The 57,671-nt window shown below is 46.4% G+C and carries 51 protein-coding genes and 1 pseudogene (2 of these 52 only partly in view); 44 read left to right on the top strand and 8 right to left on the bottom strand.

What is annotated here, in order from left to right; all coding sequences use genetic code 11:
- From MHB43_RS27990 to MHB43_RS27975, 4 genes are all read right to left on the bottom strand, one after another.
- Window positions 1-648, bottom strand: partial view of a succinylglutamate desuccinylase/aspartoacylase family protein gene (locus tag MHB43_RS27990; RefSeq protein WP_076212848.1) — the 5' portion only. The gene continues 30 nt to the left of window position 1, outside the view; the window shows 648 of its 678 coding nt (coding positions 1-648); its start codon is at window positions 646-648; the stop codon falls past the left edge of the window.
- 96 nt (window positions 649-744) lie between these two features.
- Window positions 745-1,713 carry an ATP-binding cassette domain-containing protein gene (locus tag MHB43_RS27985; RefSeq protein ID WP_339185457.1) on the bottom strand — a complete coding sequence of 323 codons (969 nt, stop codon included), beginning with the start codon at window positions 1,711-1,713 and terminating at the stop codon, window positions 745-747.
- 22 nt (window positions 1,714-1,735) lie between these two features.
- Window positions 1,736-2,536 carry an ABC-2 family transporter protein gene (locus MHB43_RS27980; protein ID WP_339179522.1) on the bottom strand — a complete coding sequence of 267 codons (801 nt, stop codon included), beginning with the start codon at window positions 2,534-2,536 and terminating at the stop codon, window positions 1,736-1,738.
- The gene (locus tag MHB43_RS27975) at window positions 2,533-3,309 is read right to left on the bottom strand and encodes an ABC transporter permease (RefSeq protein ID WP_405130842.1); all 777 of its coding nucleotides are present in this window, start codon (window positions 3,307-3,309) and stop codon (window positions 2,533-2,535) included. Before MHB43_RS27975 ends, MHB43_RS27980 begins: the two co-directional genes overlap by 4 nt.
- 304 nt (window positions 3,310-3,613) lie before the next feature.
- On the opposite strand from MHB43_RS27975, the gene MHB43_RS27970 reads away from it, so the two are divergent.
- The 10 genes from MHB43_RS27970 (at window position 3,614) to MHB43_RS27925 (ending at window position 12,664) form a co-directional block, all read left to right on the top strand.
- On the top strand, window positions 3,614-4,465 hold the full coding sequence (locus MHB43_RS27970; protein ID WP_076212843.1) for a DegV family protein: 852 nt from the start codon (window positions 3,614-3,616) through the stop codon (window positions 4,463-4,465).
- Between the two features lie 203 nt (window positions 4,466-4,668).
- On the top strand, window positions 4,669-5,334 hold the full coding sequence (locus MHB43_RS27965; protein WP_397376254.1) for a winged helix-turn-helix domain-containing protein: 666 nt from the start codon (window positions 4,669-4,671) through the stop codon (window positions 5,332-5,334).
- Window positions 5,331-6,263 carry a sensor histidine kinase gene (locus MHB43_RS27960; protein WP_339179517.1) on the top strand — a complete coding sequence of 311 codons (933 nt, stop codon included), beginning with the start codon at window positions 5,331-5,333 and terminating at the stop codon, window positions 6,261-6,263. Before MHB43_RS27965 ends, MHB43_RS27960 begins: the two co-directional genes overlap by 4 nt.
- 126 nt (window positions 6,264-6,389) lie before the next feature.
- A complete protein-coding gene (locus MHB43_RS27955) occupies window positions 6,390-7,313 on the top strand; it encodes an ABC transporter ATP-binding protein (RefSeq protein ID WP_221820711.1) in 924 nt (307 codons plus the stop codon).
- Window positions 7,306-8,004 carry an ABC transporter permease gene (locus tag MHB43_RS27950; protein WP_405130841.1) on the top strand — a complete coding sequence of 233 codons (699 nt, stop codon included), beginning with the start codon at window positions 7,306-7,308 and terminating at the stop codon, window positions 8,002-8,004. The genes MHB43_RS27955 and MHB43_RS27950 overlap by 8 nt, the downstream gene beginning before the upstream one ends.
- Window positions 8,005-8,109: 105 nt before the next feature.
- Window positions 8,110-8,922 carry a bifunctional hydroxymethylpyrimidine kinase/phosphomethylpyrimidine kinase gene (thiD, locus tag MHB43_RS27945; protein ID WP_017692191.1) on the top strand — a complete coding sequence of 271 codons (813 nt, stop codon included), beginning with the start codon at window positions 8,110-8,112 and terminating at the stop codon, window positions 8,920-8,922.
- A gap of 250 nt (window positions 8,923-9,172) precedes the next feature.
- Entirely contained in the window at window positions 9,173-9,853 is a 681-nt protein-coding gene (locus MHB43_RS27940) for a response regulator transcription factor (RefSeq protein ID WP_221820719.1), read from the top strand.
- A complete protein-coding gene (locus MHB43_RS27935; RefSeq protein WP_221820720.1) occupies window positions 9,850-11,598 on the top strand; it encodes a cell wall metabolism sensor histidine kinase WalK in 1,749 nt (582 codons plus the stop codon). Before MHB43_RS27940 ends, MHB43_RS27935 begins: the two co-directional genes overlap by 4 nt.
- A 21-nt stretch (window positions 11,599-11,619) precedes the next feature.
- A complete protein-coding gene (pssA, locus tag MHB43_RS27930) occupies window positions 11,620-12,165 on the top strand; it encodes a CDP-diacylglycerol--serine O-phosphatidyltransferase (RefSeq protein WP_221820721.1) in 546 nt (181 codons plus the stop codon).
- Window positions 12,166-12,178: 13 nt separating this feature from the next.
- A complete protein-coding gene (locus MHB43_RS27925) occupies window positions 12,179-12,664 on the top strand; it encodes a DedA family protein (protein ID WP_221820722.1) in 486 nt (161 codons plus the stop codon).
- Between the two features lie 107 nt (window positions 12,665-12,771).
- Here the strand turns inward: MHB43_RS27925 and MHB43_RS27920 are convergent, their stop codons facing one another.
- Together MHB43_RS27920 and MHB43_RS27915 are read right to left on the bottom strand one after the other, a co-directional pair.
- Window positions 12,772-13,434, bottom strand: a complete 663-nt coding sequence (locus MHB43_RS27920; RefSeq protein WP_221820724.1) for a transcriptional regulator — start codon at window positions 13,432-13,434, stop codon at window positions 12,772-12,774.
- Between the two features lie 157 nt (window positions 13,435-13,591).
- On the bottom strand, window positions 13,592-14,782 hold the full coding sequence (locus tag MHB43_RS27915) for a cation:proton antiporter (RefSeq protein WP_221820726.1): 1,191 nt from the start codon (window positions 14,780-14,782) through the stop codon (window positions 13,592-13,594).
- Between the two features lie 375 nt (window positions 14,783-15,157).
- Between MHB43_RS27915 and MHB43_RS27910 the strand changes: the two genes are divergently transcribed.
- The 6 genes from MHB43_RS27910 to MHB43_RS27885 all read left to right on the top strand — a co-directional run bounded on the left by MHB43_RS27910 (window position 15,158) and on the right by MHB43_RS27885 (window position 18,790).
- Window positions 15,158-15,730, top strand: a complete 573-nt coding sequence (locus MHB43_RS27910) for a DUF420 domain-containing protein (protein WP_017692198.1) — start codon at window positions 15,158-15,160, stop codon at window positions 15,728-15,730.
- A gap of 73 nt (window positions 15,731-15,803) precedes the next feature.
- The gene (gpmA, locus tag MHB43_RS27905) at window positions 15,804-16,547 is read left to right on the top strand and encodes a 2,3-diphosphoglycerate-dependent phosphoglycerate mutase (RefSeq protein ID WP_339179506.1); all 744 of its coding nucleotides are present in this window, start codon (window positions 15,804-15,806) and stop codon (window positions 16,545-16,547) included.
- Window positions 16,548-16,720: 173 nt separating this feature from the next.
- Complete coding sequence (locus MHB43_RS27900; RefSeq protein WP_179088546.1) at window positions 16,721-16,894, top strand: hypothetical protein; 174 nt, start codon at window positions 16,721-16,723, stop codon at window positions 16,892-16,894.
- 178 nt (window positions 16,895-17,072) lie between these two features.
- The gene (locus MHB43_RS27895) at window positions 17,073-17,981 is read left to right on the top strand and encodes an aldo/keto reductase (protein WP_405130840.1); all 909 of its coding nucleotides are present in this window, start codon (window positions 17,073-17,075) and stop codon (window positions 17,979-17,981) included.
- An 85-nt stretch (window positions 17,982-18,066) separates the two neighbouring features.
- On the top strand, window positions 18,067-18,393 hold the full coding sequence (locus MHB43_RS27890) for a thioredoxin family protein (protein WP_017692202.1): 327 nt from the start codon (window positions 18,067-18,069) through the stop codon (window positions 18,391-18,393).
- Window positions 18,394-18,607: 214 nt separating this feature from the next.
- A complete protein-coding gene (locus MHB43_RS27885; RefSeq protein ID WP_074096490.1) occupies window positions 18,608-18,790 on the top strand; it encodes a hypothetical protein in 183 nt (60 codons plus the stop codon).
- A gap of 269 nt (window positions 18,791-19,059) precedes the next feature.
- Here MHB43_RS27885 and bacA read toward each other — a convergent pair whose 3' ends face one another.
- The gene (gene bacA, locus MHB43_RS27880; protein WP_339185456.1) at window positions 19,060-19,902 is read right to left on the bottom strand and encodes an undecaprenyl-diphosphate phosphatase; all 843 of its coding nucleotides are present in this window, start codon (window positions 19,900-19,902) and stop codon (window positions 19,060-19,062) included.
- Between the two features lie 181 nt (window positions 19,903-20,083).
- Between bacA and MHB43_RS27875 the strand changes: the two genes are divergently transcribed.
- The 28 genes and pseudogenes from MHB43_RS27875 (at window position 20,084) to MHB43_RS27740 (ending at window position 57,274) form a co-directional block, all read left to right on the top strand.
- Window positions 20,084-20,716 carry a TetR/AcrR family transcriptional regulator gene (locus tag MHB43_RS27875; protein ID WP_221820732.1) on the top strand — a complete coding sequence of 211 codons (633 nt, stop codon included), beginning with the start codon at window positions 20,084-20,086 and terminating at the stop codon, window positions 20,714-20,716.
- A 114-nt stretch (window positions 20,717-20,830) separates the two neighbouring features.
- Window positions 20,831-21,682, top strand: a complete 852-nt coding sequence (locus tag MHB43_RS27870) for an ABC transporter substrate-binding protein (RefSeq protein WP_221820733.1) — start codon at window positions 20,831-20,833, stop codon at window positions 21,680-21,682.
- A gap of 32 nt (window positions 21,683-21,714) precedes the next feature.
- Window positions 21,715-22,359 carry an amino acid ABC transporter permease gene (locus tag MHB43_RS27865; RefSeq protein ID WP_017692207.1) on the top strand — a complete coding sequence of 215 codons (645 nt, stop codon included), beginning with the start codon at window positions 21,715-21,717 and terminating at the stop codon, window positions 22,357-22,359.
- Between the two features lie 16 nt (window positions 22,360-22,375).
- Entirely contained in the window at window positions 22,376-23,122 is a 747-nt protein-coding gene (locus MHB43_RS27860) for an amino acid ABC transporter ATP-binding protein (protein ID WP_221820738.1), read from the top strand.
- Between the two features lie 17 nt (window positions 23,123-23,139).
- On the top strand, window positions 23,140-23,562 hold the full coding sequence (locus MHB43_RS27855) for an OsmC family protein (protein WP_017692209.1): 423 nt from the start codon (window positions 23,140-23,142) through the stop codon (window positions 23,560-23,562).
- Between the two features lie 388 nt (window positions 23,563-23,950).
- Window positions 23,951-25,741, top strand: coding sequence for a sensor histidine kinase (locus MHB43_RS27850; protein ID WP_100529851.1), 1,791 nt, complete (start codon window positions 23,951-23,953; stop codon window positions 25,739-25,741).
- Window positions 25,734-27,326 carry a response regulator transcription factor gene (locus tag MHB43_RS27845; protein ID WP_221820744.1) on the top strand — a complete coding sequence of 531 codons (1,593 nt, stop codon included), beginning with the start codon at window positions 25,734-25,736 and terminating at the stop codon, window positions 27,324-27,326. The genes MHB43_RS27850 and MHB43_RS27845 overlap by 8 nt, the downstream gene beginning before the upstream one ends.
- A gap of 175 nt (window positions 27,327-27,501) precedes the next feature.
- Window positions 27,502-30,411 (top strand): glycoside hydrolase family 2 protein, encoded by a 2,910-nt coding sequence (locus MHB43_RS27840; RefSeq protein ID WP_405130839.1) that lies wholly within the window; start codon window positions 27,502-27,504, stop codon window positions 30,409-30,411.
- A gap of 278 nt (window positions 30,412-30,689) precedes the next feature.
- Window positions 30,690-31,673 (top strand): sugar ABC transporter permease, encoded by a 984-nt coding sequence (locus tag MHB43_RS27835; protein WP_127546607.1) that lies wholly within the window; start codon window positions 30,690-30,692, stop codon window positions 31,671-31,673.
- A 15-nt stretch (window positions 31,674-31,688) separates the two neighbouring features.
- Window positions 31,689-32,591, top strand: a complete 903-nt coding sequence (locus MHB43_RS27830) for a carbohydrate ABC transporter permease (protein WP_127546605.1) — start codon at window positions 31,689-31,691, stop codon at window positions 32,589-32,591.
- Window positions 32,592-32,781: 190 nt separating this feature from the next.
- Window positions 32,782-34,470: an ABC transporter substrate-binding protein gene (locus tag MHB43_RS27825; protein WP_339179489.1), complete on the top strand. Its 1,689-nt coding sequence runs from the start codon at window positions 32,782-32,784 to the stop codon at window positions 34,468-34,470.
- A 389-nt stretch (window positions 34,471-34,859) separates the two neighbouring features.
- On the top strand, window positions 34,860-36,563 hold the full coding sequence (locus MHB43_RS27820; RefSeq protein WP_339179487.1) for an ABC transporter substrate-binding protein: 1,704 nt from the start codon (window positions 34,860-34,862) through the stop codon (window positions 36,561-36,563).
- A gap of 319 nt (window positions 36,564-36,882) precedes the next feature.
- Window positions 36,883-38,580 carry an ABC transporter substrate-binding protein gene (locus MHB43_RS27815; protein WP_017692217.1) on the top strand — a complete coding sequence of 566 codons (1,698 nt, stop codon included), beginning with the start codon at window positions 36,883-36,885 and terminating at the stop codon, window positions 38,578-38,580.
- A 190-nt stretch (window positions 38,581-38,770) separates the two neighbouring features.
- A complete protein-coding gene (locus MHB43_RS27810; RefSeq protein WP_221820753.1) occupies window positions 38,771-41,152 on the top strand; it encodes a glycosyl hydrolase family 95 catalytic domain-containing protein in 2,382 nt (793 codons plus the stop codon).
- Between the two features lie 16 nt (window positions 41,153-41,168).
- On the top strand, window positions 41,169-42,530 hold the full coding sequence (locus MHB43_RS27805) for a GH1 family beta-glucosidase (RefSeq protein ID WP_339179483.1): 1,362 nt from the start codon (window positions 41,169-41,171) through the stop codon (window positions 42,528-42,530).
- 360 nt (window positions 42,531-42,890) lie between these two features.
- Window positions 42,891-43,154: a hypothetical protein gene (locus MHB43_RS27800; RefSeq protein WP_036606904.1), complete on the top strand. Its 264-nt coding sequence runs from the start codon at window positions 42,891-42,893 to the stop codon at window positions 43,152-43,154.
- Between the two features lie 318 nt (window positions 43,155-43,472).
- Window positions 43,473-44,447, top strand: coding sequence for a ubiquinol oxidase subunit II (gene cyoA, locus MHB43_RS27795; RefSeq protein WP_145325834.1), 975 nt, complete (start codon window positions 43,473-43,475; stop codon window positions 44,445-44,447).
- Window positions 44,448-44,468: 21 nt separating this feature from the next.
- Window positions 44,469-46,439, top strand: a complete 1,971-nt coding sequence (locus tag MHB43_RS27790) for a cbb3-type cytochrome c oxidase subunit I (RefSeq protein ID WP_076212762.1) — start codon at window positions 44,469-44,471, stop codon at window positions 46,437-46,439.
- Window positions 46,440-47,060: a cytochrome o ubiquinol oxidase subunit III gene (gene cyoC, locus MHB43_RS27785; protein ID WP_036606911.1), complete on the top strand. Its 621-nt coding sequence runs from the start codon at window positions 46,440-46,442 to the stop codon at window positions 47,058-47,060.
- Window positions 47,061-47,390, top strand: coding sequence for a cytochrome o ubiquinol oxidase subunit IV (gene cyoD, locus MHB43_RS27780; RefSeq protein WP_036606914.1), 330 nt, complete (start codon window positions 47,061-47,063; stop codon window positions 47,388-47,390). It abuts the gene before it with no gap.
- A gap of 223 nt (window positions 47,391-47,613) precedes the next feature.
- Window positions 47,614-48,597, top strand: coding sequence for a zinc-dependent alcohol dehydrogenase family protein (locus MHB43_RS27775; protein WP_339179476.1), 984 nt, complete (start codon window positions 47,614-47,616; stop codon window positions 48,595-48,597).
- Between the two features lie 354 nt (window positions 48,598-48,951).
- A complete protein-coding gene (kduI, locus tag MHB43_RS27770) occupies window positions 48,952-49,791 on the top strand; it encodes a 5-dehydro-4-deoxy-D-glucuronate isomerase (RefSeq protein WP_036606918.1) in 840 nt (279 codons plus the stop codon).
- An 86-nt stretch (window positions 49,792-49,877) separates the two neighbouring features.
- Window positions 49,878-50,636 carry a DeoR/GlpR family DNA-binding transcription regulator gene (locus MHB43_RS27765; RefSeq protein ID WP_221820760.1) on the top strand — a complete coding sequence of 253 codons (759 nt, stop codon included), beginning with the start codon at window positions 49,878-49,880 and terminating at the stop codon, window positions 50,634-50,636.
- A gap of 77 nt (window positions 50,637-50,713) precedes the next feature.
- Entirely contained in the window at window positions 50,714-51,466 is a 753-nt protein-coding gene (gene kduD / locus MHB43_RS27760; protein ID WP_221820762.1) for a 2-dehydro-3-deoxy-D-gluconate 5-dehydrogenase KduD, read from the top strand.
- A 37-nt stretch (window positions 51,467-51,503) separates the two neighbouring features.
- Complete coding sequence (locus MHB43_RS27755; RefSeq protein WP_221820764.1) at window positions 51,504-52,349, top strand: sugar phosphate isomerase/epimerase; 846 nt, start codon at window positions 51,504-51,506, stop codon at window positions 52,347-52,349.
- Window positions 52,350-52,587: 238 nt separating this feature from the next.
- Window positions 52,588-53,895 carry a homocysteine synthase gene (locus MHB43_RS27750; protein ID WP_339179470.1) on the top strand — a complete coding sequence of 436 codons (1,308 nt, stop codon included), beginning with the start codon at window positions 52,588-52,590 and terminating at the stop codon, window positions 53,893-53,895.
- Window positions 53,896-54,315: 420 nt separating this feature from the next.
- Window positions 54,316-56,331: a heavy metal translocating P-type ATPase gene (locus MHB43_RS27745; RefSeq protein WP_405132479.1), complete on the top strand. Its 2,016-nt coding sequence runs from the start codon at window positions 54,316-54,318 to the stop codon at window positions 56,329-56,331.
- A gap of 133 nt (window positions 56,332-56,464) precedes the next feature.
- Window positions 56,465-57,274: pseudogene (locus MHB43_RS27740) on the top strand (alpha/beta fold hydrolase).
- 123 nt (window positions 57,275-57,397) lie between these two features.
- On the opposite strand, the gene MHB43_RS27735 reads toward MHB43_RS27740, so the two are convergent.
- A protein-coding gene (locus MHB43_RS27735) for a ZIP family metal transporter (protein ID WP_221820769.1) crosses the window boundary here: on the bottom strand, window positions 57,398-57,671 show its end. It continues 458 nt past the right edge of the window; only the last 274 of its 732 coding nucleotides appear in the window; its start codon lies beyond the right edge, outside the window; the stop codon is at window positions 57,398-57,400.

Genomic DNA, 57,671 nt, shown 5'->3' with positions numbered 1-57,671 from the left:
GTGCACAATCTTCGTCTGATACTTGATACGGGTCGAGCGTTTCAGACTCCAACAGGTCTCCACCGTGACGGAACGGGCTTGTAATAGTCTTGAAGCCGCTGTACGGGCAGATCCCGGCAATTCATGCTGTTTGAGGTTAAAATGACGATTACGAATGGCAATCGACCGATTCATCCGTTCGATAACTCTTCTGCAAGCTGGAATTGTCCGACTGCCGGGATTGGTGATCAACGTCTGTCCAAGCACTCGTGAACTCAGTTGAGACAGGCCGTTGGCTTCATGCAGATCAAGCCACCAGTCGGCCCGATGTTCACGCGCCAGCTGAAAAACTGCCGCAGCGAGCGGATGCTTGGCCTTGCCTGACATACGACGTGGAAACGTACGATTCAAATCTGGCTTGCCTCTGATTTTCTTAGCGTAGGCTTGCTGGTTCACGCGTGGCACGATAATTAACAGCCCTCGCTGAATGGCGTGACGACCTGTCGCAATATCATCTGCGAGTTTTTGCGCAGCGGCCATACTCGCCGTTTCATTCCCGTGAACCCCGGATGTAATGAACATCACGGGTCCCGGCATCATGCCACGTACGATGAAGTAGGGAGTAGCGTGTGCGCTGGATGCTGCAAGGACATGTTTGGTTACAAGCATGACACTTCACCTCCGTTATTACAGTACGCCATGTCCCTCTTTCATGTAACGGCGTAAGAACAGGTCTTCATCCTATTTCCTCACAAAATGGGCCGACTAATACACCCGATGAATGATATCTTCGAAATCCGGTTCTTTCATCTCTACATCTTCGATCTGACCCCAGTGCTCCAACTGTTTCAGAATGTCCATTGTGCTCCATTCCTTCCGGTTCACTTCGACGGTGACAATCTGTCCTTCCACTCCAGTAATATGTATCGCGGACGACACAACATCCGGGATATGAAACGCTCCCCGGAATGTTACCCGAATCAGCGTAGGTAGTCCGATGGTTTCGCGAAGTGACGAGATCGTGCCGTCATATGTTAGTTGACCATGGTTAATTACCATGACCCGGCTGCATAACTGTTCAATGTCGTCCATGTCATGGGTGGTCAGCAAAATCGTTTTGCCAAACGTTTCATTTAATGTACGTAGAAACTGGCGAATGTTCCGCTTTGCGTTCACATCCAGTCCAATTGTTGGTTCATCGAGAAAAAGCAGTTCGGGATCATGCAGCATGGAAGCTGCGAGATCCGCTCGCATGCGTTGTCCAAGCGAGAGCTTGCGGACAGGCGTGGCCCAGAACGATTCAAGGTCCAGTAGCTCAGCGAACTGGGACAGCCGCCTCTTTTTGTCCTCGGCACGGACGCCGTACATCTCGGCCAGAATATCATATGAATCTTTCACAGGCAGATCCCACCAGAGCTGACTGCGCTGTCCAAACACAACGCCCAGTCGACCAACTGTTCTGCGTCTGTCCTGATGCGGGTTCATACCACCAAGTCGTACCTCACCCGAGGTTGGGTGAAGGATACCTGTCAGCATTTTGATCGTGGTAGACTTGCCAGCTCCGTTCGGACCGATATAGCCCACAAATTCCCCTGGGCCGATATCAAAACTGATATCACGTACCGCTTCCTTGGACACATATTCACGTGAAAATAACGTACGTAGACCGGAGAAACGTCCTTCGCGAATAACAGGAGTTTTGAATTCCTTTTGCAGATGCCTTGCTGTGATCATGTTCATGATTCGTACCGCCTCCTTAGCTACCTGTACTTTGATATTTGGTCATGCCGAATTGCCAGAAACGCAGACTTGCAGCCAAGCTCAGTGCGGCAACCGCCGCAACAGCAACAAGAGTCCACGCTCCTCCTTCACCCCGTAGCAGGTAAAGTGATGGAATGTAGTTGACGAATCCTACCGGAATGACCGTTAGCAGAATGCCAGACATCCATTTGGGATATAACGTTAGCGGATATTGGGCAGCCGTTCGTGCGGCATCTTCAGTGATCGTCTGTAATTCCTCAATACGTGTGGTCCAGAATCCGAGTGTGGCGGTAGCAAGTCCGATGGAGAAGAGAATGACTGCGCCCGTCAGGATAATGAGCAGGGAGAAGGGAATGGCTATCCAGCCAATCTGTCCGCTATGCATCATGCCTGCCAAAGACCAGCAGAGAATGAACCCGCCTTGCAGGACTTCCCCAGCCATGATGCGGAAGTTTTGGGGCAGCAGTGCGAGCAATACGGGCATGGGACGAGTTAACAGTTGGTCAAGCTCGCCATTAACCAGATATTTTTCCAGATGGTGAACCTCATTGCCGAATGTGCGGTACAGTGTTTTGGATAACGTCATGATGGCGAAGAGATAGCCGATCTCATGGAGGGACCAGCCTTTAATTGCTCCGAATTTGTGCAGCACGAGAGCGACCATCAGAAACTCGGAGATTTGAATTAAAGCGGCGAGTACGGATGCCATGATGAAATTGAACTTGTATTGCATCCGGCTGCGGATGCTTGTTCGAATCAGCATTTTATATAAATTGAACCAGGAAGTTCGCTTCATCCGCCTTGTACCTCCACTTTACGACGTAACACTTGGGTGATCGCAAGACAGATCAACGTCATGAAGACACACCAAAGCAAGGTTCCCCATAACAAGGAGCCATCTTCGAAACCAAGATAGATTCGGGTTGGTACATAGAGCAGGAAAGGGTAGGGTGATATCCAGGCAAGTTGTTCAAGCCAGTTCGGTAGCCACTCCAGCGGAATGAAAAAACCAGTTAGCAGATTCATCATCGCGTGATTGCCCCAGTGAAGCCAGGAGGACTCCGTGGTCCACATCGACGTGGCACCAATGATGTAGTTCATGCAGATGGATAGGTATGCGGCGCCGGCAAGACCAAGTGCGGCATAGAATAGTGTTGAAACGTCTGAGGGCCAATGCAGGGAAAAGACAATGGAGAAGAGCAGGTAGATCGGAATGCTTTTGTACACAAACTGGTAGGCAATCTGCCCCCATTCGCGTGCCATCAGGTGGGTGAACAGATGAACAGGCCTCATCAGATCCAGTGCGATCTGCCCTGTCCTGACGGATAAGGGAATACCCAATCCGTTCGTGAGAAAACCCGAGATCCAGAGAGAGGATTGCGTGAACGCAATGTAACTGATCATCCCCTGTGTCCCGTATTCTCCGAGAGTATGGTCGGCCCCGATGCCGATCCAGAGGCAGGCATACATGTAACCAAACATGGCGCTTGCCAGGTTATGTACCATGTGTGCCCCGCGGTATTGCAGATTCCGGGAGTAGGCTTTGGAAGCCAGAGTGAAATAAAGCATGTGACACCTCCGATAAGTGGATTGAACGGCGTTTCCGTTCACTTCAGTCAAGGCGAAAAAGAGAGAAGGACAACAGCATACCAATTTATTCCTTCACAGGCAAGACATTTTTTTAGCTAATAATGGTATTAACAGGGGTGTTCATGATTGCGCCACAAGACAACGGTCTGTCCGTTCCTTTATAATTGAGAGGTAATATCGCAAACGTTTACAATGTGAAATATTCAAATTTTAAATAAACCGCCGGGCTTGTGCTTGACGATTAGGATACAGAATGAACAATCCGGCAAGAGAGAAGGATGTCATGAAGAAAATTGCATGGGTCACCGATAGTACCAGTACACTGGATCCCGTTTTTGCGGAGCAAAATCATATCTATATCGTACCGCTGCGCATCGTATTTGGAGAGGAATGTTACCGGGAGACCGATGACATTACATCTGAAATGTTCTATGAGAAACTTGCGGAGGCTTCACGTGCGAGCAGTTCGCAGCCACCCATTGGCGAATTCATTGAACTGTATGAGTCGCTCAAAGACAAGTACGATGAGATTATTACGATTCATTGCTCTACAGAGCTTAGCGGAACGCTGCATACGTCCATGCAGGCTGCAGAGATTGCAGGAGTGACGGTGACCGCAATTGATTCAAAGGCAGGTGCCTATCCTCACCGTGAGATGATTATGCAAGGACTGGAATGGCAGAAGCAGGGATGTTCAGCTGCCGAGATCAAAGTAAACATTGAACAGATGATTGATAACATGTCCTTTTACCTCATACCTGCCAGTCTTCAGCATCTTCATCGCAGTGGACGGGTGTCGGGTACACAGCTGATCATCAGTCAACTGCTCAAGATCCATCTGCTGCTTCGATTTGAAGAGGGCAAAGTGGTTGTGAATGAGAAGATCCGCACGTTCAAGCGGACAAAAGAGCGCATGCTCGATATGCTCAAGCTGGATATGGAGAAAGTAAAGCATGTGTGCATTATGCATGCCAACAATCAGGAAGAAGCTGTTACAATCAAAAAACAGATTGCAGCTCTGCTGCCTAGATTAAAGACCGAAATCATGCCGTTTATCCCTGTGGTAAGTATCCATGCAGGTGCAGGAACCATTGGACTGTGCTGGATACACAGCGAGAACGGATACAGAGATTAGACGCACAGCATTCATCTATAGACTCTCATAGACCTGGCAGGAAACACACTTGATGTCAAAGTGTTGATCCTGTCAGGTTTTTTCGTATGTCATTGCCAATTCAAACAAACTGTGAGGTAATAAAGAAAACTGTTCTTGTTGGAGGGAAACATGTGTTAAGTCACCGCTTGTTGCTTGTTGAAGATGATCGTTCAATTAGTGAGATGGTCGGGCCATACTTGGAAAAAGAGGGCTACGACGTCACCTATGCATATGACGGCTTAGAGGCAGAACGTCAGTTCAGCCAGTCACAGCCCGGGTATGATCTGGTTATTCTGGATCTGATGCTGCCCCTCAAAAATGGGATGGATGTGCTGCAAACCATTCGGGCAGCCAGTCTGGTACCTGTGCTCATTCTGTCTGCAAAGGATGGGGAGGTGGACAAAGCGTTAGGCCTGGGCTTCGGCGCAGATGATTACTTGAGCAAACCGTTCTCATTAATCGAACTGACTGCCCGCATCAAAGCTGCGATTCGCCGCGCCAATTATACGACTCCGTCTGTGGCTGAAGTGGCTACAGATCAGCGTATTCACATAGGAGGACTCGTAGTTGACATGGAGACGTACGAGGTGGAGCGTGATGGTACACCCGTCAAGCTGACATCCAAGGAATTTGGAATTCTGAAGCTGTTGGTTACCCATCCTGGCAAAGTGTTCACCAAGGCACAGATCTACGCTTCCGTCTGGAACGATCATTATTATGGAGACGAAAATATCATTAACGTACATATGCGTCGTCTGCGTGAGAAACTGGAGGCAGATCCTTCGGCTCCCCAGTATATCAAGACACTCTGGGGCATCGGGTATAAGCTGGAGGCGGAGCAGGGATGACACTGATTTTTGCCATCACGACGGGTATTCTGGCCATTGCCTTCATTGTATTGTGGTTGAAATTCCGGAAAAGAAACCAACACCTGTCCTATATTCATCAGAAAATATCCGCAATTCTGGACCAAGGCACCTTTGAGCGCTTGCTCGTATTCAATAGTGATGATCAAGTTAGTCGGCTTCTGAAAGACATGAACCAGCTGCTGGATCATGCGCACCGCGCCAAAGCAGGGTATGCGAACCAGGAGAAGGAGATGCGTAATATGCTCTCCAACATTTCGCATGATCTGAAAACGCCACTCACGGTAGTGCTGGGTTATAGTGAGACCTTGCTGCACAGCCCATCATTGACCGATCAGGAACGGAAGATGATGACGGAGAAAATACAGGATAAGGCGCAGGAAGTGCTGCGTTTGATCCATTCCTTTTTTGATCTGGCGAAGCTGGAATCTGGAGATACGGAACTGGTGCTTAGTCGAGTGAATATCAGCGAATTATGCCGGTTGAAGATGCTTTCCTTTTATGAAATGTTGACGAATCTTGGGTTGCACGTGGAGCTGGAGATACCTGATGGGGATATCTTCGTGCAAGCGAATGAAGAAGCATTGGACCGTGTGCTGGATAATCTCATCACCAATGGAATGAAATACGGGGCAGAGGGTAAGGTACTGGGGCTTTCACTGGATCATTCGATAGGTGGACCTGTGACGGTACAGATCTGGGACCAGGGAAAAGGGATTCCGGAGAGCGAGCATAGTCGTGTGTTTGAACGCATGTATACACTGGAGGATTCCCGCAATCGACTCTATCAAGGCAGCGGCCTGGGTCTGACCATTACGAAACGGCTAATTGAGCGGATGGGTGGAAGTATTCACTTGCATAGTGTGCCACATCAACGGACTGTATTTTCGGTTAATTTAAAGGCTCGGTAGACCCTGCGTTGGCGTGTCCGGTCAGACTTAAGGTTTTTGTAAGATTTGATTAATAAAAAAGAAGACTTTTCTCTTTACAATATAGATATAGGAACCCGGACAGGGGACGTAAAGGAGAACAAGACGATGAATTATATCGCAAGAACAATAGATGTGACCAAAGTATATGAAGGGGTGGAGGTTGTATCCAACGTCAATATGAATATTAAGCAAGGTGAGATCTATGGATTCCTCGGTCCGAATGGTGCAGGTAAAACAACCATCATGAAGATGCTCACCAATCTCGTCAAACCAACCACAGGAGAGATTGAACTGTTTGGGGAGAAGCTTACGCCGACCTCCTATGAAGTGCTGAAGCGAATGGGCAGTATTATTGAATATCCTTTTTTCTACGATAGGTTGTCTGCTCGCGAGAATCTGGAGCTTCACTGTGAATACATGGGATTCTACAACAAAAAGATCATCGACAACACGATGGAAATGGTAGGGCTGAAGGATACGGGCAAGAAACCGATCAAAGACTTCTCCTTGGGCATGAAGCAAAGGCTGGGATTGGCTCGTGCACTCATAACCACACCTGAACTGCTCATTCTGGATGAACCGATTAATGGATTGGATCCGGTAGGGATCCGGGAAATGCGAGATTTGTTCAAGCGACTTAGTAATGAGTATCGGATCACCCTGTTGGTCTCCAGTCACATTCTTGGTGAGATAGAGCAGATTGCGGACACGGTTGGTGTCATTCGCGGCGGTCGTTTGGTGGAAGAGGTATCGATGGAGAGCATTCGTGGAAGTCAAAATGAGTACATCGAGTTACAGGCAGTAGATATCCGCAAAGCGACCTATGTCATTGAACATCAGCTTGGTTTGAGTAATTATAAACTGGTTGATGACCAAACGTTACGCATCTATGATCCGGGAATTATTCCATCGGAATTAACCACCAAGCTGATTCAGCATGGTATTGAGATCGAATCGATATCCAAACGGGCTCATTCCCTGGAAGAACACTTCATGAAGCTTGTGAAAGGGGATGAAGACGTTGCTTAAACTCATCAGACTTGAGATGCGGAAGCACCGCTTTGCACGTAATTTTGCAGGTGCAGGTATTGCCAGTTTAGCCATTCTTCTTTTCCTGATCATGATTGGATTCGTGGATGTGGGAGCAGAAGATTATGCCTATGCCGATTACCAGACCGCCTTTATGATTATCGATACATTTGTGAGAGCGACCTTTATCATATTTGCCGGAGCTTTAATATCCAAGCTGGTGATCAGTGAGTATAGAAATAAAACGATGAACGTCATGTTCACCTATCCCATCCAGCGTCATAAAATCATTGCTGCAAAATTGATTATCGTGTTTGGTTTTACATTTGTGATGATTATGGTTACCGATCTGTTGATGGGTTCACTGTTGTTGATTGTTAATCATTTCTACTCCTTCATTCCCGGATCATTGACAAATCAGGATATATTGGGACTTCTGGTGAAGTACAGTATGAGTTCTCTATCGGCTGCATGTATGGCACTCATTCCCCTATTCTTCGGTATGCGTAAGCATTCTGTTACCACTACGATGGTCTCGTCCATTTTGCTGGTTTTGATTGTCTGCTCTGGCTTCAACGGGTCGGAAGTTTCCATTCATTCGCTTATTATTATCCCTCTGACCCTTGGAGCAATAGGGATATGGATTGCTTCAATGTCCATGGTTCGTCTGGAGACCAAAGATGTGAACTGAAACATTCGGAAAACCATGCTCTGTATGGCTTCAGATGCCATTGACATCCGCTCGTACAAGGGATAGGATAATGTCAACTGAGACACGAAGGAGAATGCAACTACCATGACGATTCCAAAAACATTAACAATAGCTGGTTCGGACACGAGCGGCGGTGCAGGTATTCAAGCTGATTTGAAAACTTTTCAGGAGCTGGGTGTGTATGGCATGACCGTACTGACTACGGTTGTGGCAATGGAGCCCGAAACATGGGATCACCAGGTCTTTCCTGTTGAATTAAATGTAGTTGAAGCGCAGCTTCGCACTGTTCTGGACGGTATCGGTTTCGATGCTATGAAGACAGGTATGCTCGGTTCTGTAGATATTATTGAACTGGTAGCAAAACATATTCGCCGCAGCGGTCTGCCACAGATCGTTATCGATCCGGTAATGGTTTGCAAAGGTACAGACGAAGTACTGCAACCGGAAAATACGGAAGCGATGATCGAATTCCTGTTGCCAGGTGCTGATCTGGTTACCCCTAATCTGTTCGAAGCATCCCAACTGGCGAAGAGTGGACCGATTCGCTCCAAGGAACAGATGGAAGCAGCGGCAGCAGCAATTCATGCCCATGGCTCGAAACATGTCCTGATCAAGGACAGAGGTGTCATTAGCCCTGGTAAAGCAATGGATCTACTCTATGATGGAACCAACTACGAATGGTTTGAAGCCGATGTTGTCGGCTCCGGATATACGCATGGTGCGGGCTGCACGACGTCTGCGGCGATTACCGCTGGATTGGCTCGTGGTCTTTCAGTGAAAGAGGCTGTTCGTGAAGGTAAAGCCTTTGTGACCAAAGCGATTGCTGGCGGATTCCCGCTGAACCGTTTTGTTGGTCCGACACTGCATGTGGCACACCGTCTGGAGCAACAACGCTAAGTGTTACCAGGGAGCGCGCAGTAGCGCATCAATTCTGGATAACACACTTCGATTTCATTCAAGTAGCTGTCAATGAGCAGGAACTTGCTCGTTGATGGCTTCTTTTTCATGCGAATTTTTATAAAAATTAGTAACTTTTGGCTTATATTAATCGTATATATCATGGGAGCATTCCAAAACATGTATGGACACATGAACGACACATGGAATAGGTATGTTAACATCAGAAATCTAAAAAGGAGAGTCGGCCATGATCAGAACAGTGCTTCTGGTGGAAGATGAAAGCCGCATTCGTGAGATTGTGGCCGATTATTTCATAAAAGAACAATGGAACGTCATAGAAGCAGAACATGGAGTACAGGCACTGGAACTGTTGGCTCTGCATGAGGTGGATCTGGTTATTCTGGATGTTTTGATGCCTGAAATGGATGGATGGACGTTATGTGGGCATATTCGATCCCAATCCACCGTACCTATTATCATGCTGACTGCACGGTCCGAGGATGACGATAAAATTCATGGATTTCAGCTGGGCGTAGACGATTACGTTACCAAGCCGTTTAGTCCACGTGTGCTGGTTGCACGTGCAGAGACATTAATGAAGCGTGTTGAAGGTGCAATTGGACGAGAGCAGGGTGTGATTCGCTTCGGACAGGTAACCCTTGATCCATGGGCCAGACGCCTGGAGAAGGACGGAATTGAAGTGGAACTTGCACCAAAGGAATATGATCTGTTGCTTTATTTGGTACGTAATGCAGGCATTGTGTTGTCCCGGGATGCCATTTTGAATCGGATCTGGGGATTTGATTTTGAAGGTGACTCACGTGTTGTGGATACTCACATCAAGAAGTTGCGCAGCAAATTGGGTGATGAAGCCAAGTGTATCCGGACGGTGATTGGCACTGGATATCGTTTCGAGGCAGAAGCATGAGAAGAAATGGCGTAACGATGAAGCTTTTCCTGGTCATGGCAGGATGTCTGGTTCTTTTATATGGTACGACGGTTTTTGCCCAGTTGGTCTGGTTCCCCGACTTCTACCAGCATCAAAAGGTCAGCAGTATGAAGAAAAAGCTGTCCAAGTTCGAACAGCAATATTCCAATGGACATTGGAGTGATTTACAGCTAGCCAAGGAGACCGGGAAGTTCATGCGTCAGAATCAGTCACATCTGGTCATTCTGACGAATACCGGAAGACTGGTTAATGACCCGTTCCACATTACGTTGCTTCAGGAAGATGGAAGTCACGTGAAGGTGTCCTTGTCCTTGTTTATCAATAGTGAGAATGCTGGCTGGATTACATCCCATCTGAAATATGGGCAAGAACTGACGGTGAGAGGTCCGGCCAGCGAGTCCATGGTCTATCCATTCAAAATCCAGGATGCCACTTCTGCCGCATGGGGAACAGAAAGCTTTCAGGAATCAATTGAACCGGTAAAGGAATGGTCTGGCGTATTGACTGAGGTAGTTCTTCCCAATCTGGCAACGTGGAGTCAGAGGCAGGGCCTGCTGGTGCAAGCACTGGATAGCCGGTTCCCTTTGTCCACCGAAGACCAACTGGCCTTGGCGAATGGCAAAATGCTCAATGAAGAGTGGATGGATAGCTGGAGCGGTGTTCGCAATGTCATCACCATTGCTCCAGCGCATCGTTCCGGACCCGAGCAACAACTGATCTTCTCGCTCACCTCTCTACAGGAGATGAGGGAAGCGAATGAGGCAACCCGTTTGTTCTATGCGTATTTCGGCATAGGGGCATTTATATTGATTCTGTTGCTGGCGTTACTCCTGTCCCGAATTGTAACGAAGCCGCTCTTGGCCTTGAACCATGTCGCCAAGAAGATGTCTACGCTGGATTTTACGGTGAAATCACCCATCCGGCGTAATGATGAAATCGGCAGTCTGTCTAATAGCCTCAATGCCTTGTCGGGAACTTTGGGTCAGACACTGGAAGAACTGAGGCAGGCCAACACGCAGATGCGTACAGATATGGAAATGAAACAGGAGATTGAACAGCGTCAGCGCAAGTTTTTTGCCGATGCATCACATGAACTTAAGACGCCAATCAGCATTATTAAGGGATATTCTGAAGGGCTGAAGGATGGCGTGAGTGAGAGCAAACGGGAGCGTTACATTGAGATCATTGCCGATGAGGCGATCAAAATGGAAACGATGGTTGAAGAGATGCTGGATCTGGTGCGACTGGAATCCTCAGCGGTTCAATTGAATACGGATGCTGTTGCACTTGCTGACATGATTGAAGATATCGCCGGCCGTCTGGGTCCGCAACTGAAGGACAAAGGATTGGATGTGGTGCTTGTATCCACAACAGAACAGACGGTTGAGGGTGACCGAAGCAAGCTGGAGCAAGTTATTTTCAATATCATGATGAATGCTATACGTCATGCGATACCACATACCGATATAACTATTGAGATTAGCAGGCGTGAAGGTTTTGTCCATATTTCCATTGAGAACAAGGGCGAGCAGATAGCTGAAGCTGAGCGGCAGTATATATGGGAGAGGTTCTATCGGGTAGAGCGCTCACGTAATCGTAAAATGGGGGGGACCGGGCTTGGTCTGGCCATTGCGAAGCAGATTCTTGATCTGCATGGGTGCAGTTATGGAGTGGAGAATACACCGGATGGAGTCCGTTTTTATATTATTTTTCCTAAAGCCTAGTACGAAAGGGAGTCAAATCTTATGAAGTCTTTACCATCGATTTTAACCTTGGGGAATCTGAGTTCAGGCATGTTGGCAGTTATTATGGCTATTCATGGTGAATTTGCCCTGGCTGTGATGATGATATGGGTAGCGATGTTCTTTGATCTGTTTGACGGGTATGCGGCTCGTAAATTGCATTGTGAGGGTGAGTTCGGCAAGTCCCTGGACTCACTTGCGGATGTAGTTTCATTCGGAACAGCACCCGTGCTGATTCTGTACCTGAATTCCATGCTTGAAGTGAGTGTGCTGGGGATGGCCCTGACTGCATTGTTTCCGGTTTGTGGTGCTTTGCGTCTGGCCCGTTATAACTGTCAGAAGACAGGAAGCAGTGGTTTTGTAGGGATGCCGATTACATTTGCCGGAGGTCTGATGTCCTTTTTCGCACTCTGGAGTCCTTATTTCACACAGGGTGTAGCCTATCTTGTCATTATTGTATTATCCGGTCTCATGGTGAGCCAAATCCGATTCCCGTCTCTAAAACAAGTGTTAGCCTCACATGAGAAGGATATTGTGGAACCGAAATAAGGAGCGAGTCAGTATGGAATTTGCAAAAGAATTTATTGGTCAATATGGTTATTTCGCAATATACGGACTACTGGCTCTTGGCGTTATTGGCATGCCGATTCCGGATGAGGTGATGATGACTTTTGTCGGATATCTCGCCTCCATCTCGGTATTGAATTACTCCGTATCCATCGCCGTCAGTTTCGGTGGGGCATTTACCGGCGGATTGCTCAGCTACATGATCGGCAAGAAGGCGGGCAGGCCGCTGGTTGAAAAATACGGCAAGTGGGTCGGCGTCAATGCCAAACGATTCAGCAGGGTGGAGTCGTGGTTTCTCAAATATGGATATTGGTCCATCATCCTGGGTTACTTCATTCCAGGCATTCGTCATCTGATGTGTTGTTTCTCCGGAATTAGCAAGATGGCCATCGGCAGGTACGTCCTCGTATCGGGCATTGGTGCTTTTGTATGGTGTGTTGCCTTTATCTCCATTGGTTTTTATGTCGGTGTACTAACTTAAAATGGGACAGCCTGTTGCAACAACAGGCAAAGATCGAAGACCTCTTGAGTGTAAGGTGGTCTTTTTTTGTTTTTCTATATATGGTAGGAGACCTCATTCTAAGTAATTTAATCGACTACAAGCAACTTACCCTTGGAGCTGTAAACTAGCCCGCAAGCTATTTCAAGTAATACTTGTTGATCAATCAGGCTGTGAAGAACTCTTCGAGCATGCTGATCCGTGATTCGCAGGTGTGTTGCTAGTTCCGAGGGGGCGAATGGACGAATGATGCGTCTGGCATAACGAACAGCCTCGGCTTCTAGCCAATTTAAGGATGTCGGAACGTCCGTAGCAATGAATTTTCCCATAAAAGACAGCACAAGCTGCTGGCACCGTTTCGGTTCATCCTTAATGGAGATATAAGTGATCGGCAGAAAAATCCAATCATCCAGCGTTAGCAGACAATTCCGCCAGCATAAATCTTTAAAACGCCGTACATCCAGATCACGGGCATGTGGCCCGTATCCTTGGATTTCAATACCTGCCTTAACGCCGTTACCTGGCATGTATGCAAGATCCAGATATCGATAGCCGTTATGAAAGTCTCGAACTTCCCATTCGGGTTGCAAATGGTTAAAGTTTTTCATCAACGGAAACCAGACTGAACGCAAAAATTCCAATGTGCCATGTTCAAGTCCATTTTCCAGTCTGGACAGCACTCTAGGGTTCGTTTCTTCCTCCAAAAGGGAGTGCATCCAGACTTCGTAAGCCTCATCAAAATCAATGCTCATCGTCTTCATCTCCTCTAAAAATAAAATAAAACGAACGTGAACAGGGCTTCAGGTTGTCATGTGAAAATACAAAAAGCCGCTCCGACCATTTCCAACCTTCGCGTTGAAGGGAAAATGGATCAAAGCGGACTGTTAAGTTTTGAACGGTGACATGCCCTTAACCACTTAAATGAGATTCTTCAATTCCTCGTTCGACTTGTTTTTCCCCTTTTTTGCGTGCAAAGGTGATTTTGAGGAGTGGTGGAGTAACCAGTGTAGTCACAATGACCATGATCACAACGCTCGTGAAGTATTCCGGATCAAGTAATCCGGAAGCAAGTCCCGTTGAAGCGATAATGAGAGCAACTTCACCTCTTGATATCATTCCTGAACCAATGGCCAGTGAAGATGTCATATTAAATCCGGTCAGTCGTGCACCAGCTCCACCACCGACAAGTTTGGTAATAATAGCGATAAGACTGATAACAACAATAAACCAAATTTGTGAACCCACACCATCAAAGGTGACATTTAAGCCAATACTTACAAAGAACACTGGAACAAAAATTCCGTAGGCGATCGGTTCCAGTTTGGTTTCGACTTCATGTTTGAAGTTGGTTTGGGAGATGGCGATACCCGCGGCAAATGCTCCAATGATTCCAGCAACACCCATCCACTCTGCAAAGTACGAGAAGCCAAAACAAATAATTAATCCCGCAGTAATGACGGTCTCGGTTACTTTCAGTGGTGCCATCCACTTCATGATGCGTGGAACAAGGAACCAGCTGGCAGCGATGATGATCACAAAGAACAACAGCTTTTTACCAATAAGCAAGGAGATCGAAGTGTCTCCTCCACCAGTACCCAGCAAGCTCATCATAACGGCAAGAATGACAACGACCAGAACATCATCAACGACAGCTGCTCCAAGGATTGTTGTACCCTCACGAGAGCTGAGTTGATCCATGTCTTTCAGTGTCTGAACCGAAATGCTGACGGAAGTGGCACAGAATAAAAGTCCAAAGAACAGCGCGTGTGTCTGTGACATACCAAAGGCCATGGCGGAACCGTATCCTCCGATAAAAGGCAAAATAATACCGCCGACTGCTACGGCAAAGGCCGCCTTCCAGTTTTTCTTTAATTGCTCCAGATCGGTTTCAAGTCCGGCAATGAACATTAACAGCAATACCCCGATCTCAGCCATATAATGCACAAAATCACTTTGCTGAACCCAACCGAGAATTGCAGGCCCGAGGACGACACCCACAATCAGCTTTCCTAAAACCGATGGTTGACCCAATCTTACGGATAGATCACCAGCAAGTTTGGTGAAGATTAAAATAAGTGCAAGAACCAAAATAAATTCCATAGGTTTATCCCCTCCAGTAGTAGCGTCTATAGGTTAACCAGCCCAAGGGCGATCCATTCTCAGCTTAAAAAAGACAAAAAGGCACAGAAAGGCATTAGGAAAAGTGCCGTTCTGTGCCTGAAAAAGACAAAGAGGGGCCCTTGGTGACAGGCTCCTCCAGTTTCAACGCGTATGTGATTAATTGCAATAATTATACCACAAATATGGACTTGGGTAAATGGGAGCTGGTTTGGATTTGATTGAAAATAGCCGTAAAGGGGCATTTTATCATGTAGTACTAAGGTTTTTGTTCAGAGTGTTGTCACTTAACAGCCCGGAATTGCCGAGATATAATGATATAGAACATAGAAGTTAGGATATGAGGAGGATTTTGCATTGGGCAAAAATAACAAAGGGGAGCCGAACATTCCATCCCCGACGAGTAATAAAAATTTCGCAGGCATCATTATCACCATTTCCATTCTCGCTAATGTCATTATTTTATTATTGTTCTTCGCACCATCGATTGGTTACAAAGGTGATGTAACCTTTGATATTACGGTGTTGCCGCGGTTTAATGCCGTGTTTAACAGCTTTACCTTCATCTTCCTGCTCGCAGCGCTTATTGCTATTATCAAGCGGAATGTGAAGCTGCACAAACGATTTATTCTTGCTGCATTCTCAACGACACTGTTATTCCTTGTGACCTATCTGACGTTCCATTACCTCTCACCAGAGACGTCCAAATACGGCGGCGAGGGCATCATTCGTTCGATCTATTTCTTCATTCTGATTACCCATAGTATACTGGCAGCCCTGATTGTTCCATTGGCATTGTTCACACTTGTCTGGGGTTGGACGAATCAATTGAAAAAACACCGCAAAATCGCACGTTGGACTATGCCAATCTGGCTGTACGTCAGTTCTACAGGTGTTGTGGTATATCTCATGATGGCACCATATTATTAATGTAATGAACGTTTCACTGTGCTAATTAGTTTGACCTGCGGGTAATGTTTCCATGGAAGGAGGGTTCACGTTTATGTACAGAGTTGTTTTGATTCGCCATGGACAGAGCATGTGGAATGTAGAGAATCGTTTTACCGGATGGACAGATGTGGATCTGACGACGGATGGTTACGGAGAAGCTCGCAAAGCAGGGAAGATCATGAAGGAACAGGGATTTGATTTTGATTACGCCTATGCATCCGTGCTGAAACGTTCTATCCGAACACTCGATATTGCGCTGGATGAAATGGACCTCATGTGGATTCCCATTACGAAGACTTGGAAGCTGAATGAACGCCATTATGGTGCGCTGCAAGGACTGAACAAACAGCAGACGGCTCTGAAGTATGGGGAAGACCAAGTAAAGGAATGGAGACGATCCGTGAACGTATCTCCCCCGGCACTGGACGAAACGGATGACCGTTATGTGCAGGATCTGGACAAGTACAAGCGGCTCGGATGTACCATTCCTTTTACGGAGAACCTGATGGATACTTCGAAGCGTGTACTGGACTACTGGAATGCGGAGATTAAACCGATGGTGTCTGCTGGCAAAAGAGTGCTGATCTCTGCGCATGGGAACACGCTCCGTTCACTCGTCATGCATCTGGACCAATTGTCCGAAGCAGACGTGATGGCGCTCAATATCCCGACAGGCATTCCGCTTGTCTACGAATTGGATGAAGATCTGCATCCCATCGGACACTTTTATCTGACCGCCGATGGTTCTACCTACAAACATGAAGAGATGACCCATGTGGCAACGCCATCTGATTAAACGGGTGTGTGAACGTTTATGCCTCAACAGAGCAAGTGAAGATGACCGCTGAATTTTAATTCAGCGGTCATCTTTTTTTCTGCGATCAAGCTTGCACTTCGTTTCGTTTTGCTCCCACAGGGTAATTGTCAAACAAGACACGATGTACATTTATCCTGAAGGAGGAGAAGCACATGTCTAAAAGAAGAGGAATTATCATGACGGCTATCGGCGCAGGTGTGACTTATCTGATGAGGAACAAACAAGCAAGAGATAAGTTGTTTAGCACTGTCTCGGGTATGATGAAAAACTCCAATTCGTCGTCCAATGGAACAAGTAAAACTAGACCACGCGTGGAAGTGAAATAGATTGCGATAGTTCGTTTATCGTTGAATTAAAATGATGATCATGAGAAACCTGGAGATGAAGTCGTTCCAGGTTTTTTTGTGCAATCAAAAGCAGTCCATTGCTTTTGTGTGTAAAGCGATTTTTGTCAGCAAGAATGATACAATGGATACTTGCAGAACGTATGAAGGGAGATGCAATATGAAGAAAAATCGTCTGGGTACATCCGAACTGATGGTGTCTGAGATTGGGCTGGGATGTATGTCACTTGGAACTGAAATGGAGCATGCTATGGGCCTGATTCATGAGGCTCTGGATCATGGAGTCAATCTGCTGGATACTGCTGATCTGTACGACGCAGGGCGTAATGAGGAAATTGTAGGACAAGCTATTAAAGGGCGTCGGGACCAAGTCATTGTGGCGACCAAAGTAGGTAATCGTCGTATGCCGGGCAAAGAGGGCTGGTCATGGGACCCGTCCAAAGCCTACATTAAGCAGGCTGTACATGAAAGTCTGAAGCGTCTGCAGACCGATTACATCGATCTGTATCAGCTGCATGGCGGGACCTTGGACGACCCCATCGAAGAGACGATTGAAGCGTTTGAGGAACTGAAGAAGGAAGGACTTATCCGATATTACGGAATTTCCTCCATTCGTCCCAATGTGATTCGGGATTATGTAAAGAGGGCATCCATCGTCAGTGTGATGAACCAGTACAGCATTGCTGACCGCAGAGCGGAAGAAGAAGTGCTGCCTTTGTTGGAACAAAAGGGGCTCAGCGTAATTGCCCGTGGGCCCGTAGCTAGCGGTGTGCTAGCCGATTCTGGATCTGCCAAGGCAGACAAAGGTTATCTGGACTACACACCAGAGCAACTATATACCATTCGGCAAGGGCTAAGTCGTCTTGTTACGGATCAACGGAGCATGGCTCAGACGGCTATTCGCTACGCATTATCCCATCCTGCCGTAGCAGCTGTTGTCCCTGGTGCCAGTTCAAGAGAACAGTTGCTGCACAATATTGCTGCTTCGAATTCGCCTGCACTCACCGCTGCGGAAATTCAGGAAATACGAGAGCTTAGTCCCGCTAATCTGTACAAGCAGCATCGTTAACTCGGTACAGCCTATTTTCAATTGTAACTATACAAGGTACAATGAAGATCAGCCAAAAAAGGAACATAAAAGGGAGAGAAGACATATGGAAAGAATTCAAAGTGAACAGCAGTATTTGGATACAATCAACTCTGATGGTTTTACCGTCATTAAATTTGATACAACCTGGTGTCCGGATTGCAAAAACCTGGATCGTTTTATCGGGGATGTTATCGACCAACATACGGACAAAACCTTCTATGCCCTGGATGCAGAGAAGTTCCAGCCTTTTGCCGAAGAGAATGGTGTACGCGGGATTCCAAGCCTGCTCGTCTTCCAGAACGGCAAGAAAATCGCACATCTGCATAGCAAATGGGCTAAAACACCTGCTCAAATCTCCGAGTATCTGGAGACGCTTGAATCCAAAGTTTAAGCGAACGAAGGCTCAGCAGTTTGTTTAATTAACTTAGCTAAGGAAACCTCTTCTTGTCACGCGACAGGAAGGGTTTTTCTGCTTCATTCCAGCACGCATGATGTGTATTCAAATCTGCATTCGAAGTGGAGAAACAACGCTTGTTTAGAATTTGTTCAGTGCTCCCATGTATACTGTGAGAACAAACTGAATATTTGGAGTGAACAAGACCCATATGAAGAATGAAATTTTTGAGGAAATGCACCAATTAAGTCACAATGACGACCGGAGATATCGATTGTTGATGATTGGAGTAAAACAACTGCTGCAGGAACAAAAGGAGAATAGATATAATCTGCGTGAGAGATTAAAGAGTCGAAAGAAACACCGGAACATTCAAGTAAAAGAGTGGTACTAGCCAGCCTGCATTTCAGAAGTGAACATAAATATGGATGTCCATAATACATAGTAAACCTAGTCGGCATCACCCATGATCCAATCCGGCAGAGAAGGAAGTAATGAAGGGTCAAACTTCTTCTAATTACAGATATTCCTGTCTCTGAAGCCGTTACAGAATCGTGAAGCAACAGAAACGTAGCTCAGAATATAAAATATGGCGGCCTCACTTCCCAAGGGAAAGTGAGGCCGCCATTGATTTTGCCGTTCTATTTACTTGAGTTGTAATGCTTACATCAAAATAATAAAGAACACGGCTGCCAAGACAAAGCGATATACAGCAAAGACGGTCAGGCTCAATTTTTTCAAAATGGACAGGAACGTCTTGATCGCAAGCATGGCGACGATGAAAGCAGCGATGAATCCAATCGCAAAGATTGGGAAATCACTGCTGTTCAGGTGATCGATACTTTTGTAAAGGTCATATCCCGTAGCACCAATCATAATTGGTACAGACACGAGGAATGTGAACTCCGCAGCGGCTACACGGCTTACCCCTGCAATGAGACCGCCTGAGATCGTTGACCCGGAACGGGAGAAGCCTGGCCACAATGCCAAGATCTGAAATATACCCACCGTGAATGCCTGTTTGTAAGAGATATCGTCAACATCATGGGTTGTAATTCGTTCACTCTTACGGCTCCAGCGTTCGGCCACGATCATCAATATACCACCTATAACGAGGCTGTACAGCACTGTTTCCGGACCAAACAAATGTGCTTTGATCCAGTCGCGGAATACAAGTCCGATGACTACGGCAGGAACCATCGCCAGGAAGATATGTCCCAGATTGAGGCGGCGGGAGTAAGGTCTGCTCCCTCCAGTGAAGCGGAACATATCAATGAATTTGTTCCAGTACAGTACTACAACAGCAAGTACAGCTCCGAGTTGAACAACCACCTCAAACGTTTTGACTGACTCGTTGTCCTCTGATAAACCGAGCAAATGGGCAGTCAGGATCATGTGTCCAGTGGAGGATACGGGCAAAAATTCTGTCAAACCTTCGATGATGCCCATAATAATGGATGATATAATATCCAATTCTCTTCCTCCTTGAAATGCAGGTGACAGCATAGGCTGTCCTGCTTGACCATGCCTGTTCATTTGAACAAGGCTATCACCTATTATGATCACAAATGCACTCAACTTCAACTTATACTTGTAACCATTTGTTTAAAACTATATTGACAAAAACCTAGTTATCCCATAGGATATAAATTAACTGACTGACTGATCAATCGGGAGGGTTACATGAATGACCAAAATCAACGGTTTGGAACCCGGTGAAGAACGGCGGGACCAAATAATACGCATAGCGATGGAGCGTTTTGCAACCCAAGGCTACCATCAGACGAAAATTTCCGATATCGTCCGCGAGGCTGGTGTGGCGCAAGGGACGTTCTACTGGCACTTCAAGAGTAAAGAAGCCATTGCTTCGGAGATTGTCTTAACGGGCAAGGAGGAGTTGCTTGAGGCGATCGGACAAGGGTACCGCAAGGATGCAGGATCGGTAGAAGATATGGTGAAAGCATCGGAAAGGCTGTTCACTGACTTGTTTTTGTTTGCCGCGCAGAATCGCTATTTTATGGAACTGTTGCTCAAAGGCATCGTGACGGAAGAATCCGTACAACGCCTGGTCGAGGAGACACGTAATGCTGTGGAAACTGCGTTTCGTCACAATATGGAACGTGCCATCGAGCTCGGCATGTTGCCTAAGGGCATGGATGTACCGCTTCGAGCAGCGCTATTGGTAAGCATGATTGAAGGCATGATAACACGCTGGTTGTTCGGTTCCGATGAGTTGCACAGCAAGTTCTCAGCCATGACAGCTTCATCGCTGGCAGCTGAGGCAGCAAGCTTTGAGTTTTACGGACTATTAGGCTCGTAAGATTCACATGATTAAACAAATAGCAGGGAATAATGGGTACAACTGCGGTTTAGTCACAATAAATTAACCCAATGCACATCCAGATTAATACACGACTGAGAGGAAGTTAACGTAATGAACAAAACATATGGATCGAAAACTCGTAAAGGCTGGTCTTTGACAGCAATTCTGCTGATGACCGTGCTGGTACTTAGTGCTTGTGGAAGTAAGGCAACAGACAATGGAAGCACAAATGGTGCACAGGCAAGTAATGAATTGGAGCAGATCAAGTCGGCTGGCGTTATCAAAGTGGGCATGATGGGCACATACGCACCGTACAACTTCCTGAACGATAAGAAAGAAATGGACGGCTACGATGCTGATATTGCACGTGAAGTTGCGAAGCGTCTTGGGGTTGAAGTTGAATTTGTATCTCAGGAGTTCTCCGGTCTGACACCAAGTCTGCAAGCCAAAAAGCTGGATGCCATTATCAGCCAGATGACGATTACCGATGATCGTAAGAAAGTACTGGATTTCAGTGATCCGTATATTACGAACCAAGTTAAAATTATTGTAAAAGAAGATAATAACGATATTACCAAGCTGGAAGACTTCAAAGGAAAAACGATTGGCGTAGGTTTGGGTACAAATGATGAATCATATCTGCGCAATGAAGTATTGCCAAAAGTGGGAGACTTCACGATTAAAACCTATGACGATGTCATCTCTTCACTCAAAGATCTGAATGCTGGTCGGATTGACGCAACAATTAACAATATGTATGCACTGAAACCGATTGTGGATGCCAACGGGTTGAATATTAAAGCTGTAGGTGAACCGATTAAGAGTGACCAGGCAGGTATTGCTGTTCGTAAAGACAATCCGGAACTCGTAGCAGCACTGAATGATGCTCTCAAAGGCATGAAAGATGATGGCACGTACAATACCATTTTCAAAAAATGGTTTGGTGAAGAGCCTGCGCAATAACGAACCTGCAAGGCGAAGGGAAGATTTGACCCATGGAACTGGTATTTGAGAATATCCCCTTTTTTCTGAAGGGGGCTTACTATACGCTGTATGTAACTGTGATCTCCATGTTTTTTGCGTTCATCATTGGAGTGCTCGTTGCCATTGCTCGTCTGAAGGGACCGATGTGGCTTAGGTTGATCGCAAGGTTTTATGTATCCATCATGCGGGGAACCCCGCTGCTGGTGCAATTATTCGTCATTTATTACGGATTGGTCGATTATGGAGTGACCTTGGGATCACTCACGGCTGCATGTCTGGGACTCAGTCTGAATGCAGGAGCGTTTCTGTCGGAGACGTTCCGTGGAGCCATTCAGGCTGTACCAAAAGGACAGACCGAAGCTGCATATGCAACGGGAATGACCCCGGCTCAAGCGATGAGACGGATTATCTTCCCGCAGGCTGTGCGCATTGCCATCCCGCCGATGGGTAACACCTTCATTGGCATGTTGAAGGAAACATCACTTGTGGCGGCGATTGGTGTCACCGAGTTATTACGGTCAGCACAACTGCTGGTATCACAATATGCATTGAACATGCCGTTTTATCTGGCCATCGGTGTGATCTACTGGATCATGAGTATCGGCTTCTCGGCCATTCTGGAACAAGTGGAGCGCCGGTTGGCCCGGGCTTACTGAGGGGAGGAGAGAACCGATGATTACAACAACTGGACTTACCAAACGTTTTCAGCAAAATGAAGTACTTACGAACATCGATCTTCATGTCGATGCCAAAGATATTGTTGTATTGCTCGGCCCAAGTGGTTCAGGCAAAAGTACCTTACTGCGCTGTCTGAATGGGCTGGAGGAGCTGTCCGGAGGACAGATCGAAGTCAACGGCATTGTGGTCAACAGCGCAGATCCGCTGCGAGTCCAGCGTGCCCGGGTACTGGAGATTCGTCGCCAGACCGGCATGGTATTCCAGCAATTCAATCTGTATCCGCACAAGTCAGTGCTGGGTAATGTGATGGAAGGTCTCGTTACGGTGAAAAAAATCAAACGGGACGAAGCAGCTGAACGCGGCCGAATTCTGCTGGATCGGGTCGGCTTGTCGGACAAGCAGGATGCGTATCCATCCCGATTGTCCGGTGGACAACAGCAGCGGGTTGCCATTGCACGTGCACTTGCCATGGAGCCGGAAGTGATGTTGTTTGATGAGCCCACTTCAGCTCTTGATCCTGAATTGGTCGGAGAAGTGCTTTCCGTCATGAAGGAGCTGGCAGAGGAAGGTATGACGATGCTGGTTGTGACGCATGAATTGAAGTTTGCCCGTAATGTGGCGAACAAAATCGTCTTTATGGCGGATGGATCGATTGTGGAAGAAGCAAGTCCACAGGCGTTCTTTGAACAGCCGAAGCAAGAACGCACTCGCCGTTTCTTGCAACAGATTACTGAATTTTAAGAAAGAAGGATAACATCATGAATGTAACAACCGTATGGAAAGGCAAACGTGCGTTTACTTCCGAAGGACCCTCTGGCTACGCCGTTGGCATGGATGCCACTGCTGCTTATGGTGGTGACAGCAAGGGAGCTACCCCGATGGAATTGTTACTGGCGGGTCTCGGTGGCTGTATGGGAATCGATATTACGATGATTCTGGACGCATTTTTGGACAAAATTGAATCGATTGAGATTGAAGCGCAAGGCACACGAAGTGAAGAGATGCCCAAAGGCTTCACATCCATTGATCTGATCTTCAAAGTCGATGGGGATATCCCGGATTATCGTATCTGGAAAGCCATCCAGATGGCTGAGGAAAAATATTGTGCAGTTTCTGCTTCGCTGAACGCTGATATTCATCCTAAACTGATCCTCAATGGGGTAAGTACACCTCGTCCTTAACACATATGAGTAAATCTTATACGGAGAAGGCACTTCCAATCGTGGGAGTGCCTTTTTGGCTTTTCTAACCCATCAACAGTTCGTAAGTAAAGTCAGGCTGGATGTTGAACAAGGTTCCAGATGCCCATGAGCCAAAGGATATAGATTCCGTCCAACTAGGAGTCGCTAAACTTCTGTCAGTAGAAAATAATTCCGTAAGCCTGGTCGCCATGTTAATGGCGGCCTCTTCTACTAGAGGTAGGCTGGCTTGTAGGCCTGGCAATATATTACCCATTGCAATGACAATCCGAATTCTGGCGGTTATGTGGTATGATTAATTCTGAGGACAGGGCATCCTGATCCTGCTGTTTATATGTAAGCGCTTATACAGATGACGGAAGGTGCAGACATGTTGAAAAGGCTGATACGAACCACCAATAATCTCAAATTAAAGCATAAATTGCTCATTTCCTATGTACTGGTTGTCATGATTCCGGTCCTGATTGTTGGTCTTGCTGTGACCAGTTATTTTCGCCAGCAAGCCCTGGACAATGCGATAGGACAGACGATCATCAATGTGGACAAGATCAAGAGCCAGACAGCAACCATGCTGCGTGTACCAACCGATATATCCAATCTTTTAATGTTTAATGCGGATCTCAAGGAGATCGTGAATAAGCGGTACAAGAGCGTTGTGGAGTTAACCTCAGCGTATCTTGCATACAAAGACTTTCAGGAATACAGGCGTTTGTACCGTGAGATAGCCGGCATTCGCTTTTACTCAACTAACCCAACATTGATCAACAACCTCGAATTCATTCCGGTAGACAAGCAGACGGAAGAGAGCTACTGGTACCAACAGGCATTGAAAACAACCAGCATCGGGTGGTTCTACATCCCAGACAAGGAAGATAATCCTGTACACAAGCTCAGCCTAGTGCGCAAAGTACCTTTTGCCGAGTATCGGACAGAGGGCGTGTTGATGATTGTGATCAATCAGGATGAGCTGAACGGATTGCTGCGTCAGGAACAGTTCGAGACGATGATTACGGACGAGCAGGGGTATGTGGTTGCAGCCAAGAATACCGAGCTGGTGGGTAAAACGCTGGATGAGCTTGATTTTGGCGTTGATCTGCAGAATCAGGCGAAAGGCACCATAGAGGGTGATTTCCGGGGGGAACCATCTAATATTGTTATTGATGAGCTGGGCCCTGGATCGAGCATGAATAGCCTGAAGGTGATTTCGGTTTTTGCCACCAAAAATATCGTCAAAGACGCCAACACCGTCAGCTTGATTGGCATGATTTTTATTATACTGGTGCTGGTGATCGCCCTACTATTCGTATATATCATCTCGTTCCTCACTTCGAACCGATTGCTCCGGCTGAGTAAACACCTCAACAAGCTTGCATTAGGAGACCTGAACGTGACTTCACGGATTGATGGAAATGATGAGATTGGGCAACTATCAAGACAGTTCAACTATATGGTGAAAAGTATCAATGAACTCATGACGCAGGTGGTAGAAGCGACCGAACAGAACAATCAATTGGAAATCGCACAAAAAGAGATTAAACTGAAAATGATGGCGAGCCAGATCAATCCCCATTTCTTGTTTAATGCATTGGAGTCCATTCGCATGAAAGCCCATATCAAAGGGGAAGCAGAGATTGCCAACATCGTCAGGCTGTTGGGCAAGCTAATGCGCAAGAGTCTGGAGATTGGCAGTGGAAAAACAACCTTCCGGGCTGAACTAGAAATGGTACGTTCCTATTTGGAAATTCAGAAATTCCGGTACGGCGATCGCCTCGCATTCCAGATTCATATCGATCCCGAGGTGGAGAAGATGTACATTCCGCCTTTGATTATTCAACCTTTGGTTGAGAATGCGATTGTCCATGGTCTGGAGAACAAAGAGGGGACAGTCCGTGTTCATATAAGTATTCGTTTAGTTGAGAACATTGTACAGATCCGTGTGGATGACAATGGTGCAGGCATAACGCCAGAACGACTGGCTGAGGTGATGCAGTTTATCTGTGGACCGGAGGAACAGGAGAAGAGTCGGATCGGCATGCGTAATGTACATCAACGCTTAACATTGACGTACGGCGAGCCGTATGGATTACAGATTAAGAGTGTATATGGGGAAGGAACAGAGGTTTCTTTCACTTTGCCAGCAGGAGGGGACCAACATGTATAAAGTATTTTTGGTGGATGACGAACCGAGCATACGTGAGGGACTGACAACCATTATCGAGTGGGAAAAATACGGATTCCAGGTCATCGCTACAGCTGCCAGCGGGCGTGAGGCCATCTCCCGGTTTGAGGAATTGGAGCCTGATCTGACGATTATTGACATTCGTATGCCCGGTATGACCGGGCTGGATGTGATTGAAGAAGTCCGCCGGAATCATCCGGATTCGCACTTTTTGATATTAAGTGGTTACGCGGATTTTGATTATGCCAAAAAAGCCATCAGTTTTGGTGTGGATGGTTATCTGCTCAAACCGGTGGATGAAGAAGAGATTATTGGTGAACTGGAGCGTATTGCTACAATCCTGACCCGTGAACGGGAGACAATTGCACGTCATGCTGGTGAAGATACCGTCTATCGGGAGCATCAGATCGAGGCTTTGCTCTTTGACAGTCTGGAGGGTGCGGGTAGCATGGAAGAAGATAGCCTGGGACTGCACTGGCCTCACTATCAGATTGTGCTGCTGGAGCTGCATGTAGCCCCCGACCTGCAACGGGGAAGTGTTATGAAACGCAAACTGATTGAAGCATTTGACCATAAAGACCGAGGCATTGTATTCTCGTTCCATTCAGGTCTGGGGTTGTTAAGTAAGGAAACAATCACATCCGAGTCATCTGCAAGAAATCTGTACAATGAGCTGGAAGGACTGCTGGGAGAATGGGAGGTTCACATGTACGGTGCTGCGGGAGAACCTGTACATTCCACTTCTGAAATTGCGCGGTCATACACACAGGCGAATCGTTTACTCGGGGAACGCTTCTTGTTCACGGAGCAACGCATCATTCTGTGGAATGAAGGCAGTGAAAGCGTTGTTAAGCCAGAAATTGAAGCTGTGGACGGAGCACATGAGCCAGTTGAGGACGAACTTGCGGACAAGCTGTATTATGCGTTAGACATCCGAAGTAGTGAGTCCGTTATGCGAGTACTGGGTGAGATGGAAGAGCGCCTGGTTCCATATCACCGAACAGAGCAAGCGATCAAGACGGCGTTCTCACAGGTATTTTCCCTGGCGTTCAACAAGCTTGCAGCGACGAATCAACATATGCACTCCATTATGCAGGAACATTCGGTTCTGATTAATGAAGTCTATCATCAATTTACGATGTCTGACCTCAAAGTCATGGCAGCGGAACATTTGAATCGACTTATTCAACGTATGGGTGGAGGAAGTAAGGATACTGTATTAAAACAGATGATTGAATTTATCCAGCGTAACCCTGGCGAAAATCTCAAGCTGGAGGTACTTGCTGAAGTATTCAACTATAACAGTAGTTATCTTGGCAAGTTGTTCAAGAACCATACAGGAGAGTACTTTAATGTATTTCTGGACAAGGTCCGTATGGAAAAGGCCAAGGAATTGCTGGATGAAGGACTCAAGGTCCATCAGGTTGCGGCCAGAGTGGGATATGCGAACGTGGACTATTTCCACGGTAAGTTCAAGAAGTATGTAGGTGAATCACCTTCCGCGTACAAACAGGCCAGAAACCAATCATCAATTAAAGGAACGGCTACGGATATAAACGAGGAATAAGTATGGAGTGCGGGGCCTTGCCCTTGCCTATTGTGTAAAACGTTTTCGGTATTGCTGAGAAATTCCCAGATTCATCATATTGTCCATGCACTTCCCATGATAAGCAATGGTCACGGAATGTTTCACATTTTAGACTGGATTTACAAGAATCCAGTTGAAGGGATGGCTATACGATATGAATGTATCTGATATAGGCGCTGTACGTCAACCATTGAACTTAAATGGAACATGGCAGTTTTGTTTGGATCTGGAGTCCGATAAACTCGTTGAACAAGAGATATTACCGCCATCACAGTGTGAAAACACATCATGGGAGACCATTCAGATTCCCGGTTCATGGGAAGAGCAAGGATACGGAGATGAGCCTGAATACGAAAGGCTCGATACCTGGACAAAGGTACGCGAGTATGAAGGCTCAGCCTGGTATGCTCAGGATGTCCATGTTCCATCAGAGGATCCCGGATGCCACTATGTATTCAGATTGGAAGGTGTCCGATGGACAACGCATCTCTGGATCAATGGACAGTATGCCGGGCAGCAGGATAGTCTGGTGAATCAACAGAAGTGGGATGTCACTTCTCTGGTGAAGCAGGGAGAAGTGAATCGTGTGGAGATCCGCGTGGATAATACGATGAAACTTCCGCTGGCGGGTAGCCATATTCATTCATTGCATACGGCCACAGCCTGGGGGGGAATCACAGGTGGTGTTTATCTGGACAGTATGCCTCCCTGCCGATTACAGACGTTACGTATTCAACCAGATGCTGAGAACGGAACCATTCTGGTTGATTGTACTGTAAGCGCTCCCGCAAATGAATCGGCTAGATCAATGCAATTACATGTGGATATCCAGCATCCGGACGGCACATGGCTTAATCGATATAGTTGTAATGTGAATCTGAGTGATCCATCACATGTGGATATAAGCTCAGCAGGTTTAACTGAAATCAACGCTGTAATAGAACAGTGGCAATTGGAACTTGGAACAGAAAAGTCTATCGCAAAATGGTCGGATGAATCCCCTGAATTATACAAGGCAGTGATCCGTCTCCATGAAGGTGAACAGGAACTGGATCGACTGGAGCAATCATTTGGTGTACGCTCCTTTGCAACAAACGGGAAGCAGCTTGAATTGAATGGGACACCAGTATATCTGCGTGGGTACGTCGATTGCTGTATCTTCCCACTGACGGGTTATCCCGTCTGGGACAAGGAGCATTATCTTCAGCAGTTTCGAATCGCCAGATCGTATGGTTTCAATCATGTCCGACTGCATGGGTGGAGCGCGCCGGAGCCTTTCTGGGAGGCGGCTGATGAAGTCGGCATGCTGGTACAGGCAGAACTTCCCCATTGGTCTCGTTTCTTTGAGCAATCGGATCAGTCTGCGCCAGCTGAAGTATTGTCCTATCTGACACAAGAACTGGACGGGTTGCTTCAGTCGCTGCATAGACATCCTTCATTCGTCATGTTCTCCATGGGGAATGAACTCATTGGCCCGAATGGTCACCCTGAACTCAATGCATGGGTATCGAGGGCAAGGGATATCGACCCAACCCGGTTATATACGGACAATACAGGTTTTGGACAACTTCCGGCGCAAGGGCGGGAAGGTGATTATTATATCCAGTCGTTGAACTGGCATCCCCCCCTGGAATCCGCATACTCAGCTGTGCCGGATACCACGCTGGACTATCATGCAGTCACCCGGCTTGCGGAGCATCCCGTCATTGGGCACGAACATGCACAGTACACCATGTATGTGCGGCCCCAAGAGCGAGCCAAGTATACTGGCGTATTGCGTCCTAGCTGGTTACGACCGATCGAAGAATCGTTAACTAACAAAGGAATGATGGAGGACCTCGAGCATTTTCAACAGGTCAGTGGTACCCATCTGGTACGTTCCTTAAAAGAAGCCATGGAGCGAATTCGGCGAACACCGGACGCTGCGGGGGTACAGCTTCTGGACATTCGCGATTTTCCAGGGCAGGGACATGCTACGACGGGCATTCTTGATGTATTTTGGGATGACAAAGGCATTACAACACCAGAAGAATTCATGTGTTTCAACGCAGATATGGTGCTGTTATTAAGTTGCAAGGAGCGTACATTTTACGCCGGAGAATCCATTCATGTCGATGTACGCATCTCTCACTACGGTAAGGAGCCGCTTGAGGACGCGCTCATTCAGTGGAGGTTAATAAGCGATGATGTGATACTCACTGAAGGAGAATGGAAGACCGGAGATATCCAATGTGGGTCCGTCATGTCACTGGGAAGCATCGTCGCTACAGCACCTCGGGAAGCAGCAGCGGCTTTTCGGATTGAGGCGGAGTTGATATCAGGCGATTTGGAAAGAACTGTAGCGAATGTATGGCATGGCTGGTCGTTTCCTTTTTATCAGTCTCATCCGGGTTCGAATCGGTTCTGGAATACCGTGGCAGAGCTGCAGCCACTTCTCGGGGAAGCACAACATGATGGCGTAGATCGCATCGATGGATTTCAGTTGTTGAAAAATCGGGAGATTGACTTGGTGATCGTTCAGTCGTTAACACCCAATGTCGTTGATTATGTGGTCAACGGGGGGAGTGTTTGGCTACAGTCAACCGCAGAAGGGTTATATGATTCAGTGAAGACCAAGTATCTGCCTGTATTCTGGAATTACCTGATGTTTGCTACACAGCCTGGTGCAACGATGGGCTTGTATTTGAGAGAACAGCTAGCACTACTAGGTTCCTTCCCGCATGATGGGGCTTCGGACTGGCATTGGTATCACTTGGTGAACGGTACACCAGCGATAGGTTTGGATACGTTGCCCGGGGTGGAGCCGCTGATCGAAGTGGTGGACCATTTCCATCGGGCCAAACGACTCGCTTATGCCTTTGAGGCAAAAGTAGGGAAGGGTAAGATTTTGATATCCTCACTTCCGTTTGCCAACCTGGCTTTAATGAAGCGTCCAGAAGTCGCCTTTTTATTTCAGGAGATACTTGCGTATCTGCATGGAGATCAATTCCGTCCAGCAACCTCCATATCCGTAGCGCAATTACTCGGCATCGTTAAACTGCAAACGATTCAATTCACATTGTAATTATAGGGACCCGAAAGGGTCCTTTTTGTATGCAATCAGTTTGAAGTAAACGATTTCTATAAAACGTTTTCGAAATTTACCAATTTAGATAATATATTACCTTAATATAACTTTTGTTTCATTTAAAAGTAGAATATATCACTGATTTTAACGAATTAATGTCTGATTATATATGTCTATATCTAATTTTTATATGATTTTCTCTAAAATCCAGATGGTATTTTGAAAACGCTCTATCGGGTATGATTATTTTATAAAACAGAGGAGGGGGAACGGAGATGGAAACGCTAACAAAAAAATCCGCTTCCGCGAACAGAAGCAGTGACCCCAAACCGCCTTTAAAGAATCGGCGGAACGGAATTTGGGACAGAATGAAACAGCAGAAATATCTCTATCTCATGTCATTGCCATTCGTAGCTTGGGTTTTCGTTTTTAACTATCTGCCACTATGGGGATGGACGATGGCTTTCCAAAATTATAAACCTGCCAGATCGTTTGGTGATCAAGAGTGGGTTGGTTTTAAACACTTTGTAGAGCTGTTCAGTGATGATCGTTTCTATCTGGTACTTCGAAATACACTTGCAATGAGTTTGATGGGACTGGTTGTCGGTTTTATCGTACCGATATTCTTCGCTATTCTCTTGAATGAAATGAGAGGCATGTTCTTCAAACGTGCCGTGCAAACGGTATCATATCTGCCTCACTTTGTATCCTGGGTCGTTGTGGCAGGTATTATCACCAAGATGCTCTCCACCGATGGCGGGATTATCAATGATCTATTGGTAGGACTGAACATTATCGATCAGCCGATCCAATTCATGGCCAAGGGGAACTTGTTCTGGTACATTGTAACCGCTTCAGATATGTGGAAGGAAACCGGTTGGAATGCCATCATCTATCTGGCGGCGATTACAGGTATCGACAATGAGCTGTATGAAGCTTCCCGTGTAGATGGAGCCAACCGCTGGAGACAGATGTGGCACATCACGCTGCCTGGCATACGGACCACGATTTCCGTACTTTTCATCATGTCAATTGGACATCTGATCAGTATCGGTTTCGAGAAGCAATTTTTGCTACAAAACAGTCTGGTCACAGACTACTCGGAAGTACTTGATCTATACGCGCTCAATTATGGTTTGAATATGGGACGATTCTCATATGGTACAGCCATAGGTATATTCAACTCCGTTGTCAGTATCATCCTTCTGTTTACTGCGAACGGCTTGTTCAAAAAATTCACAAAAGAAAGCATCATGTAGGGAGGGGACGACATTATGGCGAACAAAGCATTCAATGCTACTCGGGGCGATAAACTGTTCGATATATTCAACATCCTCGCGATGACCATGGTGCTGGTTGTAACACTTTATCCATTCCTTAACGTACTAGCCATCTCACTCAATAACTCGACAGATACAGTACGTGGCGGAATTTACTTGTGGCCTCGCGAATTCACATTACAGAATTACAAAACGATTTTCCAATATGATGGATTGCTACAAGGTTTGCAGATCTCCATTCTGCGTACACTTGTAGGTACCGTGCTCGGATTGATCAGTTCATCCATGATCGCCTTTACACTGAGCAGACCTGACTTTGGACTTAGAAAATTTGTATCCACAACACTCGCACTCACGATGTATTTCTCCGGTGGTCTGATTCCGGTATACATCCTGATGCGTGACTTGGACCTGATCGGTACATTTTGGGTATATGTATTGCCTGGCATGATCAGTGCATTTAACGTCTTCATCATCCGTTCCTTCATTGATGGCCTGCCATACTCATTGCAGGAATCCGCGAAGCTGGACGGAGCGAATGACTTTACAATCTATTACAGAATCATCTTGCCACTGTGTAAACCAGTGCTTGCTACCATCGCATTGTTCCTGGCTGTAGGTCAATGGAATGCGTGGTTCGATACGTACCTGTATAATGGTTCAAAGGCACATCTGACCACGCTCCAATATGAGCTGATGAAAGTATTGCAAAGTACGCAGCAAGGCTCAGGTGCTGGACGAAATGCCAATGATATGGCACAGCAAATGACACAGATTTCACCGGAATCGATCAAAATGGCGATTACGATCGTTGTAACGGTTCCAATCCTCATTGTATATCCATTCCTTCAGAAGTACTTTGTTGGCGGTATGACACTGGGCGCAGTAAAAGGTTAAACAATTGGGTACAGGCTGCCACATAGAGCGGCCGTACATCTACAAACAAATGAAGCATCAGGATACCCGAAGCGCAGCCATTTGGTCTGCGCTTCACCGTATAGGGCTGCGGTGTGGTATTCATGAAGCTATAGACAGGGACAAAAAAGTCCCGGACAAACAGACATATGAAACAGGGAGGATTACCATTATGGCAAGTTCCAAAATGAAGATTGCACTGGCACCAGTGCTTGCAATGTCTTTACTCGCAGGTTGCGGTGGAGGAAGCGGCAGTGATACGTCGTTCAAGGATACAAGCGCAGAGACAACTCCACTTACTTTTGATTTCTTCAGCGTTGACCCCAGTCCGAACTGGAATGGCATGAAGGATGAAGTAGGTAAAGTCCTTACGGAAAAAACAGGGATAACCCTTAACGGTGAATTTGCCGTTAGTGGTGGTCAAGATAAAATATCCTTAATGGCGGCGAGCGGAGACTATCCGGATATTGTCTCCCCCAAAGGAGAACTCAGCAAACTGGTGGATGCCGGAGCAATGCTCGATCTGACAGATCTGATCGACCAATATGCTCCCAATCTGAAGAAGCTGTATGGTAATTACATGGACCGGTTGAAATACAGTAATGAAGATCAGGCTATTTATGTGCTGCCGACGTATTATGCGGTAGACCAGAAGTACTTTGATGCAGGTGGTGGATTTGGTATTCAACACCGTGTACTGAAAGAACTCGGATACCCGGAAGTGCGTACACTTGAGGATTACGAGAATGTATTGAAGGCGTACAAAGAGAAACACCCAACAATTGATGGTCAGCCAACAATCCCGTTAACATTGGACGCGGATGATTGGAGAATCATGATTACCGTAACGAACCCTGCCTTCCAGGCAACAGGTGCTCCGGATGACGGTGAATACTATATCGATCCAGAGACGTATGAAGCAAGTCTGCATTACAAACGTCCAGAGGAAAAAGAGTACTTCCGCTGGTTGAACCATATGTATAACACTGGATTGCTGGATCAGGACAGCTTCATCCAAAAAACAGACCAATACAAATCCAAAATTGCAAGTGGACGTGTTCTGGGTGTCATTGACCAGGATTGGGGTTATTCCGATGCAGAAAATGCACTGAAATCTGCGGGCAAGGATGAAGCAACGTATTCACACTTCCCGGTAACCCTGTCCGAGGATATCAAGGATCATGCTTACCAAGATCCAGGTTTTGTATCCGGTTGGGGTGTAGGGATTACCACATCGAATCCTGATCCGGTTCGTACGATCAAATTCTTCGATTACCTGGCTTCTGAAGAAGGGCAAGTGCTGATGAACTGGGGAATTGAGGGCAAACAGTACGAAGTGAAGGACGGCAAACGTGTCATTCCTGCCGACATTCTGGATCAGAAAACCAATAATGCAGCCGTATTCCAGAAAGAAACGGGTATTGGACTGTACACCAATATGTCTGGTCACTATGGAGACGGTGTGAAGGATTCAACGGATAACTACTACACTACGAATTTCCCTGAACAGATCGTGGCAGCATATTCCGATGCAGAGAAAGAAACACTCAAAGCTTACGGTGCTACGACGTGGAAAGATCTGTTCCCGAGTGAAGACGAGTTCCCGATCAAACCATGGGGAGCAGCATACAATCTGCCAACACCAGGTGACTCCAACTACAACGTCATCTTCAAGAAAACACAGGATATCATTCGGAAACGCATCCCGGAAGCCATCCTGAGTACTCCTGAGCAGTTCGATGCCATCTATGATGGCATGATTGATGAAGTGAACAATGCAGGAGCAGAGGATATGGAGAAACAATACACAGAACTCGTTCAAAACCGTGTTCAATTGTGGAGCGGTGAAGAGACTAAATAAGCTATCGATTAAATGGATTCAAACCGAGAAAGAACCCGGATAACCGGGTTCTTTTTTATACCTAAAACGTTTTCTAAAAAACGTTTTCAATTTTATAAATTCACTATTGACAAGGGATATAGGAGCGATTATTATTCAATTATGAAAGCACTTACATTGTCTCGTACATCAGAGAAAAACAACATACATCATTCTCATTTATTCAAGGGGAATTCCAGAGGGTGACGAGTAAATTAAGGTGTGTGAAGATCCATTCACCGTTTTAAAGAAAACGCTTCTAATGTTATAAAAACAAGAAAATTACATTTGTTTCATCTGGTCACGGTATGTGCAGGTCAGCCTGTTATACAAATATACAGCTTCATTAATATCCATAAGGGGGATTACACATGAAGGGCAAAACACCAAAAACATTCGCAATGCTTCTGTTAGCCAGTGCACTTGCAATTACAGCAGGATGCAGCGGCAGTGGAGGAGGAACTAACGCTTCAGAAAAGCCGGTTGATTCCGGAGATACAACCACTCCAGTGACCTTTACATTCTTTGGTGCAGATGCAAGTCCAAGCTGGAACAACATGAAAGATGCAGTGGGCCAAGAGATTACCAAAAGAACAGGTGTTACAATTGAAGCAGAATACGATGTGAACAATGGTGGCGACCAAAAGATACCTTTGATGGCTGCCAGCGGTGATTACCCTGATATTATCTTTCCTAAAGGTAACCTGTCGAAGCTGGTGGATGCAGGCGCAATGCTGGACCTGACTGACCTGATTGAGGAACATGCACCTAACCTGAAAAAGATATATGGCGATCAGATGAATCGTTTGAAATACAGTCTGGAAGATCAAGCGATCTATGCTATTCCAACCAACATGGGTGTAGATAACGTTGCTTTTGATGCAGGTGGTGGATTCGAAATTCAGCAAAGAGTGTTGAAAGAACTGGGATACCCAGAAGTGAAAACACTTGAGGATTACGAAAACGTTCTTAGAGCGTATTATGAAAAGCATCCAACGATTGATGGTCAACCAACCATTCCACTGACACTCAATGCAGATGACTGGAAGATCATGATCACGGTAACGAACCCGGCCTTCCAGGCAACAGGTGCACCGGATGATGGGGAATATTACATTAATCCTGAAACGTATGAAGCGATGCTTCACTACAAACGTCCAGAGGAGAAAGAATACTTCCGCTGGTTGAACAAAATGTACAATGAAGGCCTGCTCGACAAAGATACTTTTGTTCAAAAAGATGATCAATACAAATCCAAAATCGCCAGTGGCCGTGTACTCGGTCTGATCGACCAAGACTGGAACTATGGCGAAGCTGAGAACGCTCTCAAAGCAGCAGGTAAGGACGAAGCCACATATGCTCACTTCTCCGTGTCCCTGAACAAGGACATTGTGGATCACACCTTCCAGCCAACAGGATTTGACGGTTATGGCATCGGGATTACAACTTCGGCCAAAGATCCGGTACGGATTATCAAATTCATGGATTGGCTCGCTTCCGATGAAGGCCAGGTGTTGAGAAACTGGGGTATTGAAGGTGAACACTACAATGTAGAAAATGGCAAACGTGTGATTCCTGACGAGGTTCAGGAACGCAAAACAAATGACAACTCCAATTTCACGAAAGAAACAGGAGTTGGGTTGTACAATATTTTCAGCGCAAGATACGGTGATGGTGTAAAAGATTCTACAGACAACTACTATACAACGAACTTCCCAGAGCAGATCCAAGCAAGCTACACACCAGCTGAGAAGGAAACGTTGAAAGCATACGGTATCACAACATGGAAAGATTTCTATCCATCCGAAGACGAATTGAAATTAAAAGATTGGGGCGCAGCGTATAATATGCCTGTACCTTCTGACACAGACTACAACGTAACATTCCAGAAAACACAGGATATCATCCGCAAACGGATCCCAGAAGCGATCCTTGCCAAACCTGAGAACTTTGACAGCGTGTATGACAGTCTCCTGGCTGAACTTGATAAAGCAGGTGCAGTAGAAATGGAGAAACAATACACGGTTTGGGTGAAAGAACGTGTCTCCCTGTGGACTGGAAAAGATGTGAAATAAGCTTGAAAACAAAGCATTAAAGTTAAGGATTTTCATTGCAAAAAAGCCCTTGAAAAAGGGCTTTTTTTGTTGTTGACGTAAGGTGGCGATAGCAGTATAATCTATCATGTAAGCACTTTCAGTAAGCGGTTTATTTCATTTCCGAAAACGTTTTACGTCTGTTAGAAGAATAATCTTCTTTTTACAGAATCGAAACGTCAGCTTCACTAAAAACGTCGGAATGAATGAACTCGAAAGCGTATTCAAAAAAAGTGGTATCCTCAGGCATAAAGCCTGTTATACAGATAAAACCTTCATAAATAATAGGGGGAACTAGACAATGAGAGGCAAAATGAAAGGCAATACACCCAAGACGTTTGCAATGTTGATGCTCGCAAGTGCAATGTTGGTTACAGCTGGCTGCGGGAATTCGGGAACCAAAGAGACTTCGGAGTCCAGCGGTACCGAACCCATTACAGTTACGTTCTTTGGAGCGGATGCTAGTCCGACCTGGAACAAGATGCAAGATGCTGTTGGTAAAAAGATCACGGAGCAAACAGGCGTTACAATTGAAGCTGAATATGATGTAAATGATGGTGGTAACCAGAAGATTGCACTGATGGCTGCCAGTGGTGACTTTCCGGATATGATTTACCCTAAAGGTAACTTATCTAAGCTTGTGGATGCAGGCGCGATGCTGGATCTCACGGATCTGATTGAGGAGCATGCTCCCAATTTGAAAAAAATCTATGGGGAACAGATGAACCGTTTGAAATACAGTCTCGAAGATCAAGCGATCTATACCATTCCAACCAATATGGGTGTCGATAATGTTACGTTTGACGCTACAGGTGGATTCGAAATTCAACAAAGAGTATTGAAAGAGCTTGGATACCCTGAAGTGAAGACACTTGAGGATTACGAGAATGTACTCAGAGCCTATTATGAAAAACATCCAACGATTGATGGTCAACCAACCATTCCATTAACATTAAATGCAGATGATTGGAAAATCATGATCACGGTAACGAATCCAGCTTTCCAGGCAACAGGTGCACCGGATGATGGTGAATATTACATTGACCCTGAAACGTATGAAGCAAAATTGCACTACAAACGTCCAGAGGAAAGAGAATATTTCCGCTGGTTGAATAAAATGTACAATGAAGGCCTACTGGACAAAGATGCATTTGTTCAAAAGGATGACCAATACAAGTCCAAAATTGCCAGTGGTCGTGTCCTCGGTCTGATTGACCAAGAGTGGAACTATCAAGAAGCGGAGAACGCACTTAAATCATCTGGCAAGGATGATGCCACATACGCTCACTTCTCTGTATCACTTAACGATGAAATTGTGGATCACACGTTCCAACCAGCCGGATTTGACGGTTATGGCATCGGGATTACAACTTCGGCCAAAGATCCAGTGCGTATCATCAAATTCATGGATTGGCTTGCTTCCGATGAAGGACAAGTTCTGAGAAACTGGGGTATCGAAGGTGAACATTACAACGTAGAAGATGGTAAACGCGTGATTCCAGATGACGTTCAGGACCGCAAAACGAATGACAACTCCAATTTCAGTAAGGAAACAGGAATTGGGATGTACAACGTATTTAGCGCAAGATACGGTGATGGGGTAAAAGATTCAACGGATAACTATTACACAACGAACTTCCCAGAGCAGATTGTAGCTGGTTACACAGCTGCAGAGAAAGAAACACTGAAAGCTTACGGTATCACGACTTGGAAAGAGTTCTATCCGGCTGAAGAAGATCTGCCAGTTAAGGATTGGGGCGCAGCGTATAACATGTCCGTACCTTCCGGTACAGACTATGAGGTAACGTTCCAGAAAACACAGGATATCATCCGTAAACGGATTCCGGAAGCTGTTCTGACTACACCAGCAAACTTTGATGCAACCTATGATGCTTTACTGGCTGATTTGGACAAAGCGGGTGCAGTTGAAATGGAGAAACAATTTACGGTTTGGGTTAAGGAACGTGTCTCTCTGTGGACAGGAAAAGACGTAAAATAACATGGATTGTCTGTGATCCATGGTTAAACAAGGAAAGGGCCCTATATGGGGCCTTTTTTTTGTGTAATGATGTGATGATTTGCATTGACGCAAATTTTGAAATCACATATAATTTTATTATTGTAAGCACTTACCGAAAACGTTTTATGACATAAGGAATATACAGCTGATTCAGGAACAGGAGCTAATCATGTCCCAACACAATAACCAAACTAAAATCAATCGTCTATGGTATCAACAACCGGCAAAACGCTGGGAAGAAGCGCTCCCCATCGGGAACGGCCGTCTTGGAGGCATGGTGTACGGTGGCGCAGCAGATGAACGAATTCAGCTCAATGAAGATACATTATGGTCAGGATTTCCACGGGATACGATTCAATACAGCAGCCAGCGGTATTTGAAACAGACACGTGAGTTGATCCTGTCCGGACAATATGGTGAAGCTGAGGATTTGTTAAACCGTGAAATGCTCGGTCGTGATGTAGAGGCCTATCAGCCAATGGGTCACTTTCTATTGCACCATGAAGGTCTGGATGATCTTTCATATGATGCATTTGAACGGGAACTTGATCTGGAATCGGGTATTGCAACCACGACGTACTCATGGGAAGGAATTCGTTACGTACGTGAAGTGTATTCCAGTGCTTCGGATGATCTGATGGTCTGCACATTAACTGCTGATCAGAAGGGCGCTGTGAGTGTAAGTGTTACGCTAGACAGTCCCCATCCTTATCGCGTTGAGACTTCGGGAGATGCACTAACCATGTTCAGTCGGTGCCCAAGTCACGTGGAGTCCAATTACTTCAGAGATCACCCGGAATCCGTCCTCTATGAAGAGGATCGGGGAACGGCTTATGCTGTCCGTGTAGCATTCACGGCATCTGGCGATCAGGTGAAGGTCTCCAATCTGGAAGGCAAGTTACATATTCAGGGTGCTGACCAGGTTGTTTTCTATCTGGCAGCGGCTACCTCCTTTGAGAGTTACGATGTGTTACCTCTGAAGGATCATCCTGTATTGGAAGAGGAATGCAAGGAGTTGATCTCCAAAGCGATCACACATGGCGTGGAAGGCCTTCGTGACCGACATATTCAGGATCATAGTGCGCTGTTTAACAGAGTCTCTATTGATTTAGGGGTATCGGCTAACGCCGAATTACCTACAGATGAGCGGCTGCAGGCTTATCAGGCAGGGCAACAAGATCCTGGACTGGAGGCACTTTATTTTCAATATGGAAGATATCTGTTAATGGCTAGTTCGCGTCCAGGCAGCCAGCCTGCCAATCTGCAGGGAATCTGGAACCATCAGGTAGAGCCGCCATGGCATAGTGACTACACAATCAACATCAACACGGAAATGAATTACTGGCCGGCAGAAGTCTGCAATCTCAGTGAATGTCATGAGCCGCTGTTCGATATGCTGACAGATCTCAGTGATACAGGGCGCAGAACAGCACGGATTCTCTACGGAGCCCGTGGATGGACTGCGCATCATAACGTGGATATCTGGAGAACCACCACACCTACAGGCGGAGACGCGAGCTGGGCATTCTGGCCAATGGGCGGCGTTTGGCTGACCTCGCATCTATGGGAGCATTACCAATTTACCGGGGATCAGCGTTTTCTTGAGAAACGTGCGTATCCCATCATGAAAGAGGCTGCCTTGTTCTGTCTCGACTGGTTGGTGGAAGGACCTGACGGTTATCTGGTCACGATTCCATCCACTTCACCAGAGAACAAGTTTCTCACAGATAATGGGGAGGCACGCAGTATATCCATGGCTTCAACGATGGATATGACGTTAATTCGTGAACTGTTCACCCGCTGTATTGAGGCCGCGAAGCAATTGAATCTAGATGAGTCATTGGCGGGCGAGTGGGGGGAGGCTCTGGACAAACTCTATCCATTCCGAATTGGAAGCGAAGGACAATTGCTGGAGTGGTTTAAGGATTTTGCCGAATCCGAGCCAGGGCATCGTCACGTCTCCCATCTGTATGGACTGTATCCGGGAGAGCAGATCAATCGAGTACACACACCGGAATTGGTAGAAGCAGCACGGGTATCGCTTGAACGTCGTATCTCACAAGGTGGCGGGCATACAGGATGGAGCTGTGCATGGTTGATCAATCTGTATGCACGACTGCTGGATAGCAGCCAGGCACATCAGTTTGTGCGCACGTTGCTGGCCCGGTCCACACATCCAAATCTGTTTGATGACCATCCACCATTCCAGATCGATGGTAATTTTGGAGGTACGGCCGGAATCGCGGAGATGTTATTGCAGAGCCACTTGAACGAGTTACATTTACTGCCGGCACTACCCGAACTCTGGACTCAAGGTCGAGTTGAAGGGCTTCGTGCAAGAGGTGGTTATACGGTAGCCATAACGTGGACGGACAACAAGCTTGCTTCAGCGGTTATTAAGGCAGATCGAAGTGAGTCGCTTACCCTTCGCAGTGCTTATCCGCTACGCGTGGAAGGACATGAACAAGCCAAGGCAGAGCTTACGCCTCAGGGCGATTATGTAATTATTTTAACGATGACCGTAGGACAGACGATCCGCGTGTCATCATGAGACGGAGGAGCCAACCATGACCATTTTTAAATTTCCGCAAGATTTCCGCTGGGGGACAGCAACAGCTTCCTATCAAATAGAAGGAGCGGCACAGGAAGGTGGACGCGGGGTATCCATCTGGGATACGTTTGCGCGCACACCTGGCAAGGTATATAACGGAGACAATGGGGATGTCGCATGTGACAGTTACCACCGTTACGAGGAAGACATCGAACTGATGAAGAAACTCGGGATTAATACGTACCGGTTCTCCATTGCGTGGCCGCGCATTATTCCTGACGGAGATGGGGAGATCAATCGGGAAGGACTGGACTTCTACCATCGCTTCGTGGATGCATTGTTAGAGGCTGGCATCGAACCGTTCCTCACGCTGTATCACTGGGATCTTCCACAAACGCTGGAGGATGACGGGGGTTGGGGCAACCGAAGAACGATAGACGCTTTTGTGAAATATGCCGAAGTGATTTTCAAAGAATTCTCAGGCAAGATCAACTTTTGGCTGACATTTAATGAACCATGGTGTATCGCGTTCCTGTCGAACCTTCTCGGGATTCATGCGCCAGGAAACAAAGACCTGCAAACGTCAATTAATGTGGCTCATGGATTGCTGGTTGCTCATGGTAAAGCCGTTCAATCCTTCCGTCGCTTGGGAACAACAGGTCAGATTGGAATTGCTCCGAACGTATGCTGGGCTGAGCCGTACAGCAAATCCCCTGAGGACCAAGCTGCCTGTGACCGATCGATTGCGCTCAATACCGATTGGTTCCTAGATCCAATCTACAAAGGTTCATATCCGCAGTTTATGGTGGATTGGTTTGCAGAAGCAGGGGCTACTGTGCCAATTCAGGAAGGCGATATGGAGATCATCTCACAACCGATCGATCTGCTCGGCATTAACTATTACACGATGGGGATCAATCGCTTCAATCCGGAGGCAGGTGCTCTGCAATCGGAAGAAGTTGATATGGGCCTCACCAAAACCGATATTGGCTGGCCTGTGGAATCACGTGGTTTGTATGAATTTATGCATTACTTGCAAAAATACGGAAATGTGGATGTATATATCACAGAGAATGGTGCCTGCATCAATGATGATCTGGAGAATGGCAAAATTAATGATGATCGCCGGATTGCCTATTATGAACAGCATTTGGCTCAAATTCATCGCATCATTAATGACGGCATTAACCTGAAAGGGTACATGGCATGGTCACTGATGGATAATTTCGAGTGGGCAGAAGGCTACCGCATGCGTTTTGGTCTTGTTCATATGGACTATCGTTCACTCGTGAGAACACCGAAGGAGAGTTATTACTGGTATCAGAACGTCATCAAGAATAATTGGTTGGAGACACGGAACGAACATAATCCCCAATAGTTTGGGTGGCAGGTTACAAGGGAAGAGCAGGTCCTCATTATATACGGTTCCCTTATTAAAGATAAAAAAGACGGCAACTTTGGAGTATTCCATTGTGCCGTCTTTTTTTGTATTTTTACCGTTGAAAATGAGTAGTTCATAAAGGTTTCATAAGGTCAAGTGCAGTTCCTGTTATGAAGAGACGTTTTTTGGGTTATAAGAAGTATGAATGAATTGAAAAATGTTTTGTCAACGGTTGAAATCAAAATAAAGTGTCCAAATTGCGAAGAAAATTTGAACATTTGTTGACTAAAAATCATACTGATGTGGTATATTGGTATAAGGAAAGCACTTACAAAAAGGGAAAAGGAAGTGTTTACTATGGCATCGAAGACAGCAATGGTTAGCCAATTGGAGCGCAAAGACAAAAATATGCGGCGCGCCGTCTTGACGATGACAGTTCTGGCATGGGTCGCACTCATTACGGGAGTGATCATGTGTCTGATCAATCTGAATGAATTTAATGATCGTAATCTTGGCTTGATGGTCGGTATTGGATTCCTTGTAGGTAGTGTGTTTATTTACGTTATTGCCAAAGCGATTGGCCTTGTTCATACACGCCGGGAAGACGAAGGCGCCGATTGATTATAATCCTGCGTTAATTCGTTCATAATAAGACTGGATAAGTTCCCGGAATCCAGTCAATAAAGCCCTTTGCGGATTCGTTGACATTGTTCAACGGGACTGCAAAGGGTTTTATTTTGTGACTTGATGTGTAAAGATTACAATAAGCAAATATCAACCATGCAAGCGATTTGTGAGAAAAAATTCACACATTTAAGGTGTAAAATCGACAAATTTGTTAACAAGAACAAAAAAGTTGTTCATTTCTGATATCTTTAGTAGGAAGAGAGTAGTATACTGATTTTTCAGTATGAGCGAATTTAAGGAGAGGGGATCAAAATGAACAAGAAACCTAGGTCGCTAACCCGGATTATCATTCCGGTTGTCCTGACGTTGGTTACAATTGCATTGATTGTCTGGCCAATGCTGGCAGGCGGGCAGTACGTTGTTCTGGATCCGAAGGGACCAATTGGCGCTTCGCAGAGAGATTTGATTGTCATCTCGACAATTTTGTGTGCTGTCATTATTGTGCCAGTACTCATTTTGTCTGCTGTCATCGTATGGCGTTACCGCGACAAGCCGGATAACAAAGCTGCTTATGAACCTAACTGGTCTCATAGTACGAAGGCGGAGGCAATCTGGTGGACCGTTCCAATTATTATTATTGGAATACTTGCCATTGTTACGATTCGTTACACGTATGATCTGGAGCCTTCGAAGCCGTTGGCTCACGAGAAAGCACCAATTACCATCCAAGTGTCTTCACTGGATTGGAAATGGCTGTTTATGTATCCTGAGCAAGGGATTGCAACGGTCAACACGTTGAATATTCCGGCAGATCGGCCCGTGAAATTTGAACTCACTGCGGATTCACCAATGAACTCGTTCTGGATTCCGCAACTTGGAGGACAAATTTATACAATGTCGGGTATGGCAATGACCTTGTACCTGCAGGCAGATCATGAAGGCAAGTACTGGGGTTCCGGTGCTAACTTCACAGGTGAGCATTTTGGAGAAATGCGTTTTGATGTGAATGCTACATCGGACGAAGATTTTGACAAATGGGTAGCTGATGTGAAACAGAATTCTCAGCCATTGACCACAGAAGGTTACAGTGCACTGGCTGAACCAGGAACAAGCAATGTTGCTTATTATTCTGCTTTCCCAGAAGGATTGTTCCAAAATATCGTAACCAAGTATGTTGTAGATGGTCAAAGTGCTCATAGCAAACATGGAACTTCAAACGAAGCTTCTGGAGCCATTCAAAATGCAACTGATACGTCCAATCAAGACGAGGACAAGAGTGCTAACTAAAGATTCGAAAGGAGGCCCCCAATGTTAGAGGGACTTAAAGAGTTTGCATCGGAGTTTTTCGTAACCGGTGATCCGCTCATTTATGGTGCGATGGTAGCTATCGGAATTACCATGATTACTATTGTAGCGGTGCTAACTTATTTCAAAAAATGGGGCTGGCTCTGGCGTAACTGGTTAACGACTGTCGATCATAAAAAGATCGGTATCATGTATATCATCGCTTCCATTATCATGTTGTTCCGTGGTGGTGTGGATGCGCTAATGATGCGCCTTCAGCTGGCTATGCCTAACAATGAATTTCTAAATCCTGAACACTATAATCAGGTCTTCACAACTCACGGCACGATCATGATCCTGTTCATGGCGATGCCATTTATGTTTGGTCTATTTAACGTTATCGTACCACTACAGATCGGAGCAAGAGACGTTGCGTTCCCATTCCTGAATGCACTCAGCTTCTGGCTGTTCTTCTTGGGCGCAATGCTGTTTAACCTGTCCTTCGTTATCGGTGGTTCACCGGATGCAGGATGGCTGAGTTATCCGCCTCTATCGGAGCTGTCGCACAGTCCAGGGGTAGGACAGAACTTCTATATATGGGGTATACAGATATCAGGTATCGGTTCCCTGGCTACCGGTATCAACTTCCTGGTTACCATCATTAAAATGCGTGCGCCAGGCATGAGATGGATGAAAATGCCGATGTTCACATGGTCGGTATTCTCCACTTGTATTATCATCTTGTTCGCTTTCCCAATCTTGACCGTGACACTTGCATTGTTATTCCTCGACAGGTTTGCCGGGGCGCATTTCTTCACACTTGATTTGGGCGGTAACCCAATGATGTATATCAACTTGATCTGGATGTGGGGTCACCCTGAGGTATACATTGTCGTCTTGCCGGCATTCGGTGTATTCTCCGAGATTGTAAGTACCTTCTCTCGGAAAAAACTGTTTGGTTACAAGTCGATGGTATTCGCAATGTTGATCATCAGCTTCCTGTCCTTCTTCACATGGGCGCATCACTTCTTCACGATGGGTTCCGGAGCAGACGTGAATGCATTCTTCGCCGTAACTACGATGTTGATTGCTATTCCAACAGGGGTTAAGATATTCAACTGGCTGTTTACCATGTATCGAGGAAGGATACGCATGGCGACTCCGATGATGTGGACACTTGCCTTTATCCCGTGTTTTATTGTCGGGGGTATGACAGGCGTTCTGTTATCCGTTGCTCCTGCTGACTTCCAGTTCCACAACAGTTACTTCCTGATTGCCCACTTCCACCAAGTATTGATCGGTGGTGTTGTCTTCGGATACTTCGCAGGTCTGTACTACTGGTGGCCTAAAATGTTCGGTTTCCAACTCGAAGAGAAACTGGGCAAATGGGCATTCTGGACTTGGAATATTGGTTTCTATGTCTGCTTCATGCCGCAGTACGCTGTCGGCTTGATGGGTATGACACGTCGTCTGAGCACTTACGGCTGGGATACTGGCTGGTGGGAATTGAACTTCGTATCCACAATCGGGGCATTCCTGATGGGTGTCGGATTCCTGTTCCAAGTTGCGCAAATCGCAGACGGTATTCGCAAATACAAATCACTCAAAGCTCCTGCCGATCCATGGGATGGCCGTACGCTGGAGTGGTCAATTCCTTCACCAGCTCCTGAATACAACTTCGCCGTTACACCGCGCGGAGATGATATTGATGAGTGGTGGGAAGAGAAAGAACGTCGTGCCAAAGGCATCTATCCGCCAGAGCAACCGCTTGAGCCGATTCATATGCCGAAGAACTCTGGAATTCCGTTCATCATGTCTGTCTTCTGGTTCATCGCCGGTTTCGGCTTTGTCTTCGGATGGCTGTGGATGGCAATTCTCGGACTCGCTGGCGTAGGGATCTGTATGATCGCCCGTTCATTCTCATACGATACGGATTATTATATTCCGGTCGACGAAATTAAGCGTACCGAAGCGTCGTTAAGGGGGTCGGTATAGATGGCTCAAGCAGCCGCTAAGCACGGTGAGAATCATGCACATGGTCACGACCATGGACATCATGATCCACAGGAAATGAAAATTCTCGGATTCTGGTTCTTCCTGATTTCCGACGTTATCCTGTTCTCCGTATTGTTCGCAACCTTCATTGTGTTGCGTGACAATACGGCGGGCGGACCGATTTTGTCTGAATTGATCAAAATGCCTGGTGTTATTGCCGAAACGTTTATCTTGCTCACAAGTTCATTCACGAGCGGACTAGCCGTACTGGCGATGAATCAAGGCAAAGTAAAACAATTAATCAGTTGGCTGGCGGTTACAGCCGTTCTGGGTGCAAGCTTTATCGCACTGGAAGTATATGAGTTTATTGAGTTGATTCACGAAGGGTTCAGCTTTACAACGAGTGCTGCTTCTGGCGCATTCTTCACCCTTGTGGGAACTCACGGACTTCACGTATCGCTCGGTCTGATCTGGATGATTGGACTTATGTTACAACTGAAAAAACGTGGTATTACCGATGTTACTCGCGGTAAAATCAACGTAATCAGCTTGTACTGGCACTTCTTGGACGTCGTATGGATTTTCCTCCTGTCGATCGTCTATCTCATGGGGGTGATGTAGATGTCAGAGCACAACTCACATGATTCCCACGGTCATGAGCAACATGGTTCATTGAAGTCTTATGTCATCGGCTTCATCCTGTCCGTCGTTCTGACAATCATTCCACTTGTGGTGGTTCTCAATGATATGATGGAAAGAACAGGAACACTCATTGTTGTTCTGGGCACGGCAGCACTTCAGTTTGTTGTTCAACTCTTCTTCTTCATGCATATCCGTGAAACAGAGAAACCACGCTGGAATGTCATGGCCCTTATTTTCGGATTACTGATTATGATGACCATCGTAATTGGTTCGATCTGGATTATGCTTAACAATGCTGTTGCACATTAATTGATATGATGAAAGAGCTTCACGACCTTGGTATTCAAGGTTGTGGGGCTCTTTTTTTTCTAAGCTGAAGTTATCGCATATTTTAATGAAAAAAAGTTGTATTATATCTTAATAAGTTGTTTATGAAATAATTTTCCAGTGATATTATTGTTATTCACTCTGTAAATATATTCAATATTTTAGTTAGAGCAATTTTAGCAAAATTATTTTAGGAGATGTACCAATGAAAGCAAGGGTAATCCGTTATTATCGTTTTGGCGAACCAAGTGAAGTGTTATGTATGGAAGAAAAAGATGTGATACCCCCTGACCCCGGTGAATTAGCAGTGAGGATGTATGCTCGGCCTATTAATCCCTCCGATATTATTCCGGTTCGAGGAGCTTACCCACATCGTACCCAATTACCAGCTGTTCCCGGGTTTGAGGGTGTGGGGATAGTAGAAGCAGTAGGATTGGGAGTATCCAATCAAATGTTGGGGCGTCGTGTCTTGCCACTAAAAGGCGAGAATACTTGGCAGGACGTCGTGAAGACTTTGGAGCGACATACAATTATTGTGCCAAATGATATCGATGATCACTCAGCCAGCCAGCTCTATATTAATCCGGTTACGGCTTGGTTGATCTGTACAGAGGTGCTTAAGCTTACGTATGGTGATACCCTGATTGTGAATGCAGGGGGATCTGCGCTCGGACGAATCTTTGCACAGATCTCAAAAATCAATGGATTCAAATTGATTGTGCTTACGAGAGATGATCGTCACACTGCTGAACTGTATCGTCTTGGAGCAGTTTCTGTTATCAATACAACAAAAGAGTTGCTACAGGCTAGAATGGCGGAATTAACAGAGGGATACGGTGCTGATGCAGCCGTGGATTGTATTGGAGGGACAGACGGGGAACAGCTGGTGAGTTGCCTTAAACCAAATGGGACGGTCATCAGTGTAGGGCTACTTTCGGGGATCACACCGTTATGGCATGAAGCAACTCGGGGAACACAAGTTCATGTGAAACTTTTCTGGTTAAAACATTGGGTGGAACGCTGTTCGCAAGAACGCTGGGAACAGGTATTTCATGAGGTAATGGAGCTGGTCAGAGCAGGGAGGCTTGTCATGGCAAACATTGGGGCGACGTATGACCTAACGAATGTACAACAGGCTATTGCAGCGGCTGAATCGGGTATCGAGGGGAAGGTTCTCTTATTACAGTAGTACATAAGACTTGGAAAAAACTCAGCATAAAGAATGCGTAATTAACAACTAATTCATATTGGGGGCCTTGTTGTGAAGATTAAAGATATGATGTTTACTGCGATTATGGCAGCCGTTATTGCAGTACTTGGACTGTTACCGCCGGTTCCACTACCATTTTCTTGGGAGGAGTAGATACTCCGATCCACGACTGGTAATCCATAGACAGTTAGAATCATAAATGTTTTATCGCAGAAAATTCTTTTTTTGAAAATAAAGGTACACAAAAGATACATAATGAACTAAAATGAACTTATATGAACATTAATAATATCAATCTCAACCAATTTAAATGACGAAGGGAATGGATGAATAATGGAAAATCGCTATGCTGCACATCCCAATGAAGTGAAAACGTATGATACATCTCGCCTGCGTGAGGAATTTTTGATGGAGCAACTGTTTGCAACTGATGAATTGGTAACGGTGTATTCTCATGTGGATCGTTATATTGTGGGAACGGCTGTACCCGAGAGTAAGGACATTACCCTTGAAGTGAACCTGAAAGATATCGGAACGAACTTTTTCCTGGAGCGTCGTGAAATCGGTATCATTAATGTCGGTGGTCACGGAACAGTGACAGCGGATGGACAAGGTTATGAGATTGGAGCGAAGGAATGTCTCTACATCGGTAGAGGGGTGAAGGAAGTTGTGTTCACGAGCAGTGACAAGGCTCAACCTGCCCAATTCTATTTTGTATCCACACCGGCTCACCACACCTATCCAACAGTAAAAGCAACACAAGAACAAGCTCAGCCGAATCATCTGGGCAGCATCGAAACTTCCAATGAGCGTACGATCTATCGTTACATTCACCAAGGAGAAGGTGGAATTCAGAGTTGTCAGTTGGTGATGGGCATTACCGAACTCGACAAGGGTAACATGTGGAACACGATGCCTGCACATACCCATAACCGCCGTTCCGAAGTATACTTGTACTGGAACTTGCCTGAAGACGGTGTTGTATTCCATATGATGGGTGAGCCAAACGAAACACGTCATCTGGTTGTACGTGATCGCCAGGCGATCATTTCCCCAAGCTGGTCCATTCACAGTGGTGTGGGTACAAGCAATTACACCTTCTGTTGGGCGATGGCTGGTGAGAACCAGACGTTCGAAGATATGGACGGCGTAGCAATGAAAGACCTGAAATAATAAATTACAGTTTTCTGAGTTAAATTGACAGGGTAGACACTATGACTCATTCATTTTGACTCAGATAGTATAGGAAGTTGATTGTGATGAATCCATTGAAAAGACATGAAAAAATTATGGAGGCTCTGCTGGGACGCCAGGAAGTAACCGTCAGTGATCTGAGTGAGTTGTTGCAGGTGACTGGGAAAACAGTGCGAGAGGATCTCGACAAGTTGGAGAGTATGGGACTGCTCGTACGTGTCCATGGTGGTGCTATGCTGGCTCAGAATGACCAGTATGGCATCTTGAATAGCCGTGGAGTTACCGAGAAACATCATCCGGAGAAGACGGAGATTGCTGAACGTGCCCTTGCTTACATTCGACCTGGAGATATCGTTGCTCTCGATGGTGGTAGCACCACGCTGGAGATGGCCAAACGTCTCGATAATCAACCGCTGACGGTGGTGACCAATGACCTGTTCATTATTGCGGAGCTGACCAAGAAGGAGCAAGTGCGACTGGTTGTGCCTGGCGGGGCTCGTGTACGGAATATGTTGGTTGGGGATGATACGGCTTCGTTTATATCCAGTCTTAACATTCACAAAGCCTTTATATCCACGACAGCCCTTCATCCGGAATTCGGATTATCCATATACACGGGAGATCTGGTTCCTTTGAAAAAAGCAATGATATCTGCCTCGCAGCAAGTATACGGCGTTGTGGATCATTATAAATTCGGACAATTTGCACTGCGAACTTTCGCCCAGTGTTCGGAACTGGACTACATTATCAGCGATAGTCGTTTGGATGAAGAGACGGTTGCCTTATACGAGCTGAGCGGTGTCACAGTGGATTATCAAAGTTAACCTCATTCATTATTCATGGGATTAAAGAACGGACGGCTCTACGGATTGCATATCAAAACCATGCGGAGGAATCATTCATGAACCCATTTGATTTAAGCGGACAAGTTGCACTGGTAACAGGTACCTCGGGAGGACTTGGACAAGGGATGGCCATTGGTTTGGCAGAAGCAGGTGCTGATGTGGTGCTGGTCTCTTATTCCAAGCCTGCGGCAACGGCAATTGCCATTGAAGCACTCGGACGCAAAGCTTATGTGATTGAAGCGGATTTAAGTCGTGAAGATGAGTTGTCTGCAGTGTTCGAACAGGCGCTTGCGTTCCAGGGCAGAATCGACATTCTCGTCAACAATGCCGGAATCATTCGTCGCACACCTGCGGTTGATCATGCAGGGCAGGACTGGCATGATGTAATTGGTCTGAACCTGAACACTGTATTTTTCCTAAGCCAATTGGCAGGCAGACATATGATTGAACGCGGAAGTGGCAAAATCATTAATATTGCATCCATGTTGTCCTATCAAGGTGGGATCAATGTGCCAGGGTATACAGCCAGTAAACATGGCGTTGCCGGTTTAACCAAAGCACTTGCCAATGAATGGGCAGGAAAGGGAATCCAGATTAACGGTATCGCACCTGGTTATATGGAAACCGATAATACTACCCAGATCCGTGCGGACGAGAATCGTTACCGGGATATTACAGCCCGTATTCCTGCGGGGCGCTGGGGAACACCTGAAGATCTGAAAGGCCCGGTTGTCTTTCTGGCATCTGCCGCTTCGGATTATCTGAATGGTCATGTGCTGAATGTCGATGGCGGTTGGATGGCACGTTAATCGTTTGATAATCGGATTAGCATAAGGAGGCAGTGAGATGAAACTTGGTATTCTGGCGCATACATTTGGCAAACAGCCTACAGCACAGCTTGCGCAGACGATTGCGGATAACGGATTTAATTCCGTACAGCTGGCGCTGGCCAAAGCATTATCAGATGTGGACTCATCGAATGGCAAGCTGAGCCCTGGACTGGCGAATGAGATTGGAGATCAATTTGCACAGCGCGGGGTGAAGATTGCGGTACTGGGCTGTTATATTAATCCGATTGACCCTGATCCGGTAACAAGACGTGCGGACATTGATCGATTCAAGGAGCATCTGCGTTATGCCCGGGATTTTGGTTGCAGCATGGTAGCAACGGAGACTGGGGGCTTGGACACCTATCAGGATACACATCCGGATGGATATGAAGAGAAGGCGTGGAGTGTACTGAAAGAAACGGTTGAGGAGTTGGCTGAGGAAGCGGAGAAATGGGGCGTGCATGCGGCGATTGAGCCTGTGTCCACACATACTCTTCATACCCATGAACATATGACACGTTTGTTTGAAGAGATTCCTTCATCGAATCTGGGGATGCTGTTCGACCCGTGTAATCTGATCAAGCAACCACATGCTGCAGATCAAGGGGCTTTCTTGCGCGAGGTGATGGAATCACTGTATCAGCGCATGATTGTGATCCATGCCAAAGATGTAGCCTTTGATGCACAGGGAGAGAAGTACAATCCGGTACCTGGGGCAGGTATACTGGATTACCCGTTATTTTTTGAATTGTTAAAAACGTATAAGCCGCATATTGATATTTCACTTGAAGGCGTAACTGCGGAGGAAGCTGTACCTGCAGCCAAACATTTGCGTGAAGTATGGAGTGCAGTTCGGGTCTAACCAAACCCAGGATGAGGTAATGCATACCGAAGCCAAAGTAGCTGAAAAACCTTTGCGAGTGCAAAGGTTTTTTTGGTACAGAAATCGATAAAGCACATATTTAATTTTTCTTATCGGAACAATCGGAAATAAGTCTTTTCAAATACGACATCTTGTGAGAGAATATGGAAAACATATGCCACCATGCGAAGACATCAGGAACTTCAAGAACGTATATATCGAGGGAGGATTCAGATTTATGTCAAACGAACGTGAGCTTTCATTTGAAACATTGGCAATTCATGCAGGCCAGGAGATTGATCCAACCACCAACGCACGAGCTGTACCCTTGTATCAGACAACATCATATGGATTCAAGGACACCGAGCATGCAGCTAACTTGTTTGGTTTGAAAGAGTTTGGCAACATCTATACCCGCCTGATGAATCCAACAACCGACGTGTTTGAGCAGCGGATTGCGGCGTTGGAAGGCGGAGCTGGAGCGCTGGCTACAGCTTCTGGTCAGGCAGCCATTACGTTTTCACTTCTGAATATTGCTGGTGCAGGCGATGAGATCGTGTCTTCGGCAAGTTTGTATGGAGGTACATACAATCTGTTCTCGACGACTTTGCCGAAACTGGGTCTGGATGTGAAATTTGTGGATTCCAGTGATCCTGAGAATTTCAGAGCTGCGATTACGGAGAAAACCAAAGCATTGTATGCCGAAACGATCGGTAATCCAAAGGGGAATGTACTGGATATTGAAGCGGTGGCAGCCATCGCCCATGAACATGGAATTCCTTTGATCGTGGATAATACGTTCCCGAGTCCGTACCTGCTTCGTCCAATCGAACATGGCGCAGATATTGTCGTTCACTCTGCAACGAAATTTATTGGGGGTCATGGTACATCCATTGGTGGCGTTATCGTGGATAGCGGAAAATTTGACTGGAAAGCAAGTGGCAAGTTCCCGGGATTGACGGAGCCGGACTCCAGTTATAACGGTGTTGTATATACGGAAGCGGTTGGACCGATTGCTTATATTATCAAAGCTCGTGTACAACTTCTGCGTGACTTGGGTGCAACGATTTCTCCATTCAACTCATGGTTGTTGCTGCAAGGACTGGAGACATTACATCTGCGCGTAGAGCGTCATAGTAGCAATGCCCTTGCGGTTGCGGAATTCCTTGAGAAACATGAGGATGTGTCTTGGGTAAGTTATGCAGGTCTGCCGAGCCACGGTTCTTATGAGCTTGCAAAGAAATATCTGCCAAGAGGGCAAGGTGCGATTCTGACCTTTGGAATTAAAGGTGGTGCGGACGCAGGTCGCAAATTGATTGAAAGTGTCAAATTGTTCTCTCACCTTGCGAATGTTGGTGACTCCAAGTCTCTAATCATTCACCCGGCAAGCACAACTCATGCGCAGTTGACTGAAGATGAACAGACCGCAGCAGGGGTTAATCCGGAATTGATTCGTCTGTCTGTAGGTACTGAGAACATTCAAGACATTATCTATGATCTGGAGCAAGCCATCAAAGCAAGTCAGGGAGCAAGTGTAGGCGCATAAATGGCATTGGGTGGATGTGTAACAATCACTTAAGCGGATATGCCATAAACAGGTTATATGAATATCAATAGATGGTTAAAGCCGTTGTCCTCCGGGACAGCGGCTTTTTATCTTTTTGAACACGCATGTATGACTATCCATTGAAAAAAGCCCATTTACAAATGTGGATCACAGGCATATACTGATTAAAAGTTGTATTGGGTAAAAATAATTGCATAAGCACAAAAATGATTATCATTCTCATTCGAGATTATTGCAAAATCATTCACAAAACCATGCTGCTGCGGGACTCCCGCAGCAGCATGTGTCATTTTTAGGGCATTAACAATGGCTCTCATTCTCAATACAACTTCATCTCTGGAAGCGGAACTGAGCACATTCACTATCCGCAAACCTACCATCGAAAGGAACGTGATTCATATGCAAGCGATACATCAACCTTTACACAGACAGAAACAAGCAGAACAATGCTCATCCCAAACACCAGGTCCCAATCGGGGCAAGAAGCCTGATTTTCGAGCCATGATACAGAATAAAGAGATGCAATCAGCATTGGGCAGCGGGCTGTTGATGCTGATTGCCTGGGGAACTGCACCGTATTTTGCTACCTTATCCATCATGCTCTACATTGTGGCGTATGCCGTTGGCGGTTGGACCAAAGCGAAGGAAGGCATCGAGACACTGGTCAAGGACCGTGATCTGGATGTAAACCTGCTGATGATTGCCGCATCCCTTGGGGCAGCAGCCATCGGTTACTGGAATGAAGGAGCGATGCTGATCTTTATTTTTGCACTCAGTGGTGCGTTGGAAAGTTATGCGACAGAGCGCAGTCATAAGGATATCTCATCGTTGCTGGCGCTCAAGCCAGAGACTGCAATGCGTATTGAGGACGGACAGATGAACCTTGTGGCTATTGATGATCTGCAGCCGGGTGATCTGCTGTTGGTCAAACCGGGAGAACTTATCCCAGCAGATGGTGTCGTGTACCGGGGGAGTTCTTTTATCAATCAGTCGTCCATCACGGGAGAATCCCTGCCTGTGGACAAAGTTGTGGGGGATGAGGTCTACGCAGGTACGGTAAACGGGGAGGGTGCCTTATATGTAGAGGTCACAAAATCGGCTGAAGGGTCACTGTTTGGCAAAATCATTAAAATGGTGGAAGAAGCACAGGCAGAAGTGCCGGATTCCCAGCGTTTCATGGAGCGGTTTGAAGGAATATACGCACGCATTGTTGTAGGGGTGACTTTACTTGTGATTGCAGGAACTCCACTACTGCTTGGCTGGACATGGAATGAGGCATTTTATAAAGCGATGGTGTTTCTGGTTGTTGCTTCGCCTTGTGCATTGGTGTCTTCGATCATGCCTGTCATGCTGTCCGCGATGTCCAGTAGCGCCCGTCGTGGCATTCTCTTCAAGGGTGGTGCCCATATGGAGAATATGGCTCGCACGCGGGTCGTGGCTTTTGACAAAACAGGTACATTGACCATGGGCACCCCACAAGTGACCGATATTATTACGGCTGAACATGTAGATCGTGCTCAGCTCTTAGCTGCGGTAGCGGCGATTGAGAACCTCTCCATGCATCCTTTGGCTCGTGCCATCGTAGATCAGGCGAACAAGGAGAATATTACACTTCAGGAAGCGGAACACGTACAGGCTCTAACAGGCTGGGGCATCGAAGGAACTGTGAACGATGTGGTCTGGAGCATTGGTAAAACAGATGTACTGGGATCAATGCAGCCAGAGGAGATGAAAGATAGCAACGTTGATGATCCAGATGGACATGGTGCTAACCATATGAAGGTATCTTCTAAGTGGGACGATGTATGCTCCCGTCTTGAAGGGGAGGGGAAAACCGTATCCGCTGTTATGGCTGATAGTGAATTAGTCGGGCTGATCGCGATGCGGGACACGGTACGGCCACAGGCAGCAGCTGCAGTGAAAAAGCTTGAAGCGATGGGTGTAAAAGTTGCCATGTTAACAGGAGATCGAGCCAGATCAGCTTCTGTAATTGCGCGTGAAACTGGAGTAAGCATGGTCTATGCAGACTTGCTGCCTGGAGATAAAGTGAAGCAGGTCCAAGCGCTCCGCAAACAGTATGGTCCAGTGTTAATGGTAGGGGATGGTGTCAATGATGCACCGGCACTTGCAGCAGCTACTGTGGGTATGGGGATGGGATTGTCCGGCAGCGGAACTGCACTGGAGGTCGCTGATGCGGTACTCATGAACGATAACATTGAAGAGATCGCTTGGGTGATTGGGCAAGCCCGGCGAGCTCAGCGTACGGTGAAACAGAATATGTGTTTTGCCATCACCGTTATTCTGGCCTTAATTGCTGGGAACTTCCTCCAAGACGTCGCATTGCCTCTGGGTGTGGTAGGTCATGAAGGAAGTACAATTCTGGTTATTCTGAATGGGCTTAGGCTGCTACGGTAATGAGATTTGAAGAGGAAAATGAGTAATTGGTTTCGCAGGTAGTATGCGGCTGGTTTAACAGCTTACGTTTGAACCTTGGGTCAGTGGGCAATGATTCGAAGGGACGATTCGAGGATAAAGAGAGCTGTGAAATATGGGACGTTATGTACAAGTGGAACCAAATGTAAAAGTATATGTTGAAGATATTGGCGAAGGCACCCCGGTTGTCTTTTTGCGTGGCTGGCCTGTTAATTATAAAATGTTTGAATACCAATTGAACGTACTGCCGAACCATGGCATTCGTGCCATCGCGATAGATTTTAGAGGATATGGCTTATCGGATAAGCCTTCAACAGGATAAGATTATGATCGCATGGCAGACGATGTTCGTGCCGTTATTGATGATCTGGAGCTGAAAGACGCGGTACTCGCAGGATTATCTACGGGTGGAGCGATCGCAGTACATTACATGGCCCCCCATAAGGGGCATGGTGTCTCCAAGCTGGCCTTGTTATCTGCGGCAGCACCTGTGTTCACACAGCGTGAAGGTTATCCGTATGGATTGACTCCAGAGCAGCTGAACGAGCAGATCATTGAGCCGATCTTTGCAGATCGTCCGAAGTTACTGGAGACGTTTGGCGGCATGTTCTTTGCGAAGAAACACAGCCAGCCATTCATGGGTTGGTTCCACGCCCTCGGCATGGAAGCTTCATCTTATGGTACCATTCGCAGTGCAATTGCGCTGCGGGACGAGGACTTGCGAGGTGACCTGAGTTCAATCCAGATGCCAACTGCCATTTTGCACGGGAAAAAAGGTGAGATCTGTCCGTTTGAGTTCGCCGAGCAGATGCACCAAGGCATCGCTTCGTCTCAACTGATTGCTTTTGAAGAGAGCGGTCATGGTGCATTCTATGATGAATTGGAAAAATTCAAATCGGAACTGATTCGTTTCATCCAATCCTGATCAGGAAAAGGCATATTGCCTCTGACAGACGATCCCAGTAATTTCATGGAATCTTCATTTGTGGCTAAACAAAGAACCCGGTCGACAGTCTTGGACTGTTCGCTCGGGTTCTTTAGTCTTCAGTTAAAACAGTTCGGTCAGACCAATCATCGTGATGAGCCCGAGCAAAAAAGACATCGTCGCCACACGTGCATTACCATCACCGTGACTCTCAGGGATAAGTTCCTTATAAACAATGAACATCATCGCACCGGCTGCAAAGGCCAGACCATAAGGCACAAGCCCAGCTACGAGACTGCTCAAGGTGTAACCAATCATAGCTGTAATAATCTCTACCGCTCCGGTCAGGGTGGCAATACCCAGCGCTTTGAAGCGGCCAATGTTCTGGTTCACGAGA

Source organism: Paenibacillus sp. FSL H8-0317 (assembly GCF_045040685.1).
Classification (GTDB): domain Bacteria; phylum Bacillota; class Bacilli; order Paenibacillales; family Paenibacillaceae; genus Paenibacillus.
The sequence above is the reverse complement of the archived record's forward strand: the minus strand, read 5'-3'. Positions and strand labels throughout refer to the sequence as shown.

Excerpts from the sequence above, each read along its gene's own strand:
- gpmA (WP_339179506.1), top strand. The coding sequence starts at position 15,804 with ATGTACAGAGTTGTTTTGATTCGCCATGGACAGAGCATGTGGAATGTA.
- MHB43_RS27885 (WP_074096490.1), top strand. The coding sequence starts at position 18,608 with ATGAAGAATGAAATTTTTGAGGAAATGCACCAATTAAGTCACAATGAC.
- MHB43_RS27790 (WP_076212762.1), top strand. The coding sequence starts at position 44,469 with ATGTTAGAGGGACTTAAAGAGTTTGCATCGGAGTTTTTCGTAACCGGT.
- thiD (WP_017692191.1), top strand. The coding sequence starts at position 8,110 with ATGACGATTCCAAAAACATTAACAATAGCTGGTTCGGACACGAGCGGC.
- MHB43_RS27895 (WP_405130840.1), top strand. The coding sequence starts at position 17,073 with ATGAAGAAAAATCGTCTGGGTACATCCGAACTGATGGTGTCTGAGATT.
- MHB43_RS27985 (WP_339185457.1), bottom strand. The coding sequence starts at position 1,713 with ATGATCACAGCAAGGCATCTGCAAAAGGAATTCAAAACTCCTGTTATT.
- MHB43_RS27920 (WP_221820724.1), bottom strand. The coding sequence starts at position 13,434 with ATGAGCATTGATTTTGATGAGGCTTACGAAGTCTGGATGCACTCCCTT.
- MHB43_RS27850 (WP_100529851.1), top strand. The coding sequence starts at position 23,951 with ATGTTGAAAAGGCTGATACGAACCACCAATAATCTCAAATTAAAGCAT.
- MHB43_RS27865 (WP_017692207.1), top strand. The coding sequence starts at position 21,715 with ATGGAACTGGTATTTGAGAATATCCCCTTTTTTCTGAAGGGGGCTTAC.
- MHB43_RS27975 (WP_405130842.1), bottom strand. The coding sequence starts at position 3,309 with ATGCTTTATTTCACTCTGGCTTCCAAAGCCTACTCCCGGAATCTGCAA.
- MHB43_RS27805 (WP_339179483.1), top strand. The coding sequence starts at position 41,169 with ATGACCATTTTTAAATTTCCGCAAGATTTCCGCTGGGGGACAGCAACA.
- kduD (WP_221820762.1), top strand. The coding sequence starts at position 50,714 with ATGAACCCATTTGATTTAAGCGGACAAGTTGCACTGGTAACAGGTACC.
- kduI (WP_036606918.1), top strand. The coding sequence starts at position 48,952 with ATGGAAAATCGCTATGCTGCACATCCCAATGAAGTGAAAACGTATGAT.
- MHB43_RS27775 (WP_339179476.1), top strand. The coding sequence starts at position 47,614 with ATGAAAGCAAGGGTAATCCGTTATTATCGTTTTGGCGAACCAAGTGAA.
- MHB43_RS27970 (WP_076212843.1), top strand. The coding sequence starts at position 3,614 with ATGAAGAAAATTGCATGGGTCACCGATAGTACCAGTACACTGGATCCC.
- cyoA (WP_145325834.1), top strand. The coding sequence starts at position 43,473 with ATGAACAAGAAACCTAGGTCGCTAACCCGGATTATCATTCCGGTTGTC.
- MHB43_RS27825 (WP_339179489.1), top strand. The coding sequence starts at position 32,782 with ATGGCAAGTTCCAAAATGAAGATTGCACTGGCACCAGTGCTTGCAATG.
- MHB43_RS27925 (WP_221820722.1), top strand. The coding sequence starts at position 12,179 with ATGGAATTTGCAAAAGAATTTATTGGTCAATATGGTTATTTCGCAATA.
- MHB43_RS27980 (WP_339179522.1), bottom strand. The coding sequence starts at position 2,536 with ATGAAGCGAACTTCCTGGTTCAATTTATATAAAATGCTGATTCGAACA.
- MHB43_RS27840 (WP_405130839.1), top strand. The coding sequence starts at position 27,502 with ATGAATGTATCTGATATAGGCGCTGTACGTCAACCATTGAACTTAAAT.
- MHB43_RS27845 (WP_221820744.1), top strand. The coding sequence starts at position 25,734 with ATGTATAAAGTATTTTTGGTGGATGACGAACCGAGCATACGTGAGGGA.
- MHB43_RS27935 (WP_221820720.1), top strand. The coding sequence starts at position 9,850 with ATGAGAAGAAATGGCGTAACGATGAAGCTTTTCCTGGTCATGGCAGGA.
- MHB43_RS27915 (WP_221820726.1), bottom strand. The coding sequence starts at position 14,782 with ATGGAATTTATTTTGGTTCTTGCACTTATTTTAATCTTCACCAAACTT.
- MHB43_RS27800 (WP_036606904.1), top strand. The coding sequence starts at position 42,891 with ATGGCATCGAAGACAGCAATGGTTAGCCAATTGGAGCGCAAAGACAAA.
- MHB43_RS27835 (WP_127546607.1), top strand. The coding sequence starts at position 30,690 with ATGGAAACGCTAACAAAAAAATCCGCTTCCGCGAACAGAAGCAGTGAC.
- MHB43_RS27810 (WP_221820753.1), top strand. The coding sequence starts at position 38,771 with ATGTCCCAACACAATAACCAAACTAAAATCAATCGTCTATGGTATCAA.
- MHB43_RS27745 (WP_405132479.1), top strand. The coding sequence starts at position 54,316 with ATGCAAGCGATACATCAACCTTTACACAGACAGAAACAAGCAGAACAA.
- MHB43_RS27870 (WP_221820733.1), top strand. The coding sequence starts at position 20,831 with ATGAACAAAACATATGGATCGAAAACTCGTAAAGGCTGGTCTTTGACA.
- bacA (WP_339185456.1), bottom strand. The coding sequence starts at position 19,902 with ATGCTGTCACCTGCATTTCAAGGAGGAAGAGAATTGGATATTATATCA.
- MHB43_RS27755 (WP_221820764.1), top strand. The coding sequence starts at position 51,504 with ATGAAACTTGGTATTCTGGCGCATACATTTGGCAAACAGCCTACAGCA.
- MHB43_RS27960 (WP_339179517.1), top strand. The coding sequence starts at position 5,331 with ATGACACTGATTTTTGCCATCACGACGGGTATTCTGGCCATTGCCTTC.
- MHB43_RS27855 (WP_017692209.1), top strand. The coding sequence starts at position 23,140 with ATGAATGTAACAACCGTATGGAAAGGCAAACGTGCGTTTACTTCCGAA.
- MHB43_RS27875 (WP_221820732.1), top strand. The coding sequence starts at position 20,084 with ATGACCAAAATCAACGGTTTGGAACCCGGTGAAGAACGGCGGGACCAA.
- MHB43_RS27965 (WP_397376254.1), top strand. The coding sequence starts at position 4,669 with ATGGTCGGGCCATACTTGGAAAAAGAGGGCTACGACGTCACCTATGCA.
- MHB43_RS27765 (WP_221820760.1), top strand. The coding sequence starts at position 49,878 with ATGAATCCATTGAAAAGACATGAAAAAATTATGGAGGCTCTGCTGGGA.
- MHB43_RS27820 (WP_339179487.1), top strand. The coding sequence starts at position 34,860 with ATGAAGGGCAAAACACCAAAAACATTCGCAATGCTTCTGTTAGCCAGT.
- MHB43_RS27860 (WP_221820738.1), top strand. The coding sequence starts at position 22,376 with ATGATTACAACAACTGGACTTACCAAACGTTTTCAGCAAAATGAAGTA.
- MHB43_RS27830 (WP_127546605.1), top strand. The coding sequence starts at position 31,689 with ATGGCGAACAAAGCATTCAATGCTACTCGGGGCGATAAACTGTTCGAT.
- pssA (WP_221820721.1), top strand. The coding sequence starts at position 11,620 with ATGAAGTCTTTACCATCGATTTTAACCTTGGGGAATCTGAGTTCAGGC.
- MHB43_RS27750 (WP_339179470.1), top strand. The coding sequence starts at position 52,588 with ATGTCAAACGAACGTGAGCTTTCATTTGAAACATTGGCAATTCATGCA.
- MHB43_RS27900 (WP_179088546.1), top strand. The coding sequence starts at position 16,721 with ATGTCTAAAAGAAGAGGAATTATCATGACGGCTATCGGCGCAGGTGTG.
- cyoC (WP_036606911.1), top strand. The coding sequence starts at position 46,440 with ATGGCTCAAGCAGCCGCTAAGCACGGTGAGAATCATGCACATGGTCAC.
- MHB43_RS27940 (WP_221820719.1), top strand. The coding sequence starts at position 9,173 with ATGATCAGAACAGTGCTTCTGGTGGAAGATGAAAGCCGCATTCGTGAG.
- MHB43_RS27890 (WP_017692202.1), top strand. The coding sequence starts at position 18,067 with ATGGAAAGAATTCAAAGTGAACAGCAGTATTTGGATACAATCAACTCT.
- MHB43_RS27815 (WP_017692217.1), top strand. The coding sequence starts at position 36,883 with ATGAGAGGCAAAATGAAAGGCAATACACCCAAGACGTTTGCAATGTTG.
- cyoD (WP_036606914.1), top strand. The coding sequence starts at position 47,061 with ATGTCAGAGCACAACTCACATGATTCCCACGGTCATGAGCAACATGGT.
- MHB43_RS27955 (WP_221820711.1), top strand. The coding sequence starts at position 6,390 with ATGAATTATATCGCAAGAACAATAGATGTGACCAAAGTATATGAAGGG.